This is a genomic window from Sphingomonas lacusdianchii, from assembly GCF_022664395.1.
Taxonomy (GTDB): domain Bacteria; phylum Pseudomonadota; class Alphaproteobacteria; order Sphingomonadales; family Sphingomonadaceae; genus Sphingomonas; species Sphingomonas lacusdianchii.
The window spans coordinates 1-57,024 of the sequence record NZ_JAKRET010000019.1; the positions used below are offsets into that span (position 1 = coordinate 1).

At 68.1% G+C, this 57,024-nt stretch carries 47 protein-coding genes and 1 pseudogene; 26 read left to right on the forward strand and 22 right to left on the reverse strand.

What is annotated here, in order from left to right; genetic code table 11:
- Positions 1-308 precede the first annotated feature (308 nt).
- From MF607_RS19015 to MF607_RS19030, 4 genes are read left to right on the forward strand one after another with little or no spacing between them, the layout of a single operon-like run.
- The gene (locus MF607_RS19015; RefSeq protein ID WP_242121738.1) at positions 309-2,651 is read left to right on the forward strand and encodes a glycoside hydrolase family 95 protein; all 2,343 of its coding nucleotides are present in this window, start codon (positions 309-311) and stop codon (positions 2,649-2,651) included.
- 16 nt (positions 2,652-2,667) lie between these two features.
- On the forward strand, positions 2,668-3,717 hold the full coding sequence (locus MF607_RS19020; protein WP_242121739.1) for an alpha/beta hydrolase: 1,050 nt from the start codon (positions 2,668-2,670) through the stop codon (positions 3,715-3,717).
- A 54-nt stretch (positions 3,718-3,771) separates the two neighbouring features.
- Complete coding sequence (locus MF607_RS19025; RefSeq protein ID WP_242121740.1) at positions 3,772-3,990, forward strand: hypothetical protein; 219 nt, start codon at positions 3,772-3,774, stop codon at positions 3,988-3,990.
- A complete protein-coding gene (locus tag MF607_RS19030) occupies positions 3,987-4,487 on the forward strand; it encodes a DUF427 domain-containing protein (protein ID WP_242121741.1) in 501 nt (166 codons plus the stop codon). Before MF607_RS19025 ends, MF607_RS19030 begins: the two co-directional genes overlap by 4 nt.
- A gap of 15 nt (positions 4,488-4,502) precedes the next feature.
- On the opposite strand, the gene MF607_RS19035 is transcribed toward MF607_RS19030, so the two are convergent.
- From MF607_RS19035 to MF607_RS19045, 3 genes are all read right to left on the reverse strand, one after another.
- Positions 4,503-6,029: a DHA2 family efflux MFS transporter permease subunit gene (locus MF607_RS19035; RefSeq protein ID WP_242121742.1), complete on the reverse strand. Its 1,527-nt coding sequence runs from the start codon at positions 6,027-6,029 to the stop codon at positions 4,503-4,505.
- A 147-nt stretch (positions 6,030-6,176) separates the two neighbouring features.
- Positions 6,177-7,331, reverse strand: coding sequence for an HlyD family secretion protein (locus MF607_RS19040; RefSeq protein WP_242121743.1), 1,155 nt, complete (start codon positions 7,329-7,331; stop codon positions 6,177-6,179).
- Positions 7,324-8,787, reverse strand: coding sequence for an efflux transporter outer membrane subunit (locus MF607_RS19045; protein ID WP_242121744.1), 1,464 nt, complete (start codon positions 8,785-8,787; stop codon positions 7,324-7,326). Before MF607_RS19045 ends, MF607_RS19040 begins: the two co-directional genes overlap by 8 nt.
- 88 nt (positions 8,788-8,875) lie before the next feature.
- On the opposite strand from MF607_RS19045, the gene MF607_RS19050 reads away from it, so the two are divergent.
- Positions 8,876-9,508 carry a TetR/AcrR family transcriptional regulator gene (locus tag MF607_RS19050; protein WP_242121745.1) on the forward strand — a complete coding sequence of 211 codons (633 nt, stop codon included), beginning with the start codon at positions 8,876-8,878 and terminating at the stop codon, positions 9,506-9,508.
- Positions 9,509-9,575: 67 nt separating this feature from the next.
- Here the strand turns inward: MF607_RS19050 and MF607_RS19055 are convergent, their stop codons facing one another.
- Positions 9,576-11,105, reverse strand: coding sequence for a sensor histidine kinase (locus tag MF607_RS19055; RefSeq protein ID WP_347340903.1), 1,530 nt, complete (start codon positions 11,103-11,105; stop codon positions 9,576-9,578).
- Entirely contained in the window at positions 11,095-11,760 is a 666-nt protein-coding gene (locus MF607_RS19060) for a response regulator (RefSeq protein ID WP_242121746.1), read from the reverse strand. The genes MF607_RS19055 and MF607_RS19060 overlap by 11 nt, the downstream gene beginning before the upstream one ends.
- Before the next feature lie 97 nt (positions 11,761-11,857).
- Here MF607_RS19060 and MF607_RS19065 point away from each other — a divergent pair, with 97 nt between their 5' ends.
- The 9 genes from MF607_RS19065 (at position 11,858) to MF607_RS19105 (ending at position 24,411) form a co-directional block, all read left to right on the forward strand.
- Positions 11,858-12,931: an ABC transporter substrate-binding protein gene (locus MF607_RS19065; protein ID WP_242121747.1), complete on the forward strand. Its 1,074-nt coding sequence runs from the start codon at positions 11,858-11,860 to the stop codon at positions 12,929-12,931.
- Entirely contained in the window at positions 12,928-14,406 is a 1,479-nt protein-coding gene (locus tag MF607_RS19070; protein WP_242121748.1) for an OprO/OprP family phosphate-selective porin, read from the forward strand. Before MF607_RS19065 ends, MF607_RS19070 begins: the two co-directional genes overlap by 4 nt.
- Before the next feature lie 21 nt (positions 14,407-14,427).
- Positions 14,428-15,729, forward strand: coding sequence for a CitMHS family transporter (locus MF607_RS19075; RefSeq protein WP_242121749.1), 1,302 nt, complete (start codon positions 14,428-14,430; stop codon positions 15,727-15,729).
- Positions 15,730-15,733: 4 nt separating this feature from the next.
- Positions 15,734-16,390, forward strand: a complete 657-nt coding sequence (locus MF607_RS19080) for a YjbE family putative metal transport protein (protein WP_242121750.1) — start codon at positions 15,734-15,736, stop codon at positions 16,388-16,390.
- A 49-nt stretch (positions 16,391-16,439) separates the two neighbouring features.
- The gene (locus tag MF607_RS19085) at positions 16,440-17,105 is read left to right on the forward strand and encodes an alpha/beta fold hydrolase (protein WP_242121751.1); all 666 of its coding nucleotides are present in this window, start codon (positions 16,440-16,442) and stop codon (positions 17,103-17,105) included.
- 190 nt (positions 17,106-17,295) lie between these two features.
- Positions 17,296-17,958: a response regulator gene (locus tag MF607_RS19090; protein WP_242121752.1), complete on the forward strand. Its 663-nt coding sequence runs from the start codon at positions 17,296-17,298 to the stop codon at positions 17,956-17,958.
- The gene (locus MF607_RS22965) at positions 17,955-19,670 is read left to right on the forward strand and encodes a sensor histidine kinase (protein WP_242121753.1); all 1,716 of its coding nucleotides are present in this window, start codon (positions 17,955-17,957) and stop codon (positions 19,668-19,670) included. Before MF607_RS19090 ends, MF607_RS22965 begins: the two co-directional genes overlap by 4 nt.
- Before the next feature lie 249 nt (positions 19,671-19,919).
- The gene (locus tag MF607_RS19100; protein WP_242121754.1) at positions 19,920-23,231 is read left to right on the forward strand and encodes a hypothetical protein; all 3,312 of its coding nucleotides are present in this window, start codon (positions 19,920-19,922) and stop codon (positions 23,229-23,231) included.
- A gap of 274 nt (positions 23,232-23,505) precedes the next feature.
- The gene (locus MF607_RS19105) at positions 23,506-24,411 is read left to right on the forward strand and encodes a LysR family transcriptional regulator (RefSeq protein ID WP_242121755.1); all 906 of its coding nucleotides are present in this window, start codon (positions 23,506-23,508) and stop codon (positions 24,409-24,411) included.
- Between the two features lie 52 nt (positions 24,412-24,463).
- Here MF607_RS19105 and MF607_RS19110 read toward each other — a convergent pair whose 3' ends face one another.
- The 12 genes from MF607_RS19110 to MF607_RS19165 all read right to left on the reverse strand — a co-directional run bounded on the left by MF607_RS19110 (position 24,464) and on the right by MF607_RS19165 (position 36,204).
- On the reverse strand, positions 24,464-25,447 hold the full coding sequence (locus MF607_RS19110; protein WP_242121756.1) for a bile acid:sodium symporter family protein: 984 nt from the start codon (positions 25,445-25,447) through the stop codon (positions 24,464-24,466).
- Positions 25,448-25,475: 28 nt separating this feature from the next.
- A complete protein-coding gene (gene uraH, locus MF607_RS19115) occupies positions 25,476-25,817 on the reverse strand; it encodes a hydroxyisourate hydrolase (RefSeq protein WP_242121757.1) in 342 nt (113 codons plus the stop codon).
- Entirely contained in the window at positions 25,814-27,235 is a 1,422-nt protein-coding gene (locus MF607_RS19120) for a flavin-containing monooxygenase (protein ID WP_242121758.1), read from the reverse strand. The genes uraH and MF607_RS19120 overlap by 4 nt, the downstream gene beginning before the upstream one ends.
- Entirely contained in the window at positions 27,232-27,717 is a 486-nt protein-coding gene (gene uraD, locus MF607_RS19125) for a 2-oxo-4-hydroxy-4-carboxy-5-ureidoimidazoline decarboxylase (protein ID WP_242121759.1), read from the reverse strand. Before uraD ends, MF607_RS19120 begins: the two co-directional genes overlap by 4 nt.
- Entirely contained in the window at positions 27,714-28,094 is a 381-nt protein-coding gene (gene hpxZ, locus MF607_RS19130) for an oxalurate catabolism protein HpxZ (RefSeq protein ID WP_242121760.1), read from the reverse strand. The genes uraD and hpxZ overlap by 4 nt, the downstream gene beginning before the upstream one ends.
- The gene (puuE, locus tag MF607_RS19135) at positions 28,091-28,993 is read right to left on the reverse strand and encodes an allantoinase PuuE (protein ID WP_242121761.1); all 903 of its coding nucleotides are present in this window, start codon (positions 28,991-28,993) and stop codon (positions 28,091-28,093) included. The genes hpxZ and puuE overlap by 4 nt, the downstream gene beginning before the upstream one ends.
- Positions 28,990-30,171 carry a pyridoxal-phosphate-dependent aminotransferase family protein gene (locus tag MF607_RS19140; protein ID WP_242121784.1) on the reverse strand — a complete coding sequence of 394 codons (1,182 nt, stop codon included), beginning with the start codon at positions 30,169-30,171 and terminating at the stop codon, positions 28,990-28,992. Before MF607_RS19140 ends, puuE begins: the two co-directional genes overlap by 4 nt.
- Positions 30,172-30,208: 37 nt before the next feature.
- A complete protein-coding gene (locus MF607_RS19145; protein WP_242121762.1) occupies positions 30,209-31,465 on the reverse strand; it encodes an allantoate amidohydrolase in 1,257 nt (418 codons plus the stop codon).
- A complete protein-coding gene (locus MF607_RS19150) occupies positions 31,459-33,042 on the reverse strand; it encodes a gamma-glutamyltransferase family protein (protein WP_242121763.1) in 1,584 nt (527 codons plus the stop codon). The genes MF607_RS19145 and MF607_RS19150 overlap by 7 nt, the downstream gene beginning before the upstream one ends.
- Entirely contained in the window at positions 33,039-34,388 is a 1,350-nt protein-coding gene (locus MF607_RS19155; protein ID WP_242121764.1) for an AtzE family amidohydrolase, read from the reverse strand. Before MF607_RS19155 ends, MF607_RS19150 begins: the two co-directional genes overlap by 4 nt.
- The gene (locus MF607_RS19160) at positions 34,385-34,549 is read right to left on the reverse strand and encodes a hypothetical protein (RefSeq protein WP_242121765.1); all 165 of its coding nucleotides are present in this window, start codon (positions 34,547-34,549) and stop codon (positions 34,385-34,387) included. Before MF607_RS19160 ends, MF607_RS19155 begins: the two co-directional genes overlap by 4 nt.
- Positions 34,550-34,656: 107 nt before the next feature.
- Entirely contained in the window at positions 34,657-36,204 is a 1,548-nt protein-coding gene (locus tag MF607_RS19165; protein ID WP_242121766.1) for an adenosine deaminase family protein, read from the reverse strand.
- 225 nt (positions 36,205-36,429) lie between these two features.
- On the opposite strand from MF607_RS19165, the gene MF607_RS19170 reads away from it, so the two are divergent.
- Genes MF607_RS19170 through MF607_RS19195 form a run of 6 tightly spaced genes read left to right on the forward strand, consistent with a single transcriptional unit; the run spans position 36,430 to position 44,787 of the window.
- Positions 36,430-37,782, forward strand: a complete 1,353-nt coding sequence (locus tag MF607_RS19170; RefSeq protein ID WP_242121767.1) for an NCS2 family permease — start codon at positions 36,430-36,432, stop codon at positions 37,780-37,782.
- A gap of 4 nt (positions 37,783-37,786) precedes the next feature.
- The gene (gene xdhA / locus MF607_RS19175; RefSeq protein WP_242121768.1) at positions 37,787-39,196 is read left to right on the forward strand and encodes a xanthine dehydrogenase small subunit; all 1,410 of its coding nucleotides are present in this window, start codon (positions 37,787-37,789) and stop codon (positions 39,194-39,196) included.
- Entirely contained in the window at positions 39,193-41,475 is a 2,283-nt protein-coding gene (gene xdhB, locus MF607_RS19180) for a xanthine dehydrogenase molybdopterin binding subunit (protein WP_242121769.1), read from the forward strand. The genes xdhA and xdhB overlap by 4 nt, the downstream gene beginning before the upstream one ends.
- Positions 41,472-42,395: a xanthine dehydrogenase accessory protein XdhC gene (gene xdhC / locus MF607_RS19185; RefSeq protein WP_242121770.1), complete on the forward strand. Its 924-nt coding sequence runs from the start codon at positions 41,472-41,474 to the stop codon at positions 42,393-42,395. Before xdhB ends, xdhC begins: the two co-directional genes overlap by 4 nt.
- A complete protein-coding gene (guaD, locus tag MF607_RS19190; RefSeq protein WP_242121771.1) occupies positions 42,392-43,681 on the forward strand; it encodes a guanine deaminase in 1,290 nt (429 codons plus the stop codon). The genes xdhC and guaD overlap by 4 nt, the downstream gene beginning before the upstream one ends.
- Entirely contained in the window at positions 43,678-44,787 is a 1,110-nt protein-coding gene (locus tag MF607_RS19195) for a nucleoside hydrolase (protein ID WP_242121772.1), read from the forward strand. The genes guaD and MF607_RS19195 overlap by 4 nt, the downstream gene beginning before the upstream one ends.
- On the opposite strand, the gene MF607_RS19200 is transcribed toward MF607_RS19195, so the two are convergent.
- Positions 44,738-45,673: a LysR family transcriptional regulator gene (locus tag MF607_RS19200; protein WP_242121773.1), complete on the reverse strand. Its 936-nt coding sequence runs from the start codon at positions 45,671-45,673 to the stop codon at positions 44,738-44,740. The two genes, MF607_RS19195 and MF607_RS19200, sit on opposite strands and share 50 nt — an antisense overlap.
- 233 nt (positions 45,674-45,906) lie before the next feature.
- Here MF607_RS19200 and MF607_RS19205 point away from each other — a divergent pair, with 233 nt between their 5' ends.
- The 3 genes from MF607_RS19205 to MF607_RS19215 are packed head-to-tail and all read left to right on the forward strand — an operon-like array spanning position 45,907 to position 50,900.
- On the forward strand, positions 45,907-48,390 hold the full coding sequence (locus MF607_RS19205) for a TonB-dependent siderophore receptor (protein WP_242121774.1): 2,484 nt from the start codon (positions 45,907-45,909) through the stop codon (positions 48,388-48,390).
- Positions 48,391-48,447: 57 nt separating this feature from the next.
- Complete coding sequence (locus tag MF607_RS19210; protein WP_242121775.1) at positions 48,448-49,542, forward strand: purine nucleoside permease; 1,095 nt, start codon at positions 48,448-48,450, stop codon at positions 49,540-49,542.
- The gene (locus MF607_RS19215) at positions 49,539-50,900 is read left to right on the forward strand and encodes an 8-oxoguanine deaminase (protein WP_242121776.1); all 1,362 of its coding nucleotides are present in this window, start codon (positions 49,539-49,541) and stop codon (positions 50,898-50,900) included. The genes MF607_RS19210 and MF607_RS19215 overlap by 4 nt, the downstream gene beginning before the upstream one ends.
- Before the next feature lie 3 nt (positions 50,901-50,903).
- Here the strand turns inward: MF607_RS19215 and MF607_RS19220 are convergent, their stop codons facing one another.
- Positions 50,904-52,292, reverse strand: coding sequence for a nucleobase:cation symporter-2 family protein (locus MF607_RS19220; protein ID WP_242121777.1), 1,389 nt, complete (start codon positions 52,290-52,292; stop codon positions 50,904-50,906).
- Positions 52,293-52,482: 190 nt separating this feature from the next.
- Here MF607_RS19220 and MF607_RS19225 point away from each other — a divergent pair, with 190 nt between their 5' ends.
- A complete protein-coding gene (locus MF607_RS19225) occupies positions 52,483-53,520 on the forward strand; it encodes an adenosine deaminase (RefSeq protein WP_242121778.1) in 1,038 nt (345 codons plus the stop codon).
- 46 nt (positions 53,521-53,566) lie between these two features.
- On the forward strand, positions 53,567-54,118 hold the full coding sequence (locus MF607_RS19230) for a phosphoribosyltransferase (protein WP_242121779.1): 552 nt from the start codon (positions 53,567-53,569) through the stop codon (positions 54,116-54,118).
- Between the two features lie 29 nt (positions 54,119-54,147).
- On the opposite strand, the gene MF607_RS19235 is transcribed toward MF607_RS19230, so the two are convergent.
- Positions 54,148-55,173, reverse strand: a complete 1,026-nt coding sequence (locus MF607_RS19235) for a class 1 fructose-bisphosphatase (protein ID WP_242121780.1) — start codon at positions 55,171-55,173, stop codon at positions 54,148-54,150.
- 145 nt (positions 55,174-55,318) lie between these two features.
- Here MF607_RS19235 and MF607_RS19240 point away from each other — a divergent pair, with 145 nt between their 5' ends.
- Positions 55,319-55,573 carry a hypothetical protein gene (locus tag MF607_RS19240; protein WP_242121781.1) on the forward strand — a complete coding sequence of 85 codons (255 nt, stop codon included), beginning with the start codon at positions 55,319-55,321 and terminating at the stop codon, positions 55,571-55,573.
- Positions 55,574-55,620: 47 nt separating this feature from the next.
- Here MF607_RS19240 and MF607_RS19245 read toward each other — a convergent pair whose 3' ends face one another.
- Both MF607_RS19245 and MF607_RS19250 read right to left on the reverse strand, forming a co-directional pair.
- Positions 55,621-56,736 carry a glycoside hydrolase family 43 protein gene (locus tag MF607_RS19245; protein ID WP_431311979.1) on the reverse strand — a complete coding sequence of 372 codons (1,116 nt, stop codon included), beginning with the start codon at positions 56,734-56,736 and terminating at the stop codon, positions 55,621-55,623.
- A 161-nt stretch (positions 56,737-56,897) separates the two neighbouring features.
- Positions 56,898-57,024: pseudogene (locus tag MF607_RS19250) on the reverse strand (IS5 family transposase); the annotation flags it as partial.

The window sequence follows — 57,024 nt, forward strand, 5'->3', positions numbered from 1 at the left end:
TTCATCTAAACTACAATGTCAAATAGCTCTCCCTGCTCCAAACCTCCCGGTCGAAGCGCCAGCAAGCCGGCGATAGAGAGACCGGAACACATGGCACCAACCATCTCGGTCAGTACCAGGTCCCGGTTGAAGCAGAAGCGACCGTGTCGGCCACCGCTGCGGTGACACCCATCTAGGTGGAGGAGATTGGGAGGTCAACGGCTTTTTTCGATTCGCGGGAACAAAATCTTCAAAATGCCGACGCAGCGACGTCTGGCGGGCCTTCTACGGCGCTTGTGCCGGCGGATTTACCGCCTAGTCTCCGCAGCATGACCGAGATTTCCCGCACGAGCCGCCGGACTGTCCTCAAGGGAGCCGCCGTAGGTATCGCGGCGGCATCGCTGCCGGCACGGGCTGTTGCCACGCCGACCTCAGCGGCCACGACCCTTTGGTATCGGCAACCGGCGACCCTGTGGACCGAAGCGCTCCCGATCGGCAACGGTCGCGTCGGCGCGATGGTGTTCGGCGGCATCGCCCGCGAGCGGTTGCAACTGAACGAGGCGAGCTTGTGGAGCGGCGGTCCCTATGATCCGGTCAACCCGGCGGCGCGCGCTGCGTTGCCGGAGGTTCGGGCGCTGATCGCGGCGGGTCGCTATGCCGAGGCCGAGAAGCTGGCGAATGCCAAGGTCATGGCGACGCCGTTGACGCAGATGGCGTATCAGCCGCTCGGCGACATGGTCCTCGAACTGGTCGGGGCAGGGGAGGCGAGCGACTATCGCCGGTCGCTCGATCTGGCGACGGCTACGGCGGAAACGCAGTTTGCGGTCGGGGGCACGCGGTTTCGGCGCGAAGTCTATGCCGCGCCAGATGACGATGTGATCGTTGTCCGGTTGCGGGCGAATAAACCCTTCGGCCTGTCGGTAGCAATGACGTCGCCCCAATCCGGCGTCGCCGTGTCGGCGAACGATGATGTCCTGACGATGACCGGCCGCAACGATACCCGAACCGGGATCGTGGGCGCGCTGCGGTTTGCGGCACGGGCTTATGTCTCGGCGGGGCAGGGGCGGGTATCGGCCGCCAGCGACCGGATCGAGGTCGCCGATGCGCGAAGCGTGACGATCCTACTGACCATGGCGACCAGCTTTCGCCGGTTCGACGATGTCGGCGCCGATCCCGAAGCGATCACACATGACATGCTGGAGCGCGCCCGGGTAAAGGGGGGGCCGGGCATTCGCCGGCAGGCGCTGGCATCGCATCGCGCGTTGTTCGATCGGGTGAAGCTCGATCTCGGCGAAACCCCCGCCGCGCTCCGGCCGACCGACGCGCGCGTTGCGGCCGACCGGATGGGCGACGACCCGGCGCTGGCGACGCTGTATTTCAACTATGGCCGCTATCTGCTGATCGCGTCGTCGCGGGCAGGGGGGCAGCCGGCGAACCTGCAAGGCATCTGGAACGACAAGGTCGATCCGCCATGGCAGTCCAAATATACCGTCAATATCAATACCGAGATGAACTATTGGCCGGCCGAAGTGACCGGCCTTTCCGAATGCATGGCGCCGTTCGTGACGATGATGCGCGAACTGGCAATCACCGGCGAGCGGACCGCGCGGACCATGTACGGCGCGCGTGGATGGGTCTGTCACCACAATACCGATTTGTGGCGCGCGACCGCACCGGTCGATGGCGCGCAATGGGGGCTGTGGCCGACCGGCGGCGCGTGGCTCTGCACGCATCTGTGGGATCATTACGACTATGGTCGGGACCTCGATTTCCTGCGGTCGGTCTATCCCATCCTGCGCGGGGCGGCGCTGTTCTTCCTCGATACGTTGCAGGTCGACCCGACGACCGGCGGGTTGCTGACCAGCCCGTCGCTGTCACCCGAGAACATTCATCCCAAGGGCGCGTCGATCTGTGCCGGTCCGGCGATGGACAATCAGATATTGCGCGACCTGTTCGATCAGGTCGGCCGCGCGGCCAGGCTGCTGGATACCGACGCCGCCTTCGCCGCCGAGATCGCCGCCGCCCGCGCGCGCCTCGCACCCGACCGGATCGGTACAGCCGGACAGTTGCAGGAATGGCGCGAGGATTGGGACATTGCCGCGCCCGAGCCGAAGCATCGCCACGTCTCGCACCTCTATGCCCTGTTCCCGAGCGACCAGATCAGTCCCGACCGCACCCCCGAACTTGCCGCCGCCGCGCGCCGGTCGCTGGAATTGCGCGGCGACGAATCGACCGGTTGGGCGACGGCGTGGCGCGCGAACCTGTGGGCGCGGTTGAAGGATGGCGACCATGCGCACCGCATCCTCGCCTATCTGCTGGGGCCGGCGCGGACCTACCCCAATTTGTTCGATTCGCACCCGCCGTTCCAGATCGACGGTAATTTCGGCGGTACGCGCGCAATCGCGGAGATGCTGCTGCAGAGCCGCGACGACGAGCTGCTGCTGTTGCCGGCATTGCCGCGCGCCTGGGCGCAAGGGTCGATCACCGGCCTGCGTGCGCGCGGCGCCCTAACGGTCGACCTGCGCTGGCGGGGTGGGCGGCTCGAAGAGGCGGTGCTGCGGCCGCGCATTGCCGGGCGACGACAGGTCCGGCTGAACGACACCCGCATCGATATCGACCTCACCCCCGGCCGCGTCATCCGCCTGCGCGGCCAGCGGCTGATCCCTGCCTGATCTTGGAGCTGGACGAATGAAGATCATCCTTGCCGCGCTCGCACTATTGTCGCCCGCCATCGCCGCGGCACAGGTCGCGACACCGGCCCCCGCCGCCGTCGCCGGCGCGCGGCCGATCACCGTCGAACGCATCACCGTCCATTCGCAAGCGGTCGAGGACAATCTGGAGGGCAACAGCGCCGACCGGCACGTCATCGTCCTGCTCCCGCCCAGTTACAAGACGTCGCCCAACCGCCGCTATCCGGTCGTCTATGCACTGCACGGCTATTCGATCGGTGCCGAGCAATGGGCGAGCGAGATCCATGTGCCGCAGACGATCGAGGCCGCCTTCGCCAAGGGTGCGCGCGAGATGATCGTGGTGCTGCCCGACACCAAGACGATGCATAATGGCAGCTTCTATTCGCGATCGGCGACGGTCGGCGATTTCGAGAATTTCATCGCCCGCGATCTGGTCGGCTATGTGGACAGCCATTACCGCACCGTCGCCGATCGCCAGAGCCGTGGCCTCGCCGGTCATTCGATGGGCGGATATGGCACGACGCGCATCGGCATGCTGCACCCCGACACGTTCGGCGCGATCTATATCATGAGTCCGTGCTGCCTGCTGACCCGCGCGCTGGGCGTCACCGATGCCGAGCAGGAAAAGGTGTTCCGCGCGATGAAGACGCCCGCCGACAGCGAAAAGCTGAACTGGGGACAGCGCGCGCAACTGGCGACCGCCGCCGCATGGTCGCCCAATCCGAAGGCGCCGCCGCTCTATCTCGACCTGCCGATCAAGGACGGGGTGCCGCAGCCCGACGTGCTGGCGCGCTGGAACGCCAACACGCCGATCGCGATGTTCGACCAGCATGCCGGCGACCTGCGCCGCTACCGTGCGATCGGGCTCGACGTCGGCGACCGCGACGGGTTGAAGGACGGCGCCGAACAGCTGCATGCGGCAATGGACCGCTATGGCATCCGGCATCGCTATCAGGTCTATTCGGGCGACCATACCAGCGGCGTCGCGACGCAGATGCAGACGGTGGTGATCCCGTTCTTCTCCGACGCGCTGGTCTTTCCGAAATAAGGGCAGGGGCCCCGAACGCCCTTCGACCGTTATGCGCGGCGAAGGAGAGCCGCCATGTCCCGTTCCGTCCCGATTACCGGCGCCAGCATCGCCGGCAATATCGTCGCGCGGTGGCTCGGCCGCGCCGGGTTCGACGGCACCGTTGTCGAGCGTGCGCGGGGATTCCGCGACGGCGGACGGAATATCGACGTACGCGGACCCGGCCGCGCGGTGTTGCGACGCAGAGGGCTGGAGCTAACCGCGACGCGCATCTGGCAGGGCAACAGGCGATGAGCCCGTGGCCGCACCCCGATCCCGCCGCGCCGGGGCAGGAAAGCGTCTGGGACTATCCGCGCCCCGCCATCGCCGTGCCCAGCGACCGCCATGTCCGGATCGAGCATTGCGGCGTCATCGTCGCCGATAGCCGCGCCGCGATCCGCACCCTCGAAACCAGCCATCCGCCCAGCTGGTACATCCCGCCAGGCGATGTCGCCCCCGGCGTGCTGCAACGGTCGCCCCGCCGGTCGCTGTGCGAATGGAAGGGGCAGGCGGTCTATTGGCATCTCGCCATCGGCGATGAAATCCTGCGCGACGTCGCATGGAGCTATCCCGATCCGACGCCCGCCTTCGCGATGCTGCGCGATCATGTCGCCTTCTATGCCGCGCCGCTCGACCGGTGCAGCATCGACGGACAGCGCGTCGTGCCGCAACCGGGCGGCTTCTATGGGGGCTGGATCACCCCCGACCTTGCCGGCCCGTTCAAGGGCGTGGCCGGAAGCATGGGGTGGTGAACGACGGGGCCGCCGTCAGTGCGCGGCGCCCGGCCCCGCCACACGCTGCGGCCGCGGCGCCAGCCAGATGATGAGCGCCGCGCCGGCAAAGATGATCGCCGACAACAGGAACATATGGTTGATCGCCAGCGTGCTGCTTTCCTGCGTCACCGTCATCTCGACCGCCCCGCGCACCTGATCGATCGAGAATCCTTGCGCGGTCAGCGCCTGCTGCGTCGCATCGGTGTTGAGGCGCGACACCATCTCGCTGCGCGCGACCGTCATGTTATTGGCATAGAGCGTCATCGACACCGACGTGCCGATCGCGCCGGCCATCGTCCGCAGGAAGCTCATGACGCCCGCCGCCGATGCCGTTTCCTTCGGATCGACCGCACCCAGCGCGATGGTGGTCAGCGGGATGAAGAAGAACGGCATGCCGAACCCCTGCAACATCTGCGGGAACGCCAGCGTCCAGAAATCGGAACCCGTCGTCCATCCGACGCGCAACAGGTTGCACCCCGCGATCCAGAAGATGCCGAAACACACCAGCGCGCGCGGATCGCGCTTCTTCAGCATCTTCGCGACGAACGGCGACATGATGACCGCGCCCATGCCGTTGAACGCCGTCGCATAGCCGGCATAGGTCGAGGTATAGCCGAGGCTCACCTGCAACCATTGCGGGATCAGCACGACCGACGCGAAGAACGTCCCGAACGCGAAGGACAAGGCCGCGACTGCCACCGTGAAGCCCCGATGCCGGAACACGCGCAGGTCGACGATCGGCTGCCGCTCGGTCAGCTCCCATGCGACGAACACCGCCGCGCCGACCGCCGCGACGATGGCGAGGAGGACGATCGTTGGATCCTCGAACCAGTCATGTTCGCGCCCGATATCGAGCATGATCTGCAGCGCCCCGATCCACAGGACCAGCAGCGCGAGGCCGATCTTGTCGACCTTCAGCTTCTCGCGCTTCGTCTCGGCGGGTTTCAGCAGGCGCAACGCCCCGAACACGCAGAAGATCGCGACGGGCACGTTGATAAAGAAGATCCAGTGCCACGACCAGCTGTCCGAAATCGTCCCGCCAAGGATCGGCCCGAGGATCGGCGCGGTAACGGTGGTCATCGCCCACATGCCCATCGCCTGTCCATGTTGTTCGCGCGGGAAGATGCGCAGCAACATGGTCTGGGTAAGCGGCATCAGCGGCCCGCCGCACAGCCCCTGTCCGATGCGCGCGACGACGATCATCGCAAGGCTGGTCGACAGCCCGCACAGCACCGAGAAGATGCCGAAGCCGATCATCCCCGCCACGAAGGTACGGACCGTCCCGAACCGTCCGGCCAGCCACCCGGTCAGCGGCACGCAGATCGCCTCCGCCACCGCATAGGAGGTGATGATCCACGTCCCTTGGCTGGTCGAGATGCCCAGCGACCCGGCGATATGCCCGACCGAGACGTTGGCGATCGTCGTGTCGAGCACGACCATGAAATTGGTCAGCGCCAGCACCATCCCGGCGAACAACAGCTTGCCGCCGGTATAGGGTTTGAAATCGTCCTGGCCGGTCATGCCGACTGCTCCCTTGTGGGGTGTATCCCACCCAATGCCTCTCGCCGTACCCCCGCGCAGGCGGGGGCCCAGGGCCGGGCACGAACCGTTATCCTGTGGGGCTCTGGACCCCCGCCTGCGCGGGGGTACGGTTTGCCCGGGGCAAGGTCACCGCCCCGAAACATCCACCTCGGCGGTCATCGACAGCCCGACCCTGAGCGGATGCGCCGCCAGTTCCTTCGGGTCCAGAGCGACGCGCACCGGCAGGCGCTGCACCACCTTGATCCAGTTGCCGGTCGCGTTCTGCGCCGGGATCAGCGCGAAGGCAGAACCGGTCCCGCCCGAGAAGCCGACCACCCGGCCGTGATATTCGACATCGTCGCCATAGAGATCGGAGGTCAGCTTCACCGGCTGCCCCGGCTTGACCTTGGTCAGCTGGCCTTCCTTGAAGTTCGCATCGACATAGGCGCTGTTGACCGGCACGATCCGCATCATCGTCGTGCCCGCGGCGACGCGCTGTCCGACCTGAATCGTCCGGTTGGCGACGACGCCGTCGATCGGCGCGCGGATGACGGTGCGATCGAGATCGAGCTGCGCCTGCCGCAACCGTGCCTCCGCCGCCAGCACGTCGGGGGCGCTGTTCGACGTCGCCCCCTGGATCAGTGCCTGATTGGCCGCCAGATTGCCCGCCGCCGCACTGCGCTGCGACGACGCCTGCGCCACTGCCGCTCGCGCCTGTTCGAGCGTCGCGCGCGCCGCTGCCAGCGCGTTGGTCGCGGCGGTCAGTTCGTCGCCCGATACCGCACCATTGGGGGCCAGTTTCTGCCGCCGGTTATAATCGACCTGCGCCTTGTCGTACGACGCCTGTGCCGACGCCAGTTGCGCGCGGGCACTGACGATCTCCGCACCCCTGGCCTGGACCTGCGCCGACAGCGCGCCGCTGGTCGCCGACGTCTGCCCGAACTCGCGCCGCGCCTTGGCCAGATCGGCCTCGGCACTCGCCAGCGCGATGCGCGCGTCGCTGTCGTCGAGCCGGACCAGTACGTCGCCCCGCTTCACACCCTGCGTTTCCGATGCGCCGATCGCGATCACCTGTCCGGCGACCATCGGCGTGATCTGCGCGGTTTCGGCACCGACATAGGCATTGTCGGTCTCGACATAGTTGCTGCCGACCAGCGCGTACCAGCCACCATAGCCTGCACCGGCCAGCAGCACGACGGCGGCGATGCCGCTCAACAGCTTCTTGCGCTTCGACGGGGCAGGGGTGTCGGCCGCGGCTTTGGCATCGGCGAAGCTGCGGTCGGCGGGATCGGCATCAGCCATGGGTCAGGTCCTTGGTTTGCTGTGCGGTCGCGGGGGCGGTGAAGCCGCCGCCCAGCGCCCGGACCAGCGCTATATCAAGAGTGAAGGCACGCGATTGCAGATCGGCGACGATTCGCCGCGCCTGCAACACCCGGTCCTGCGCGACCAGCACGTCGGTAAAGCGCGACAGGCCGCCTTCGAACCGTTGCCGCGCGACATCGTACCCCGCCTGCGCATCGGCCAGCGAGCGTTGCGATTCGGTCAGCCGCGTCGTCAGCGCGCGCTGGCTGGTCACCGCATCGGCGACCGCGCGATAGGCATCGGTGACGGTCCGGTCGTAATCGGCGACCGCCGCGTCGAACGTGCCGCGCGCGACGCGGTACCGCCCCTGCAACGCGCCGCCGCGAAAGATCGGCAGGTTGAACGCCGGACCGACGCTGCCCGCGGTCGATCCGCCGTTGATCAGATTGCTCAGCCCCAGTGATTGCAGGCCGAACACTGCCGACAGGTTGAACGACGGGTAGAAATCGGTGCGCGCGACCTTGATCCGGCTCGCCTCCGCCTCGACCCGGGTCCGCGCCGCGACGATATCGGGGCGGCGCGCGATCAGGTCGGTGGTGACGCCGACCGGCAGTCCGCGCGGAACGATGGTCGCGGCGGGCGGGGCGATCGCCAGCCCCCGGTCCGGCCCCTTGCCGAGCAAGGCGGCGATACGGTTGCGGGTCAGCGCGATCGCTTCGTCGGTCGCCGCCAGATCGGCGCGTGCCGCCGGTACCGCCGAGTCCGCCTGTTTCTGTTCGGCCCGCGTATCCAGCCCGCCGGTCACCCGGTCGGCGGTCAGCGTCGCGGTCTGTTGCCGCACATCGAGGGCCGCCAGCGCCACCGCGCGTTCGGCGAACAGCCGCGCGAGATCGGCATAGGCATCGGCGACATTGGTCGACAGCGTCAGTTGCGCCTGCGTCAGATCGAGCCGTGCGGCCTCCGCATCCGACCGCGCCGCCGCATAGGCCGCGCGGTTGCGGCCCCACAAGTCGAGGTCGAAGCCGAGTTCGCCCTGCACCCGGCCGGTATCGTTCCAGCCCTTGGGCACGAAATCGGCGGGAATGCCGTTATTATAGCTCTGCTTGGTCAGGCCGACATTGCCGGTCACGCCCAGCGTCGGCAGCCGCGCCGCCCCCGCCTGTTTCGCATAACCCTCGGCCTGCGCGATGCGCGCGGTCGCGGCGGCAAGATCGGGCGACCCGGCCAGCGCTTCTGTGACCAGCGCATCGAGTTGCGCGTCGCCATAGCCCTGCCACCAATTCTGCGTAGGCCACGCGGCATCCGGGGTGGCGGCAAAGCTGCGATCGGCGGCGAAGCTGGCGGATGTGCGCGGCGTCGGCGCGTCCGCCAGATGCGGCACGCTCGCGCAGGCGGACAGGAACAGGACCGCAAGCGGCGCCAGGGGGCGGGCTTGCCGGAAGATCTGGCGGGTCATGGCGAAAACCGTACTAGTGGGTACGCTTCGTTCCATGATCCGGCCGCTTGCGTCTGTCAACGATTATCTGTACCCGACGGTACAGTTTATGAGTAGCATCGAAGAACCCATTCTCGGCAAGCGCGAAGCCCGCAAACAGGATCGCCGCGACGCGATCGTCGCCGCCGCGCGCCGATCCTTCCTCGAGGATGGCTATGCTGCGACGTCGATGTCGGGCCTGCTCAAGACGCTGGGCGGGTCGAAGGCGACGCTGTGGAGCTATTTCCGGTCGAAGGAGGAATTGTTCGCGGCGGTGATCGCCGACGTCACTGCCGGCTTTCGCCAACAGGTGACCGGCGAGTTGCTGACGCCCGGCGAGATGGAGGCGACCTTCGTCAATTTCTGCCGCGTATTCATGAACAAGACCGCGCATCCCGATGCGGTCGCGGCATGGCGTCTGGTCGTCGGCGAAAGCGGGCGTTTTCCCGAAGTCGGGCAGATTTTCTACGACCAGGCGGCAGGCCATATCGAACGTGCGCTCGCCACCTATATCGCCGAACAGATCGCGGCAGGCCGGCTGCGCGACGAAGGCGCGACCGACATGGCGCGGGTGCTGATCGGCATGAGCGGCGCACAGCAGAACCGCCGGCTATGGGGCGTCGAAGCCGCGCCGGCCGATGGCATGGAGGCGGAGGCGCGGCGCTTCGCCGGCTATTTCCTGCGGCTGTTCGCCACGCCCTGACGCCAAGCTGCGATCGTTCGCGTCGCCCACGCAGCGGCGAACCACAGTCCAATGTCGATAAGAAAGATTATGTAAAATCATTCGACGCGCGTGCAGTGTCGAAGCGAAGCGTTACCCGGAGGCCCGGCCGCGTATTGCGGAAATCGATCTGCGCGCCGATCCGCCGGGCCGCGGAGCGGACGATCGCAAGGCCCAGCCCGCTGCCTTCCTGCCCGGCGCTGTTCGCCAACCGCACGAAGCGCTGGCCCACCCGGTCGAGGTCGGCGTCGGGCAGGCCGGGGCCATCATCGGCGACGGCGATCGATACGACGCCCGCGTCCGCGCGTATCGTGATCGTGACCATGCCGCCCTTGCGATTGTAGCGGATGGCGTTGTCGACGAGGTTCGAGAGGATTTCGAACAGCAGCGTGCGATGGCTGGCGATGGCGATGTCGCCATCCGGGGCATCGAGGTGGATGTCCACCCCCGCCCCTATCACCTGGCCGATACGGCGATTGATGACCGTTACGGCGACTTCGCGCACGTCCACCCGCTCGAGGGGGGGCGATACGCCCGCTTCCTCGGCGCGGGCAAGCGCGAGAAGTTGCGTCACCAGTCGTTCGAGCCGGTCGGCCGCATCGGCGATTTCGCCCAGTGCGGCCGGATCGCCGCGCCGGGCCAGTGCCACCTGCACCTTCAGGACGGCGAGTGGCGTCCGCATCTGATGCGACGCGTCGGCGGTGAAGCGCCGCATGCCCGCCGTAGCGCTGTCGAGCCGGGCGAGCAGATGGTCGAACGCTTCCGCCAGCGGGCGCAATTCGGCCGGAAGCGGGCCGGTCTCCAGCGGCGAGAGATCGGGGGTCGCCTGCGTATCCCGCGCCGCCACGACCGTGCGCAGCCGGGCGAGCGGACGCAGGCTCCAACCCAGCGCCGGGCGGATCAGCAGCATCGCCATGCCGACCAGCAGGACCTCGCCCAGCAGCAGCGCGACCAGCAACCGTCGTTGCAGCGCGTGACGGCCATCCAGCGTCTCGGCGACCTGCACGATCACCGGCCGATCGATCCGCGGCAGCGACCGGCGTACCTCGGCGATGCGGATCGGCTGATCGCGATAGCTGGCATAGCGGAAGCGCGGGGCGTCGACCGTGAGATCGGCGATGCGCGGCGCGGACAGGTCGGCATAGCCGGTCAGCAGCCGATCGCCGACGGCGATGCGGTAATAGACATTGTCGCGTTCGCTATTCTCCAGCATGCCGAAGGCGGCGGCGGGCAGATCCATCGTCACCTCGCCGCGTTCGACCTGCACCGTTTCGGCAATCGCCCCCAGCGCGCCGCCCAGCACGCGGTCGTTGGTTCGGCGCACGACATCGGCGATCAGCGTCGCGCCGGCCAGCCCCAGCAGGATGGCGATACCCAGCATCGGCGCGAGCATCGCCGCCAGCAACCGGGTGCGCAGCGCGACCGCCCGGCCACGGGATGGCTGGGTTACGGTGCCGGCCCGCTCCCCCGCCCGGCCACCTACAGCGTATCCTGATTGGGTGGTCGGGTGGTGGGGGAGCGGGCCGGCACCGCCGAATTCGCCCTTCGGCGAATTCTCAGAAGAACCCTCAACCGGCATCGAGCAGATAGCCGACGCCGCGCACGGTGCGGATGGCGGGGCCGTCGGGGGCGAGCTTGCCGCGCAGACGGGTGATGTTCACCTCGATCGCATTGGGGCCGACCGGTTCGTCATAGCCGAAGACTTCGGATTGCAGCGTCTCGCGCGGGACGATCTGGCCGGCGCGGGTCGCCAGCGCGTCGAGCACCGCCCATTCGCGCCGCCGCAGGTCGAGCAGCCGGTCGCCGATCCGCGCCTGTGCCCGCGATCGGTCGAGGATCAACGACCCGATCACCAGTTCGGGCGTCGGATCGCCGCCGCGCCGACGCCCCAGCGCCCGGATGCGCGCCTCCAGCTCCTCGGGCGCGAACGGCTTGCGCAGATAGTCGTCGGCGCCGAGGTCGAGGCCGCGCACCCGGTCGTCGAGCGCGTCGCGCGCGGTCAGCATCAGCACCGGCACCCGGTCGCCGCGCCGCCGCAGCGCCTGCAACACCGCAAAGCCGTCGAGATCGGGCAGCCCGACATCGAGCACGACCAGCGCATAGGGTTCGTCGGCGAGCACCATCAACGCGTCCTCGCCCCCCGCCACATGGTCGACCGCATGGCCGACCCCGCGCAGCAACGCGACGATGCTGCGCGCCAGCGGCGCGTCGTCCTCGACGATCAATATCCGCATCGATGCCCGGCGCGGTGAAAGGCGGATGACAGGTTCGGTCGGTACGACATGCTGGAGAGCTTACCCGAACCCAGAGGCGGGAAGCGAGAGGATGTGCATGAAACGACTTCTGATCCTGTTCGCATTGCTGATCGGCCCCATGGGTCCGGCGATGGCGCAGCGTCCGGCGGGCTATCCCCGGTCCTATGACGACCTGATCGCGGCGGCGCAGGCCGAGGGCGGCGTGCGCGTCTATGGCAATGCCGATGCCGCCGCGATGGCGGAACTGATCGCCGCGTTCCGCCGCACCTATCCCCGCGTCCCGGTCCGCTACGACGATCTGGAATCGCGCGAAATCTATCGCCGGGTGGTGTCGGAGGCGCGGACCCGCGGCGCCGGTGCCGATCTGGTGTGGTCGTCGGGCATGGATTTGCAGGCGAAGCTGATCAACGACGGCTATGCGCAGGCCTATCAAAGTCCGGAAAAGCCCGCCCTTCCCGCCGATGCGGTGTGGAAGAATATGGGCTATGGCGTCACCGCCGAACCGGTCGCCTTCGTCTACAACCGCCGGCTGATCCCGCCCGGCCGCGTCCCGCGCACGCACGAGGCGTTCGAGGCGCTGCTCCGCGCCGGCCGGGTGCCGCTGACCGGCAAGGTCGCGACCTATGATCCGGCCCGCTCCAATGTCGGCTATCTCTATCTGACGCAGGATCACGCAATCACCCGCGATACCCGTTCGCTGGTAGAGGCGATGGCGGCGACCCGGCCATGGCTGTCGCCGACCACCGAGCCGATGCTGGAGGCGGTCGCCGACGGACGCATCGCCATCGCCTACAACGTCGTCGGCCCCTATGCGCTGACCGCCGCGCAGCGCGACCGCCGGATCGGCGTGGTGTTCCCGCGCGACTATACGCTGATCGCCTCGCGCGTCGCCTTCATCGCGCGCGACGCGCCGCATCCGGCGGCGGCGAAGCTGTTCCTCGACTTCCTGTTGTCGCGCACCGGTCAGACGCTGCTCGCGAAGCAATGGCTGTTGCCGGTGCGGGGCGACGTGCGCGCGCCGCGTCTGTCGGCACAGCAGCAGCGCCCGATCCGCGTCGGACCCGAACTTCTCGTCAATCTCGATACGATCAAGCGCCGGCGCTTCCTCGCCGAATGGCGCGCGATCCTGACCCAGGGAACCAAGCCATGATGTTGTTTCGTAGCGGCTGCGCGATCGCCGCGCTAATCTGCGCCACGCCGGCGCTCGCCCAGACGCCGACCCAGGAGGAACTGGCCGCGCTGGTGAAAGCGCAGGCGGCGGAGATCGCGGCGCTCCGGACCCGGCTCGACCGACTCGAGGGCGTGCAGGCCGCTGCCGTTCAGCCGGCACCGGCGCCCGCGACGCCGCCCGTCGTGATGGCGCAAACGCCCTCGCAGTCCGGCGGCAACGTCACCAGCCCGTTCGCGCCGCAACTCGTGCCGCCCGGCCCGGCGGAGCGCGACGTGGCGCAGGCGCGACAAGCGAATGCAGCGGGGGTCACCACTGAATGGGGCGCGGGCCTGCCGGTGTTCCACTCGGCCGACGGCATCTATACCTTCAAGCCGCGCGGGCGCATCCTGACCGATGTCAGCTCGACCTTCGGGTCCGATTACGCCGCGCGCAACATCACCACCACCGGCATGCGCGCGCTGCGCCTCGGCCTCGAAGGCGGGGTCGGCACGCATTTCTTCTATCAGTTCGAAACCGATTTTTCGGAGAACGAGGTCGACATCGTCACCGCGTTCATCGGGTGGCGCAACCGGATCGCGCCGGGCATCGATTACGACGTCCGCGCCGGCCATTTGTTCAACGACCGCGGGTTCGAAGGGTCGACGGGGTCGGATTCGACGCCGTTCATGGAACGCACCGTGGTATCGACCGCGATCATCCCGCAGCGTGGCTTCTACGGCGTCGGGCTGATGCCGCGCCTGTTCTGGAAGACGGGCCACGCGTCGCTGACCGTCACCGGCGACCGGATCGATGGCAACCAGTCGGGCAATGACAGCCGCACCGTGCTGGCGCGGGCGCACTGGAACCCGATCAAGACCGGGAACAGCGTCCTGCATCTGGGGCTGTGGGGGTTCGACGAGGGGCTGGCGGCGGGCGCCACGACGCTGACCCGCAACACGGTGATCGGCGGGCGTTTCAACGGCGCGCTACGCGTGTCGTCGGGCGCACTCACCGGCGGCACCGGCACCACCGGCTATGGACTGGAAGCGGGCGGCTATGTCGGCCCGGTCTGGCTGATGGGCGAAGCGGGGCAGCGGCATGCGCGACTGGACGCCGGTCGGCCCGATTTCGTCAGCAAGGCGTGGAGCCTGTCGGGTGGATGGTTCGTCACCGGCGATCTGCCGCCCTATAATCCGCGTCTCGGCAGCTTCGGACAGCCGCGCGTGCTGCGCCCGATCTTCGAAGGCGGTCCCGGCGCGATCGAGCTGACCGCGCGCTACGAAAATCTCGACTATTCGGACCTGCTGACCGGCGGGCAGGGCTGGGCCGCGACGGTCGGGGCCAACTGGTATCTCAACAGCTTCACCCGGTTCCAGTTCAATGTCGTCCACTGGAACACCGACAACCGCGCCGGTGCCTTTGTCGGTCCCGATGACGGGCAGACCGTCATGACCCGCGTCGCCGTCACCTTCTGATTCCCCTTTCGGGAGCTTGCCATGAACCTCGCTTTGCTCGGCTTCCTGATGGTGGCCACCTTCATGACGCTCATCATGACCAAGCGGATGACGCCGCTGGTCGCGCTGATTACCGTCCCCACCGCCTTCGCGCTGTTCGCCGGTTTCGCCAGCGGCCTTGGCGACATGATGATCGACGGGATCAAGAACCTCGCGCCGACCGGCGTGATGCTGTTGTTCGCGATCCTGTTCTTTTCGATCATGACCGATACCGGACTGTTCGACCCGCTGGTCAACCGGTTGCTGAAGGTCGTGCACGGCGACCCGCTGCTGATCCTGATCGGCACGGTCGTGCTGTGCGCGATCGTCAGCCTCGATGGCGACGGCTCCACGACCTATATCATCACCATCGCCGCGCTGCTGCCGCTGTCCAAGCGCTACGACATGAACCGGCTGTATCTGTGCTGCCTGTTGATGAGCACCAGCGGCGTCATGAACCTGACGCCATGGGGCGGGCCGACCGCACGTGCCGCCAGCGCGCTGAAGCTCGATCCCGCCACGCTGTTCCTGCCGCTGATCCCCGGCATGATCGCCGGCCTCGCCTTCCTGATCGGCCTCGCCATCTGGTTCGGGCGCAAGGAACGCCGCCGTATCGGCCATGTGAAGGCGAACGAGCCGACCGCCTTCACCGGCATGGCGGTGTCGCAGTTTCCCGAGGCGCGCCGCTATCACCTGCGCTGGTTCAACGGCCTGCTGACCGTGGCGCTGATCGCCGGGCTGGTGCTGGGCATCCTGCCGCTGTCGGTGCTGATGATGCTGGCCTTCGCGATCGCGATGATCGTCAACTATCCGCAGGTCGCCGAACAGAAGGAGCGCATCGCCGCCCATGCCGGCAACGTGCTGTCGGTCGTGTCGCTGATCTTCGCCGCCGGCATCTTCACCGGCATCCTGTCGGGCACCGGCATGGTCGAGGCGATGAGCAAGGAAGTCGTCGGCTTCATCCCGCCCGTCATGGGGCCGTATATGGCGCCGATCACCGCGCTGCTCAGCCTGCCCTTCACCTTCTTCATCTCGAACGACGCCTTCTACTTCGGGATGCTCCCGATCCTCGCCGAAGCGGGCGCGCATTACGGCGTGTCGCCGATCGCCATCGCGCGGGCGTCGCTGATGGGGCAGCCGGTGCATCTGCTCAGCCCGCTGGTGCCCTCGACCTATCTGCTGGTCAGCCTGGCGGGGATCGATCTGGCGGATCACCAGCGCTTCACGCTGATCCCGGCGACGCTGGTCTGCGTGGTGATGACGCTGGTCGGGATGATCGTGCTCGCCTTCCCGTTCGTGAGCTGAGCGCGTGACCGACCTTTGGAACCATATCGTCGCGGACTTCGCCAATATCGGCAGTCCGTCCGCGCTCGCCGCCTTTACGCAGGTCGTGCTGATCGACGTGATGCTCGCCGCCGACAATGCGATCGTCGTCGGCGCGCTCGCCGCCGGCCTGCCCGCCGACATGCGGCGCAAGGTGATCCTGATCGGCGTGGGTGCAGCGCTGCTGCTGCGCGTCGCCTTCGCGCTGGTCGTCACCCAGTTGTTGCAGGTCACCGGCCTCGTCTTCGCCGGCGGGCTGCTGCTGGTATGGGTGGCATGGAAGATGTGGCGCGAACTGCGCGACCATGACGATACGCCCGGCGAGGACGGGACGCTGAAGGCGGTTGCGCCGCGCAGCTTCGCCAGTGCCGCATGGGCGGTGGCCGTCGCCGATGTGTCGATGAGCCTCGACAATGTGCTGGCGGTCGCCGGTGCCGCGCGCGATCATCCCGGCATCCTTGCCATCGGCCTGATCCTGTCGGTCGCGCTGATGGGCGTTGCCGCCAATGTGCTGGCGCGGGTGATCGAGCGCTATCGTTGGGTCGCCTATATCGGCCTCGCCGTCATCGTCTATGTCGCGTGCAAGATGATCTACGAAGGGCTGACCGACCCGTCGCGCGGGCTGATCGCCTTTTTCGCCTGAACCGGGGCGCGGTGGAACGCGCCCCCCAATTTCGTTCGGAGAAGCCGTCATGAACACCAAAGCGATGCCGCTCGTCCTGCTGCCGGCCATGGGTTGCGACGGACAGCTATGGGCGCGACAGGTCGTCGATCTGGGCGACATCGCCCATCCCGAACTCGGCGACCTGAGCGTCGATGACAGCCTGTCGGCGATGGCCGCGCGGGTGCTGGCCCATGCCCCGCCGCGCATCGCGGTCGCAGGGGTCAGTCTCGGCGGCTATGTCGCGCTGGAGATGGTCCGACAGGCGCCGGAACGGATCGAACGCGTCGCGCTGTTCGCGACGCGGGCGACGATGGCGATGCGGGCGCGCACCGTCGACGAACAGGGACTGCTCGCCACCGCGCCCCACGCCGATCCGATGCTGACGCCGATCGTCAGCGGCCCCGTCCAGGCGATGGCCGAACGCGTCGGGCGGCAGGTATTCGAACGGCAGCAACGCGCGCTGCTGGCCCGCCCCGACCTCGACGCCGCCATCGCGGCGGTGCGCGTGCCGACGCTGGTCGCGGTCGGCGATCGCGACCGCATCTGCCATGTCGAGGACGCCCGGGCGCTGGCCGATCGCATTCCGGGTGCCCGCTTTCATGTCATCCGTAATTGCGGCCACCTGTCGCCGATGGAACGATCGGGCGAGGTGACGATGCTGCTGCGGCGCTGGCTCGACGATCGGCCGGACTGAGCGCATCGCAACGGCCGCATAATAGCAATCCTGCCAGACAAAGTTGAACAGGGGGATCGCGCCCCCTTTCATTGCCATTCCGCCGATCAATCACGGCCTTTTTCGGCACCCACCGGCCACTAAACCCTTTCGAATCAATTCAATACTTGGTTTTTGACAGGATCGGACCGCGGCCTGCTATGCTGGCGCGATGCGGGAGTCGAGCAAGGTCGTGATCGTCGAGGACGACAGCGTCGTCGCCGCGCATGTCGCGCAGGGGATCGACGCGCATCCCGCGCTGCTGCTGGCGCACCGGGTGGCGAGCATCGCCGCCGCGCGTGCCGTCATCGCCCCCGATATCGCGCTGTTCATCATCGACCTCGGCCTGCCCGACGGCAGCGGCATCGACCTGATCGGCGAGATCCGTGGGCGGTTGGGTCCGACCCCCAGCATCCTCGTGCTGACAATGCTGGGCGATCAGGAATCGGTGATCGCGGCGATCATGGCCGGGGCCGACGGCTATCTGCTTAAAGACCCCGATGCGACCGATATCGCCCAGCGCGCCGCCGACGCGGTCGCGGGCGGCGCGCCGTTGTCGCCCAGCATCGCCTCCTATGTGCTGCGCCATCTGCGTGCCCAGCAGGGCGCGCCGCCCGGTGCGCCGGCCGAGGCGTTGCTGTCGCCGCGCGAGCTGGAACTGCTGCGGCTGTTCGCGCGCGGCTATGGCAACAAGCAGGCGGCGGCGGCGCTGTCGCTGTCGCTGTCGCCGCACACGATCGGCGACTATGTGAAGTCGATCTATCGCAAGTTGCGCGTCGGCAATCGCGGCGAGGCGGTGACGCAGGCGTTCCGGCAAGGGCTGTTGCGATCGTGAACCGTGAGGCAGGGCGGGCGGTGGCGCTGATCCTCATCCTGCAACTGCTGTTCTGGGGCTGTTACGCGCTCGCCGCGACGCTGATCCACCCGCCCGGCGTTCCGAACCTGCGCGTCGTCGACGGGCGGCTGTTGCGAATTGGCGACGGACGGCCGATGGCGGTGCTGGTCGCCGGGCTGGTCCGGCCCGCCGAATTGCGGTTGCCGGGGTGGCAGACGGTGCTGGTCGAGCCGCGTCATGCCATGTTGCTGTCACCCGTATCGGGTGCCCGCGACGCCGGCGTGACGCTGACCTGCGTCGCGCCGGGATGTTCGGCCGATGGCGACATCGTCCTCGGCGCCGCCGCGCGGGTCGAACGCGTTGCGCGCTGGGAATCGCTGGTGCGGTTCGACCTGCCACGCGTCACCATCCTGTGCGCGCTGGTCCTGGGACTGGCGCTGCTCGGGCTGCTGCCGGTCAGCCGCTTTTCGCGGTTGCAGATGGTCACCGGCCTGTTCCTGCTGCTGGTCGCGGCGGATGCGTATCTGTCGGGCATGGGGCAGGTCGACCTCCCGACCGATCAGTACGAACTGCTCCGCTACACGGTCCAATATGGCCCGCTCGCCTTTGCCGCGCTGATGCTCAATGCGTTGGCGGGGTGGCAGGCGCGTAGCGCACGCTGGATCCTGCTGCTGTGGCTGGCGGCGGGCATCGGCGTCGTCGCGTTGTGGTGGATACGGGCGCTGACGGCGGTGCTGCCGTGGCTGGATACGGCGGTGCTGCTCGCGCTTGCCGGCTATGGCGTCCACACCCTGCGCCGCCTGTGGAACGTCGCGCCGCAGCCGGCGGCCCGTGCCATGGCGCTGTTGCTGGTCGGGGTGGCGTCGGTGCTGTTCGACGTGGCCTATAACGCGACGCCCGGATATGTGATGCTGAACGCCAGCAACCTGTCGCCGCTGCTGATCATGATCGGGATCGTCGCCGAACTGGCGATCCAGGGCCACCGGCTGAACCAGGCGTCGGACGAGGCACGCAGCGAACTGGCCCGGCAATTGTCCGAACAGGACGCGCATCTGCTGCGCTCGTCGACGCTGTTGCGCTATCAGGAGCGGCGGATCGCGATCGACGCCGAACGCCAGCGACTGGTGCGCGACATGCACGACGGCATCGGCGCGACGCTGACCCATTTGCTGCTCGACCTGCGCGGCGGGCGGATCGGGCACGCGGAGCTGGAGACGGGATTGCGCGCCGCGCTCGACGATCTGCGCAACATCGCCGGCGCGATCGACGGCAGCGACGGCCCGGTCGACCTTGCGCTCGCCGCCTTTTGCGAGCGGATGGCACCGCGACTGGAGCGGGCCGGGATCGCGTTCGACTATCGCTGTACCCTGCCCGACCAGGCGCCGGTGCTCGATGCACGGCGACTGCTGAGCCTCCACCGGTTGTTGCAGGAAGCGGTCGGCAACGCGCTGCGCCATGCCGCCGCCGGGCGGGTGACGCTGACGCTCGCGGCGGCGGACGATGCGCTGCTGGTGACGGTCGAGGATGATGGCCGCGGCTTCGATCCCGAACGGGCGGAAGGCGCGCCGGGCGAGGGACGCGGCCTCGGCAATATCCGCCGCCGTGCCGAGCAACTGGGCGGCCGCCTGTCGATCGACAGCATGCCGGGACATGGAACCCGAATCGCCTTTCATGTTCCAGTACGGGACGACCGGCGCGGCACGCGGCGCTGAAACGCTTATTTTCCGCCGGCTTGTACGGATCGTCGCTTGCCGTTCCACGGGGAGAGCTTTGGTGACGGTTCCTGTCCAACACCGGGACGGCCCCGGGCCGCTGATCCAGTCAACCCCCCTGATCGCGGGAATTGCCGCGATGCGACCATGTGTCGAAATGCGGCATCAGCCTTGGGCATGACGGCAGCGGATCACGAGCCCTGCGGGCGCGCCGCACCGTCATGCCCCTGAACCGGGGATGCAACAGGCATGACGCAATATATGGGCACCGACGGCGACGATAATGTGCAGCTGGACGTGGTCGACCCGAACGGGCCGGGCATCCCTTATCAAAATAATTACGCGCTGGGTCGCGGCGGCGAAGATACCGGCTTGTTCAATGACAAGTACATCAGCAAATGGGATGGGTCAGGGACGCAATTGATCGCGGTCTATAGCGGTTCCGCCTATTTCTACGGACGCGGCGCACCCTATTTCAACTATGACAGCTTTGAACATGCCACGATATTGATGGGGCCGTCGGTCGATCAGGTGCAGGTGCGCACCTATGACTGGTACGGCAGTCCGAACTCAGTACATTTCGACGTCAACTATGCCATCGTCGATCCAGGTACGGATCACGCCACCAGCGACGGCCGACTATTGTCGGTCGAGGGCGGCGCGCAGGCATTGGAAATGTCGCTCACCGCGGCGGACGTCCCGCCCGGCGGCTTCGTAGCGGGTCCGTTCCGTATCGACGGCACTAACGTCACCTGGAACGGCGTATTCAGCCGGCTGCAGGTACTGCATGACGGTTGGTATTACGACCCCGTCACCGGCGCACGAACCGACGCCAGCACGGCGGATGACCGCATCTTCGGCGGCAACAACGATGACGACCTGCGGCTTGGCGGCGGCGACAACTACGCCCACGGCTATGGCGGCGACGATATCATCACCAGCAGGGCCGACCGCACGCTGTCGGGATCGATCGACTGGAAAAATGAATTCTGGGGCGACGGCGGCAACGACACGCTGGTCGCGGGCGGCATCAACGACCGGATCGACGGCGGCGCGGGCGTCGATAGCTGGACCGGAAATTTCTCTCAATATGGCCAGGACGGCAATACCGCGCCTTTCACCCTGACCCAAGGCGCTGGCACGGAACTGGACACCAACGCCAACGGCCGCATCACCAATGTCGAGAAGATGACAATAGTCACGCCGCTCTACATGACGAACTCCGTCTCCAGTTTCCGCGACGGTTTTGCAAGCGTCGACTTCACGGGTTCCTTGATGGACCAGAACGAACGGCTCAACATCGACTGGGGGGCCAAGAGCGCACCGATCACCGCAACGCTCGGCACGTCCTCGCTGGACCAGACGCCGCTGCAACTGAACGGCGCGCTGAGCGACGGCAGCGAGACGTTTAACTTCCGCTATATCGAGAACTTTGATCTGAAGCTGGGCAGCGGCGACGACACGCTCGATGCGACCGGCGCCGTCAATCCCGGTAATGCGTGGCTCCGCCTGACGGTGGACGGCGGCGCCGGGGCAGACACGATCAGCGCGGGGACGCTCAACGCCACGCTACACGGTGGCGCAGGGGACGACGTCTTGCAGGGCTATGGCGAACTCCATGGCGATGACGGGGACGACCGGCTGACCGGGGCAGGCATTCTCGATGGCGGAGCCGGTAACGACGTGCTGACGCGGCAAGACAACGTGGCCGACACGCTGCTGTTCGGTGGCAGCGGCACGGACACGGTGATCGTCGACGGCAATTTTGCCGATTATGTGATCGATGCCGTACAGGCGACATCGGAGAACGGCTTCGACCAGGCCATGATCGACCCCAACGATCCCTACGCGATCAGCCTGACCCGCGTCGATGATCCCTATGACGTCATCCGCCTGAACGGCGTCGAACGCCTGGTGTTCGCCGACAAGGCGTTCGCCATCGTGTCGTTCGACTATGCCTATTCCGACGAATATCGCGATCACTACCAAGTCAACCTGACCGAGATCGAAGCGCGGCCCCATGGTTCCGACGCGACGCTGAGCGTCGAGGCGGGCACGCCGCATGTCCTGACCATCGCCGACTTCGGCTTTGTCGATCCGCAGGGCGATGCGCTGTCCGCGATCATCATCGACACGCTGCCCATCGCCGGCAGCCTGACGCTGGATGGCGCGGCCGTCACCGCCGGCGAGCGCATCGACGCCGCCGACATAGCGGCGGGGTTGCTGCGCTATGGACCCCCGATCGATGCGGACGGCAACGTCATCGTCGGGATCGCGATCGATTCGATGACGTTCCGCGTCGCCGACGAAGCGGGCGATACGAGCGAGACGGCGAACACCCTGTCGATCGACGTCGGCGTGACCCATGTCACCGGCACCGACGGCGATGACGTCATCTCGTGGGTCAACGCGCCGCCGGGGCAGCCGTTCACGGCACAATACGGCCCGAACTATGTCGATGCGCTCGGCGGCAACGATTCAGTCCTGACGGGCGACGGCAACGACATCGTGTTCGGCGGGGACGGGAACGACGTGATCCAGACCCTGGGGGGCGACGATATCGTCTATGGCGGGACCGGTGACGACACCATCATTGCCGGTTTCGGCAACGACCTGTACGATGGCGGCGACGGCTACGACACCGTGGAATTCTTCGGTTATTTTTCGGACCTGTCGTTCGACTATGATCCGTCCGGCACGGTGACGATGGCGGGCCCGGAAACCGGCAGCCAGACGCTGATCGGCATCGAAAGGCTGTACTCCGGCTATACGGGCGCCTCCTACATCCGCGACGCCGCGACCGGCGAATTCGTTCTCGAATACGCCCCTCCCCCGATCAGCCCGGTCATCGGCCGCGCCGGTACCCAGACCGCGTCGAGCAGCGGCAGCGACACGCTGACCGGCACCGCCGCCGCCGAGACCTTCGTGATCGATGGCGGGGCGAGCGGCACGACCGGCGCCGACAGCATCACCGGTTTCGGCACGAACGACGTCGTCATCGTTACCGAGATGTTCGTCGACCGCAACGAAGACGGGATCATCACCTTCGGCCGCAACCGCAAGTTCGATTTCGACGGGCCGGACACCGGCACCGACAGCGTGGCGATCAACGGCGGGGCGGCAAAGGCGCTGCGTTATCTGGGCGAGGCGACCGACGGCTATTACACCTATGCCCTGGCGTCGGTCCGGCCGAAGCATGCGAAGGAAGGCTATATCTACAGCGACGACACGCTGTCGGGCGGCGCGGTCGACAACAAGCGTGACATCTTCTTCGCCGATACCGCGCTCGGCATTGATTTGGGCCACGACGTGTTCGCCAATTTCGGCGCGCGCGACCTGCTGGTGACGACCACGGCGCTGTCCGATCCGGACGGCGACGGCACCGTGGCGCTGTCGGGCGGGCTGGACCTTGCCGATGGCGGGTCGATCGCGGTCACCGGCATGAGCGGCGCAAGCGTCGACGCGCTGACGCTGTTCACCACCGTCACCCGCGCCGGGGTGACCTATTATCTCTACGGCCTGCCCGGCAGCAGCCACAGCGCCGGGGAACTGACCTTCTAGGGGATCGGGGTGCCACCGCTCCCCGCCCCAACAAAGACATCTCTGCAAAAGCCTTCTCGTACCCCGGCGAAGGCCGGGGTACGGCAGTTTTCGAATGATCGAGCTGCTTTCGCAGCGGTCTCCCGACACGGGAGGGGAGCGGCAGGACCGTCCTCGCCCGTCGATCGCGCCACGGGGCTTGCCAAGGTCCGGCCGTTCGCGGATGAACCGGGGAACGCGTCACAGGGGTTCCGGCCGGCCCCCGATCGCCGCCGGTCCGCAGCGCAGGGCGACGATGGTCCTTATCAAGACGGGATTGATCTATTTCGACCGCGCGATCCGCGAGGGGTCGATCCGCAAGGCCGCGGAATCGCTCAACATCGCGTCGTCGGCGGTCAACCGCCAGTTGTTGCAGCTCGAGGAAGAGCTCGACGTGCAGCTGTTCGTCCGCATGCCGCGCGGCATCCGCCCCACCGCGGCGGGCGAGGCGCTGCTCGGCTATATCCGCCGCTGGAAACGCGAAAGCGTCGCGCTGCGCCACGAGATGCTGCGGCTGCGCGGCGGCGAGCGCGGGCTGATCCGCATCGCCGCCGCCGAAAGCCTTGCCGACGACCTCGTGCCGCGCGCCATCGCCCGCTATCAGCAACGCTATCCCCTGATCGAATTCTCGCTGCTGGCCGCCGACAATCACCGGGTGAAGGCGGAATTGCTGTCGAAGGATGCCGACGTCATCTGCGCCTTCGACCTGACCGGCACCGCGCGCACCGCCACCGTCGCGCATGTCCAGACGCCGATCGGCGTGATCGTGCCGCCGGGCCATCCGCTGGCCGCGCTCGACCGGGTGACGCTGCCCGACTGCATCCCGCATGCGGTGGTGACGCCGACCGACGACTGGCTGAAACAGAGCGTGCTGTTCGACCTGTTCGACCTGAGCGACGTGCCGTTCCGCCGCGTCGCCACCGTCGAGCGGATCGATACGCTCAAGCGGCTCGTACGCGCCGGGGTCGGCATCGCCTTCCTCTCGCGGATCGGGCTGGAGCGCGAACTGGCGGCGGGCGAGTTGTGCTGGATCCCGCTCGCCGACGGGATCGTCCGCCCGGCCGGGGTGTCGATCCTGCTGCAACGCGGGCGGGTGCTGCCCATCTATCTCAGCAGCTTCGTCGACCTACTGAAGGAAGAATTCAGCGAACTGGCGGGATAGACCCTGATCCACTTGCGTGGAAGCGGCACCGCCCTGATCCGGCTTTGCCGGATCAGACTCTGCCCGCCTCCGCCGCTTCGGCCGCATTCGCGAGGCGGCGGGCAAGGAAGGCGCAGGCGATCAGCTGCAACTGGTGGAACACCATCACCGGCAACAGCACGACCCCGACCTGTGCCGGCGGGAACAGCACCCCCGCCATCGGCACGCCGGTCGCGAGGCTCTTCTTCGATCCACAGAAGCGCATCACCGCCGCATCGGCGGGGTCGAGCTTCATTGCCCGCGCGATCAGCCCGGTCAGCACCAGCACCACCGCCAGCAGCGCCGCGCACCATCCGACCAGTTCGGCCAGTTCGATCGCCCCGACCTGCGACCACAGCCCCTCGACCACCGCCGCGCCGAACGCGGTATAGACGACCAGCAGGATCGATCCGCGATCGAGCGTGGTGACCAGTCGCTTGCGCACGACGATCCATTCGCCGATCCACGGGCGCAGCAAATGCCCCGCCGCAAAGGGGACCAGCAATTGCAGCACGATCGTGCGCACGCTGTCGAACGACAGGTCGACCCCGCCGGTACCGGGCAGCAGCAACGCCGCCAGCGCCGGCGTGATGGCGATGCCGAGCAGGTTGGACAGCGACGCGCTGCACACCGCCGCCGCGACATTGCCGCGCGCTATCGCGGTAAACGCGATCGACGACTGCACCGTCGAGGGCAGCAGCGTCAGGAACAACAGGCCCGTCGCGAGGTCGGGCGCGGGCAGGCCGCTGCCGGTAATGGCGAGGCCGAGGATCGGGAACAGCACGAAGCTGACCGCAAGGATGGCAAGGTGCAGCCGCCAGTGCCGCGCACCCGCCAGCAACGCGCTGCGCGACAATTTCGCACCATGGACGAAGAACAGCGCGACGATCGCGGTATCGGCGGCGACGTCGAAGATCGGCACCCCGATCCCGCGCGGCGGCAACACCGTCGCGATCAGCACCGTCGCCAGCAACATCAGGATATAGGGCTCGATCGTAGCGAGCAGTCGGCGGATCATCGGGGCACTCCGGTAACGCGAAACAGGATTAGCTGCCCCGGTAGGTCGAATAGCTGTAGGGGGAAACCAGCAACGGCACGTGATAATGGCCGCCGTCCCCGGCAATGCCGAAATCGATCGTCACCCGGTCGAGGAACGGCGGATCGGCCAGCGTCACTCCGACGCTGCGGAAATAGTCGGCGACCGCGAAGCACAGCGCATGGCGCCCCGGCGACAGGCGCAGCGCGGCAAGCTCGGGACAGCGGCCATCGCCATTGGTCACGCCGGTGAACAACGGCACGCCCCGGTCATCGAGCAGCGTGACCGCGATCCCCGCCGCCGGACGGCCATGCGCGGTGTCGAGCACATGCGTCGACAGCGTCGCGCTCATGCCGCCGCCTCGCCGCGCGGCCAGGTGCCGACGAATTCGGGTTCGTCATAATCGAGATAGGCGGCGATCATCGCATCGCGATCGTCGAGGAACAGTTGATCCGCCACCCCCGCCACCAGGCGCGGCAGCGCATGGCGCAGCCCTGACAGCGCCGATGCCGACAGGCCGAGGCTGATCAGCCCCGAATAGTTGAACGCGAACAGCCCGTGCAGCTTCGCCGACGCGTCGGGATCGCGCGGCAGGAACTGGAAATTCGGCCCCAGATAGGGATGCGCATCGATCAGCGGATTGGCCCCTGCCGCCGGACGATACCGATCCGACCAGCGGGCGATATCGTCGGCGACCAGCGTCAGTTCGGGCCGCAGTGCCGGATCGGTGACGAGGCCGGTCGACAGGACCAGAAAATCGAACGTCTCGGTCCCGTGCGGCGTGGTGATCGCGACACCGCCATCGGTCTCGGCGACGTCGAGCCATGGCGTACCGAGATGCAGGTGAAAGCCGGGCAGTGCCGATGCCCGGTCGAACGTGTCGTTGGTCGGTGGCTGGCTGCGATCGAAGAACGCGGCCATCATCCGGTATTTGGCGGCATCGTCGAGCGCGGGAAAGCGGCCGATGATGCCGCTGCGCTCCATATGCCGGATCGGGTTGACGCGCGGCAGCGCCGGGCGGCGGACGAAGACATGCGCCTCCCCCACCCCGGCCGACAGCGCGGCATGGGCATTGTCGAACGCCGACGCCCCCGCCCCCAGCAGCGCGATCCGTTTGCCGCCCAGCGCGGCATAGTCGATCGCCGCCGAAGTATGCGCATAACGGTGCGCCGGCAGCCGGTCGCGCACCAGCGGCGGGACATGCCAATGCCCCCCGCCCTGAATCCCGGTCGCCAGCACCACCTTGCGCGCGAGGAGCGGCGCGCCCTCCGCCAGATGGATGCGGAACCGCCCACCCAGCGGTTCGACCAGCGTGACCCGCGCCTCGTTGCGCACCGGCAGCTTCAGCACCGCGCGATACCAGCGCAGATACGCCATCCAGTCGCGGCGCGGGATCTTGTCGAGCGCGTCCCAGCCCGCGGCACCATGCTGCGCTTCCCAATAGGCGCGGAAGGTCAGCGACGGGATGCCCATGTCGATCGCGGTCAGATGCTTGGGCGTGCGCAGCGTCATCATCCGCGCATAGGTGTCCCATGGCCCTTCATAGCCCACCGGATTCTCGTCGAGCACGAGGATGTCGGACACCCGCTCGCGCAGCAGCCCGAATGCCGCGCCCAGCCCGCTCTGCCCGCCGCCGACGATGACGACGTCATGGACATGACCGTCCGTGCTCGTTTGCGCCATGGTCCATGCCGGGCCGCCAAAGGCAAGCCGTTCGAGGTCGGTCGCGACCTGTTCCGCCAGCGCGGCAAGGCCGATGGGTCGGGTCATGGCAGCGTCTCCAGTCGCAGGCGGACGATATGGCCGATTTCGTCGATCGCGGTCGCCACCTCGGTCTCGGCATCGTTGGTCAGCCGGTCCGCCATCGCCCGCAATATCCCCGCGCGGTCGGTCCGCCGGACGCAGATGACGAAGGGAAAGCCGAACCGCTCGCGATAGGCGGCGTTGAGGCTGTGGAAGCGTTCGAACGCCTCGGGCGTCATCCGGTCCAGTCCGGCCGATGCCTGTTCGCTCTGCGATGCGGCGGTCAGCGTGCCCGCGATCGCCGCGCGCCCGGCCAGTTCGGGATGCGCGCGGATCACCGACAGCCGTTCCTCGGGCGTCGCATCGGCCAGGACCGCAAGGATGCCCTCGGCCAGATCGTCGAACGGCCGGCGCGCCGCCGCCCGCTCGACCACCCATGGCGAATGCTCGACCACGCTGGCGTAGCGCGTGACGAAATCCCGGTCCGACAACGCGTTGAAATCGGTCACGATCCGGTCCCCTCGATCGAGACATGCGCGGCGACGACCTTCCAGCCATCGGCAAAACGCACCCAGCTCTGGCTCTGCCGCCCGCGCCGCGCGTCCCCCTCGCGGAAGAACTCCGCATTGGCGGTGGCGAAGTCGCGGCCGAAAGCGTGGATCGCGACCGTGCCGAGCCGGCGTTGCGGCGATCCGCCGCGCCCCTTGCGGAAGGCTCGAATGGCCTCCGCGCCGTACAGCACCTCGCCCACGCCATAGCGGATGGTGCTCGGATGATCGTGGAACAGCCGGTCCATCGCCGGCACGTCATCGGCCATCAGGGCGGCTTCGTAGGCATGGAAGGCCGCCGTCACCTCGGCCACCACCTGCGGATCGTCGATCGTCATGCCGGATGCACCTGTTGCCAATGTCGGGCGATATCGATGCGGCGCGCGATCCACGCATCGCCGCTGGCGATCACATGGTCGACGAAGCGGGCCAGCGCCGCAGCCCGACCGGGACGCCCGGCGATACGCCCGTGAAGCCCGACCGACATCATCCGCCCGCCCTCGGCGCGCAACTGTTCGAAGCTATCGCGCAGATAGCGGAAGAACGGCTCGCCATCGGCAAAGCCGTTATAGGCGACGAACTTCATGTCGTTGGCGTCGAGCGTATAGGGCACGATCAGCTGCGCCCGCCCGCCATTCGCTTCGGCATGGCGACGATCCCAATAGGGCAGGTCGTCGGCATAGCTGTCGGCGTCGTAGACGAACCCGCCCTCCGCCGCGACCAGCGCGGCGGTCGCGGGCGAGGTCCGCCCCTGATACCAGCCCAGCGGGCGCGCGCCGGTCAGGCGCGTATGGAGCGCGATCGCCTCGGCGATATGCGTGCGCTCTACCTCGGGGGGGACGTATTGGTAATCGATCCAGCGATAGCCATGGCTGGCGATCTCCCAATTGGCGGACAGCATCGCGTCGACGCTGGCCGAATTGGCGGCCATGGCGGTCGCCACCGCAAAGGCCGTCACCGGCACCTGTCGCTCGGCGAACAGCCGGTGCAGCCGCCAGAAACCGGCGCGCGCGCCATATTCGTACAGGCTTTCCATCGCCATCGCGCGCGCGGGATGGCTGGCCGCGCCGACCATTTCCGACAGGAACGCCTCCGATCCGGCATCGCCGTTGAGGACACTGTTCTCGGCGCCCTCCTCGACATTGACGACGAATTGGACAGCGACGCGCGCCCCGCCCGGCCAGCGCGGATCGGGCGGCGTCGCGCCATATCCGATCAGGTCGCGCGCCGCGCTCATGCGGCATAGCTTTCGAGCGCGGCATCGACCCCGGCCCCGGGCGGCAGCGCCAGCCCCTCGGCGCGCAACACCGCCTCCAGCGCCGCCAGCGTCAGCAGCACCTTATGCTTCATGGCGTTGTAGCCCATCGCGCCGATCCGCCAGACCTTGCCCTGCAGCGGGCCGAAGGCGGTGCCGATCTCGATCTCAAAATCCTCGCGCATCCGCGCCCGGACCCGCTCGCCATCGACGCCGGGCGGGATGACGATGCCGGTGACGTTGGTCATGCGGAAGCGATCGTCGCCGAACACCTCCAGCCCCAGCGCCCGCGCCCCCGCGACCACCGCCCGCCCCGCCGCCGCATGGCGCGCGAACCGCGCCGGCAACCCCTCGCTCAGCGCGACGCGGGCGCATTCGCGCGCGCCGTACAGCATCGTCGTCGCCTCGGTATGGTGGTTCAGCCGCTTCTCCGACCAGTAATCCATGATCATCGCCAGATCGAAATAGTTGGTGCCGATCCGCACGCCCCCGGCATCGGACAGGTCGTCGCGGCGAATGCCCCTTTCGACATGACGCCGACCGAGGATATGCTCGGCAGCGCGCGGCGAGACGGTGATCGGCGCCGACCCCGACGGCCCGCCCAGACATTTCTGCAGGCCCCCGGTGACGATATCCGCGCCCCAGCGATCGGTGGCGATCTCCATCCCGCCGATCGTCGCGGTCGCATCGACATAGAGATACGCCCCCGCCGCCCGGACCAGCGCCCCCACCCCGTCGAGCGGCTGCGCCATGGTGGTCGAGGTATCGCCATGGACGCAGGCGACTACCATCGGCTCGGTGCGCGCGATCGCATCGGCGATGGCGTCGATCGGTACCGTCTCCCCCCACGGCACCGACAGCCGCTCGACCTTTGCGCCGATCCGCTCGCCAATCTCCTGCAACAGCAACCCGAAGCGGCCGAAATCGATCACAAGCAACCGGTCGCCGGGCGCCAGAATCGACACGAGCGACGCCTCGATCGCCGCGCGCGCGGTGCCGTCGATCAGGAAGGTCCAGTGATTGTCCGTCCCGAACACCGGCCGGTACAGTGCCATCACCTGGTTCATATAGCCGGTCATTTCCGGGTCGAACTGGCCGAGCAGGTCGGCGCTCATCGCGCGCAGCACGCGCGGATGGGCGTTGACCGGCCCCGGCCCCATCAACAGCCGCTGCGGCGGATCGATCTCCCCGAACAGGTCAGGCGTCACGCACTTGCTCTCCCAATCGATCGATGAATCCGCACATCGCGGCAAAGGCGGCATCGGCGTCGGCCGGATCGACATGCTCGGCCGGATGGTGGCTGATCCCGCCGGCACAGCGCACGAACAGCATCGCCACCGGGCCGAGCGCGACCATCGCCATCGCGTCATGCCCCGCCCCCGACATCAGCCGCCGCGACGGCTGCCCGGTGGCGACGATCGCCGCGTCGAGCAGGTCCATCAGCCGGGGGTCGCACGGACAGGGCGGCAGGTCGTGGATCGTCGCGACGTCGAGCACGACGCCGCGCTCGGCGGCAATGCCATCCATCGCCGCGCGGATCGCAGCGGCGGCGCGGTCGCGGCGGTCGGTGGCGCCGGCGCGGATATCGACGGTGAAGCGTACGTCGCCGGCAATCACATTGGCGGCACCCGGCGCGACCTCGATCCGGCCGACCGTCGCGACCAGATCGGACGCGGCAGCCACGGCGATATCCTCGACCGCCGCCACCATCCGCGCGGCGGCGGCCAGCGCATCGCGGCGCAGCGGCATGGTCACCGTGCCGGCATGGCCGGCGACGCCGGTCACCGTCGCTTCGAGCCGCAGCTGCGCGGCGATGCCGGTGACGGTGCCGAGCGCCAGCCCCTCCGCCTCCAGCACCGGCCCCTGTTCGATATGCGCTTCCAGATAGGCGAGCATGGTGCCAGGCATACGGGCGGCGCTGGCGAGCGACGCGGCGTCGCTACCGAAATCGCGGAGCGCGGCATCGACGCTTACACCCTCCGCGTCGGCCATGTCCGCTGCCTGCGGAGCCAGCGTGCCCGCGACCGCGCGACTGCCGAGCATCGCGGCGGGAAAGCGCGATCCCTCCTCGTCGCCAAAGCCGATCACCTCGATCGCGAAGGGCAGGCGACGTCCCTCGGCATGGAGCGCCGCGACGCATTCGATGCCGAGCATCACCCCCAGCGGCCCGTCATAGGCGCCGCCGTCGCGCACGCTGTCGAGATGGCTGCCGATGACCAAAGCGGGCGCAGCGGGCGTCGCGCCCTCGTACCGGCCGATCAGGTTGATCGCGGCGTCGCGGCGCACGGTCATCCCCGCGTCTTCCATCCACGCGCCGACGCGTTCGATCGTGGCGCGATAGGCCGGGGTCAGCCACCCGCGGAACAGCCGGTCCGGCCGGTCGCTATAGGGCGCGCGCGACAATTCGATGCAGCGCGCCGCCGCGCGTGCGCCCGATGCGGTCGCGCTCACCATGTCGCCACCATCCCGTCGCTGCGCGGATCGGCAGCGCCTTCGATCACGCCGTCGGGATGCCGGACGATCGCCCCGGCATGGCCCATCGTCGACGACCATGCCGCCACCCGTTCGACCGCATGGCCGGCCGCTTCCAGTTGCGCGTACAGTGCCGGATCGAACCCGTCCTCGATCTTCAGCGTCGTACTCTGATCGCCCCAGGTCCGCCCGAGCAGCCAGCGCGGGCCATCCACCGCCGCCTGCAAGGGCTGCCCGAACCGCGCATGGCGCGTGAAGATCGCCGCCTGCGTCTGTGGCTGCCCCTCGCCGCCCATGGTACCATAGGCCATGACCCGACCATCGTCGAAGCGGGCGAGCGCGGGGTTGAGCGTATGGAACGGCCGCGCCCCGGGCCGCAGCCGGTTGGGGCCCTCGCCGCCAAGCGCGAACGAACAGCCGCGATTCTGCCAGGTGATCCCGGTCTGCGGCAGGACGATGCCCGATCCGAATTCGAAATAGGTGCTCTGGATACAGCTGACGACCTGCCCGCGCGCATCGGCCGCGCCGAACCACGTCGTGTCGCCCAGCGCCGGCGGATGTGGCCATGGCGCGGCGCGCGCCGGATCGACGGCAGCTGCCATATCGTCGAGCGCGGCGGCATCGTCGAGCAGCGCCTGCGCATCCTGCGTCATCGTCGCCGGATCGCCGACATGCACGTCGCGCCAGCGGAACGCCTGCTTGGTGGCCTCGACCAGATGGTGGACATGGTCGAACCCGTTACAGGTCGCGGCGCCGAGCCGGTCGAACAGCGCGAGGATCAGCAGCGAAGCGACCCCCTGTGTCGGCGGCGGCAGGTTGAACAGGCGCGCCCCGGCGATCGTGACGGCCAGCGGGTCGACCGGTCGCGCGGCAAAGGCGGCGAGGTCGCCCGCCGCGACCGGACTGCCGAGCCGCGCAAGATCGTCGGCGATCGCCTGCGCCAGCGCGCCGCGATAGAAACCGTCCAGCCCGTCCGCTGCCAGTCGCTCCAGCGTCGTCGCCGGCGCCGGCTGTCGCAGGACATCGCCTTCGACCAGCGGGCGCCCTTCGGGTTCGAAGATGCGGGCATAGTCGCCGGGCAGGTCGCGCAACGCGGCCGAGACGGTGGCGGCGACCTGCGCCCCGCCGGCGGTGACGACCACGCCGCTCCGGCCATGATGGATCGCGTCGCGTAGCAACCGGTCGAGCGGCAGCGTCGATCCACTCCGCGTCAATGCCGCCTGCCATCCGCCAACGGTGCCCGCGACCGTATTCGCCGCCAGCGCCCCGCGCCACGGGATCGTCGCATGGTCGCGGTACAGGCCGGGATCGGCCGCCATCGCCGCCGCGCCGCAGCCATCGATCGCCCAGTGGCCGCCATCGGGTTCGGCGACCAGCCAGAAACCGTCGCCGCCGATCCCGGTCATGTGCGGATAGACCACGGCGAGGCAGGCGGCGGTCGCCACCGCCGCCTCCACCGCCGAACCGCCATCGGCCAGCACGTCGCGCCCCGCCTGTGCCGCAAGGTGATGCGGCGCGGTGACCATGCCGCGCAACGCACGGGGCGTCGCGCGCGTCATGCCGCCACCGCCGCTATCGGCGCGACCGGACAGGCGACCAGCCCCGCCGCCGCCAGTGCCGCCGCCGTCTCGAACAACAGCGCCTCACGCCCCGGCGCGGCGATCAGCTGTACGCCGATCGGCATCGCGCCCGCCGCCTGCGCCAGCGGTACCGACAGGATCGGCACCCCGGCAAGGCTGAGGGGCTGGGTATGCAGGCCCAGGTCGGCGCGCGCCGACAGCGACTGGCCGTCGATCACGATCGTCGTCGCATCGATCCGCGGCGCGGCCATCGGCGTCGCCGGGGCCAGCAACAGATCGTGCGTCGCCAACGCGCCCAGCAATTCGTCGGTGAAGCGTTCGGCGACCGCCTCCGCCTCGCGCACTGCCGCGACCGGCTGCAACGCCCCGGCGATCAACCGGTCGCGCGTTCCGGCATCGAACGCCATCGCGTCGCGGCGCAGCGCGGGCAGATGGCGATGCCCGCCCTCGGCCCCCGTCAGCATGAATCCGGCCGATCGCGCCGCCGCCGCCCAGCGCAGCACGACCGGTGGCCCGGCATCCAGATGCGCGGCAATGCGATCGATCCCGGTCAGCACCGCGTCCTCGGCGCGCTCGGCGAACCATCCGCCAAGCGGTGCCACCCGCACGATGGCGCTACCACCCGGCGACAGCGGGGCGCCGGTCATCACCGCATGGGCGATCGCCATGTCCTCGCCCGACCGGGCGAAGCAGCCCACCGTGTCGAGCCGCTCGACAAAGGGATAGGTCCCGGCGACCGGCACCACGCCGAAGCTCGGCCGCAATCCATAAATGCCGCACAGGCTGGCCGGCACGCGGATCGATCCGTTGGTATCCGATCCCAGCGCCAGCGGCACCAGCCCTGCCCCGACCAGCGCCGCCGACCCGCCCGACGATCCGCCCGCCAATCGGTCGGGATCATGCGGGTTGCGGGTGGTGCCGTAATGCGCGTTCTCGGTCGAAAAGCCATAGGCGAATTCGTCCATGTTGGTCGTCGCGACCAGCACTGCGCCCGCCGCACACAGCCGCGCCACGACTTCGGCATCGCGCGGCGCGGGTGGCGCATCCGCCAGTTGCCGCGCCCCGGCGGTGGTCGCTTCGCCCGCCACGTCGAACAGGTCCTTGACCGCAAAGGGCACCCCGGCCAGCGGGCCGGGATCGCGCCCGGCGGCAACCGCCGCATCGACCCGTGCGGCATCGGCCAGCGCCCGGTCGCGCAACAACCGGGTAGCGGCGTTGAGCGAAGCTTGCGCCGCGATGCGATCGATCGTCTCGACCGCGATCGCGCGTGCCGAACGGCATCCGGCGCGAACATCGGCGGCGATGGCGGTCGCCGACAGGGTCATCGCGCATCCTCGGTCAGCGCGGCGCGCACCGCCTCGTGATGGCGCGCCAGCAACCGCTGGTTGGCGACCACGCCCGCGACCGCTGCCGCCGGCACGGTCAGCGCGAGGCGATCGGCCAGCAGCATCACGAGCCGCCGTTCGTCTTCCGTCGCCTGCGTCATGCCGTCGTCTCCCCGCTCGCACTGCGCGAATTGGGTAGCGCCTCCGAACCATGCGGCAGAAGCGCAATATTGCGCTTCGAGCGAACGCATTTTTCGCGCACTCCCGATCAGTCGAACCGTTGCCGCTCGAACGTGGCGAAGTCGTGCTCGAGCCGGGCTTCGAGCCGGGCCTTGTCGTTGCCGGTCAGGAAGGCACGGCACGCGGCGGCGTCGAGCACGCGACACGCGGCGATGCGCGGACCGCCGGCGCGGTCCTGCCAGATGCTGGCGCCGGGCAGGAACGCATAGTGCAGCGAATCGCGCGCGATCTGCTTCAGATCGCGGTAGCGCAGGCGCTGTTCGGTCACCGCGCGCAGATATTCGTTGGTCATGTCGCTGCGCGCGACGCCTTCGTCATCGGTCGACAGCACGACCGGCACCCCCGCTTGCCGATACAGCGACAACGGATGGTCGCGGCCCTTCACCCCTAGGATGACGGCGTTGCTGGTCAAGTTGATCTCGACCGCCACCCGCTCGCGCGCCATCTTCGCCAGCAGCGCGCGGGCATCGGTCTCGTAGGAGATGTCGATGCCATGCCCGATGCGGCGCGCCCCGGCGACCGCCACCGCATCGCGGATATGGAACGCCAGCTCGCGCGGCGGCACCAGCCCGAGCGTCAGTTCGCCCGCATGCAGCGACAGCGGCACGGCGGGAAAGCGTTCCTTCAGAAAGTTGAACATCCGCATGTGCAACCCATAATCCCGCAACGCCACCGGATCATGTTCGGGCGCGACGATGTTGACGCCGACGAAGCGCGGATCGGCCCCGACCAGCGCGAAGCCCAGTGCCAGTTCGGCGAAGACCTGCGCCGGTGGCCGGGTGCGGATCGCGGCGATCTGGTATCGGATCTCGGTCGCGCAGGCCGGCTTGGGCGCGGGGGTGGCGCAGCCGTCGATCGTCGCCATCTCGGCATCGTAGCGGTCATATTTCGCGCGCATCGCCTGTACCGCGGCCGGCAGTTCGGGGGCGATCCGCGCATAGAGCGCCGCCAGATCGCCGACATCGCCCTCGGCGACCTTCGCCAGTTCCGGCGTCATGCCGGCCCCGGTGCTGAGTTCGGCATAGGATACGCCATCGGCCGCCGCCTGCTGCCGGGTCAGCGCCAACACCTTGCCCGCATGGCGTGCCGCGATCGGCCAGAAGGCGTCGAACGTCGCGAAGAACCGATCATAGCCCGACACGCGCGGATCGCCGGTCCCGGCCTCGAACCCGCGCGTCGAAAAGGCATCGATGAAGCCCGCATAGCGTCGATAGTCGCGCGTCAGTTCGGCCGCCGCGACCCGTCCCGGCGCGTCGCACGGCGGCGGCGCCAGCCCCGGCGGATCGATCGACAGGCACAGCCCGTCCGCCGCCGCCCAGGCAAGGATATCCTCAGCATAGACCGCGCCGCCGGCATGGTTGTGCAGGTCGGCGCCCTTGGGCATGGCTTGCAGGAACATGCGCAGCCGCGGCGGACTGTCGGCGATCGCGTCGAGATACGACGCCGTTCGCGCTTCGGGGGTCGGCGGCGCAGGCGGCGGTGCGGCACCGCCCAGCAACGCCGCCGCCAGCGTCAAGATCAATCCCGCCACGCTCGCACGCATGGCGGCGCGGCCGTTGCTGCAACGGTCGTGCATCGCTGTCCCCCTTCAAGCCGGTCGCGCCCTACGGCGCCGACGCCCTCGGCCGATGGTCTAGGGACGGTGCCTGCCCACGCCCATCGCAATATCCGGCACGTCGCGTTGCCGGAAACCGTGCAGGCAACCCGCGCTCTTTTTTGCAACACGGAATGCCGTTCATTGCTGTAGATCGCGCGCATGGCTGCTGGCATGACGGTGGCAGGGCGGGTTCCGGGGGACGGCATGACAGATACGATATCGGCACGACCGGCGACGACGATGCTGGAGCGCCGGTTCCAGCTGACCGAGCGCGGCACGTCGGCACGGACCGAGATCCTCGGCGGTGTCACCACCTTCCTGACCATGGCCTATATCGTGCTGGTCAACCCCGCGATCCTGGGGCAGGCCGGCATGCCGGTCGCGGCGGTCGCCGCCGCCACCTGCTTCGCCGCCGCCTTCGCCTCGATCCTGATGGGGCTGGTCGCCAATGTGCCGCTGGCGCTGGCGCCCGGCATGGGGCTCAACGCCTATTTCAGCTTCACCGTCGTGCAGCAGATGGGCATTCCGTGGCCGGTGGCGCTCGGCTGCGTGTTCATCTCCGGCGTGTGTTTCCTGATCCTGACGCTGACCGGGGTGCGGCAGTTGATCGTGTCGGTGATCCCGCCGCATCTGTTCGCGGCGGTGGCGGGCGGGATCGGGCTGTTCATCGGCTTTATCGGCCTGCGCAATGCCGGGATCGTCGTCGCCAGCCCCGCCACGCTGGTCGCGCTGGGTCCGCTGACCGCGCCGGGCGCCGCGCTGGCGCTGCTCGGGCTGTTGCTGATCGCGGGACTGAGCATCTGGAACGTGCGCGGCGCGATGCTGATCGGGATCGTCGCCACGACCATCGTCGCATGGCTGACCGGACAGGTCACGATGACCCCCGAACCCTATAGCCTGACGATGTTGACGCAGACCGCGTTCCGTATCGACCTGCCCGGCGTGTTCGGCGCGGGCGGGCGGCATGGCCTCGGCCTGTTCGAAATCCTGTTCGTGTTCCTGTTCGTCGACCTGTTCGACAATATCGGCACGCTGGTCGCGGTGACCAAGCGCGCCGGGCTGATCGACGCCGCCGGCCGCATTCCCCGGCTGAACCGCATCCTGCTGACCGATGCCGTCGCGACCATGGTCGGCGCGGTGGCGGGGACCAGCACCGTCACCAGCTATGTCGAGAGCGCGGCGGGCGTGCAGGCGGGCGGGCGCACCGGGCTGACCGCGATCGTCACCGGCCTTCTGTTCCTGTTGACCATGTTCGTCGCCCCCTATGCGCAGCTGGTGCCGCTGGCCGCGACCGCCCCGGCGCTGATCGTCGTCGGCGGGCTGATGCTGCTGCCGCTGGTCGAGGTGCAGTGGGACGATCCGCTGGCGGCGATCCCGGCATTCCTCACCGTCGCGCTGATCCCGCTGACCTTCTCGATCGCCAATGGCCTCGCCTTCGGCATCACCGCCCATGCCGTGCTGAAGGCGATGCGCGGACAGGCGACGCGCGCCGACTGGTTCCTGTTCCTGCTCGCCGCGCTGTTCATCGCCCGCTTCGCCTGGATGGGGGCGGCGTGAGGCCATGACGATCCGTTTCCTGCTCGACGATGCGGTCGTAGAGGTCGCCGACGCCGCCCCGACCGCGACGCTGCTCGATCACCTGCGCTATCGCCTGCGCCGCACCGGCACCAAGGAAGGCTGTGCCGAGGGGGATTGCGGCGCCTGTACCGTGCTGGTCGGCGACGCCGAAGGCGACGGCATCGCCTGGCGCGCGGTCAATGCCTGCATCCTGTTCCTGCCGATGATCGACGGCAAGGCGGTGCTGACCGTCGAAAGCCTGTCGCAGGGCGGCGCGCCGACCCCGCTGCAGACGTGCATGGCGCGCAACGGCAGCTCGCAATGCGGCTTCTGTACACCGGGCTTCGTCATGTCGCTCTATGGCCGGGCTGTGGGGGCGGCGGGCCATGACCTGCCCGTCGCCGACGTGATCGCGGGCAATCTGTGCCGCTGCACCGGCTATGGCCCGATCCTCGACGCGGCGGAGCAGGTGTCGCGGATCGAGCGCGACGACCGGCGGACGGCGACCGCGCTGCGCGAGCTGCGGGCAAGCGACGCATCCGACAAGGCGCAGGGCTGGTTCGCGCCGCGCTCGGCCGACGAACTGGCGGCATTGCTGATCAAGCACCCGCATGCCCGGCTGATCGCCGGAGCGACCGATGTCGGGCTATGGGTGACGAAGGGGCTGCGCGACCTCGATTTGCCGATATTCATCGGCGACGTCCCCGAATTGCGCACGATCACCGAGGATGCGAGCGGCGTCACGCTCGGCGCGGCGGTACGCTATGCCGAGGCACATGACGCGCTCGCCCGGCTGCATCCCGATCTTGGCGAGCTGGTGCGGCGGATCGGCGGGTTGCAGGTCCGCAATGCCGGCACGATCGGCGGCAACATCGCCAATGGATCGCCGATCGGCGACGGCCCGCCGGCACTGATCGCGCTCGGTGCGTCGCTGGTGCTGCGCCGTGGCGACCAGCGGCGGACGCTGGCGCTGGAGGATTATTTCCTCGCTTATGGCAAGCAGGATCGCGCGCCCGGCGAGTTCGTTGAGCGTGTCCACATCCCCCGCCCCGCCCCCGACGCGATCGTGCATATCGCGAAACTGTCGCGCCGCTTCGACAGCGACATTTCGGCGGTATGCGGCGCGTTCCACCTGACCATGCGCGACGGCACCATCGTCGACGCGCGCGTCGCGTTCGGCGGGATGGCGGCGACCCCCCGCCGCGCCGCGGCATGCGAGGCGGCGCTGACCGCTGCTCCCTTCACCGAAGCAACGATCGCCCGCGCCGTCGAAGCGCTGCGCGACGATTTCGATCCGCTTACCGACGTGCGCGGCAGCGCCCCCTATCGCCAGCAGGCGGCGGGCAATCTGTTGTGGCGCCTGTGGCACCGCGAACAGGGCGAACCGGTGTCGGTCCAAGAGCTTTGCCGATGACGGCCCCCAAACCCTCGCTGCCGCACGACAGCGCGCTGCTGCACGTCACCGGCACGGCGCGCTACATCGACGATGCGCCCGAGCCTGCCGACCTGCTCCACCTCGCCTTCGGCCAGTCGACCGAAACCCATGCCGCGATCACCGGCATCGACCTGTCGGCGGTGCGCGCCGCGCCCGGCGTCGTCGCGGTCTTCACCGCCGCCGACATTCCCGGCCATAACGATGTCAGCCCGGTCGCGCATGACGACCGGCTGCTTGCCGATGGCGAGGTGCTGTATCGCGGGCAGCCGATATTCCTCGTCGCCGCGACCAGTCGGGGTGCGGCGCGGCGGGCGGCGCGACTGGGCCGGATCGACTATGCCCCCCGCCCCGCATTGCTGACCATCGCCGATGCGCGCGACGCCGATTCGCGGATCGAACCGACCCAGCGCATGGCGCGCGGCGACGCCGCCGCTGCGCTCGGGACCGCGCCGCATCGCCGGACGGGCGGCTTCGCGATGGGCGGACAGGATCATTTCTATCTGGAGGGACAGGTCGCGCTCGCCCGGCCGGGCGAGGACGGACAGCTCCATCTCGCCAGTTCGACCCAGCACCCCAGCGAAGTGCAGCATCTGGTCGCCGACCTGCTCGGCATCTCCTCCGCCGACGTGACGGTCGAGGTCCGGCGCATGGGTGGCGCGTTCGGCGGCAAGGAGACGCAGGCCGCCCCCTTCGCCGCCGCCGCCGCCTTGGTCGCCGCCAAGACCGGCCGCCCCGCCAAATTCTGCTGCGACCGCGACGACGACATGGTGCTGACCGGCAAGCGCCACGACTTCACCATCGACTATGATGTCGGCTTCGACGACGACGGGCATATCCTCGGCCTGATCCTGCGGCTCGCCTCGCGCTGCGGGGCGACGGTCGACCTGTCCCCGGCGATCAACGACCGGGCGATGTTCCATGCCGACAACAGCTATTGGCTGCCCGCGGTCGAGATCCTGTCCGAACGGCTGAAGACCCATACCGTCTCCGCCACCGCCTTTCGCGGGTTCGGTGGGCCGCAGGGAATGCTGGCGATCGAGCGGGTCATCGACGTCGTCGCCGCATCGCTGGGGCGCGATCCGCTCGATATCCGCACCGCCAATCTCTACGGGCCGGGCCGCGACGTCACCCCCTATGGCATGACGATCGCCGACAATATCGCGCCCGCACTGATCGCCCGGTTGCGCCGCGACAGCGACTATGATGCGCGCCGCGCCGCCATCGGCGACTTCAATACGCGGCATCGCGTGCTGAAAAAGGGGATCGCGCTCGCGCCCGTGAAATTCGGGATCAGCTTCACCACCACCCATCTCAACCAGGCCGGGGCGCTGGTGCATGTCTATGCCGATGGCAGCATCCAGCTGAACCATGGCGGCACCGAAATGGGACAGGGCCTGTATATCAAGGTCGCACAGGTCGTCGCCGACGTGTTCGCCGTGCCTGCCAGCACGGTGCGCATCACCGCGACCCGTACCGACAAGGTCCCCAACACCTCCGCCACCGCCGCATCGTCCGGCGCCGACCTGAACGGCATGGCCGCGTTCGAGGCGGCGAGCACCATCCGCGACCGACTGGCGGGGGTCGCCGCCTCGATCGGCGGCTGCGAACCGGATGCCGTTTGCTTCACTCCAGCGGGCGTCGTCGCCGGTGCGGAGACGATCCCCTTCGCGACCCTGTGCCGCAAGGCGCATCTGGCGCGGGTGTCCTTGTCCTCGACCGGCTTCTACGCCACGCCCGACATCGCCTATGACCGCGCGGCGCATCGCGGTCGCCCCTTCTATTATTTCGCATACGGCGCGGCCTGTGCCGAGGTGGTGGTCGACACGCTGACCGGCGAGCACCGCGTGCTGGCGGTCGATATCCTCCATGATGTCGGCCGCTCGCTCAACCCCGCGATCGACCTCGGCCAGATCGAGGGCGGCTTCGTCCAGGGACAAGGCTGGCTGACGACCGAGGAACTGGTCTTCGCCGACGACGGCCGGCTGCTGACCCATTCGCCCGCGACCTACAAGATCCCGACCGCTGCCGACCGACCCGACCGGCTGTCGATTGCACTGTGGGACGGCGAGAATGTCGAGCCGACCATCCACCGGTCGAAGGCGGTCGGCGAACCGCCGTTCATGCTCGCCCAATGCGTGCTGTCGGCGCTGGGCGAGGCGATCGCCGCCACCACCCCCGACCGCCGCGCCTTCCCCCCGCTCGATGCGCCCGCGACCCCCGAAGCGATCCTGCGCGCGATCGCCGCGCATCGCGCATGAGCTTTGCGTGGCGCGAACGGCTGCGCAGGGTGGCGACCGATGACCGCATCGCGCTGGTCACCATCCTCGCGACCGAAGGCTCGGCCCCGCGTGGGCCGGGAACGCGCATGGTCATCGACGATGCCGCCTCGTTCGACACGATCGGCGGCGGCGCGCTGGAGCATCAGGCGATCGAACAGGCGCGGGCGATCCTCGCCCATCCGCCGGGCACATGGCGGGTGCAGGATTATCCGCTCGGCCCCCTGCTCGGCCAATGCTGCGGCGGGCGGGTGCGGCTGTTGATCGAGCGGGTCGACCCGGCGGCGCTCGACTGGATCGCTGCCACGACCCTCACGACCACGCTGCATCCGACGCAGGTCGCGCGCCACGCTGATCCGCTGGCCGCTATCGTGCCGCTGTCCGCGCGGGGCGAGCGCCCGGAGGCCGGTACGACATGGTCCGAGCGGCTCGGCCAGTGGCAGCGGCCGGTCTATCTGTTCGGCGCGGGCCATGTCGGACAGGCGATCGCCCGCCGGATCGCCGGCCTGCCGCTACGCCTCGCCTGGTTCGACAGCCGTCCCGAACTGGCGGCGACGCCGGGCGTGACGATCGTCGACGCGGATCGCCTGCCCGCCTGCCTTGGCGATGCGCCCGCCGACGCGGCGGTGCTGATCCTGACGCATGACCATGGTCTCGACTATCGGCTGACCCATGCCGCACTGACGCGCGCGCCGCTCGCCTATGTCGGGTTGATCGGCTCGGCGACCAAGCGCGCCCGATTCCTTTCCCGCCTGACCCGCGAGGACGTGTCGGCCGACGCGCGTGCCCGGCTGACCTGCCCGATCGGGCTGGCGACGATTCCCGGCAAGGAGCCGGACGTCATCGCTTTGTCGGTGCTCTCCCAGCTTCTGACCCTTGATTCAACGCCCGAGCATCCATGACCCTACGCCTGTTCCGCGCCGAACTCCTGTCGGTTGCGACCGACCCTCGCGACGATCCCGAGGCGATCCGGCATGAACCCGACGGCCTGCTGGTGGTCGAGGACGGGCTGGTCGTCGCGCGGGGCGACCATGCGACCTTGGCGCCACGCTACGCCGGCCTGCCGGTCGAGCGGCTCGCCGGCATCGTCGTCCCCGGCTTCGTCGACGCGCATGTCCATTATCCACAGATGGACCGCATCGCCTCGCATGGCGAACAGCTGCTCGACTGGCTGGAGCGGCATATCTTCCCGGCCGAGATGGCGTTCGCCGATCCGGTCCATGCCGCCAGTGTCGCCGATGCCTTCCTGACCGAGCTGCTGCGCAACGGCACCACCAGCGCGCTGGTGTTCCCAACCGTCCATCCCGGATCGGTCGACGCGCTGTTCGCCGCCGCGCTCGACCGGCGAATGCGGATCGTGTCGGGCAAGGTGCTGATGGACCTCGGCCCGAAGGACTTGCGCGACACGCCCGAGGGGGCGCGGGCCGACAGCGAGGAACTGATCCACCGTTGGCGCGGGCGCGGGCGGCTCGGCTATGCGGTGACGCCGCGCTTCGCGCTGACCTCCTCCGACGAACAGCTTCGCCAGGCCGGCGCGTTGCTCGACGCGCATCCCGACGTGCTGCTCCACACCCATCTGGCGGAGAACAAGTACGAATGCGCCGCCGTGGCCGAGCGCTTCCCGCACGCGCACGACTATCTCGACGTCTATGACCGGTTCGGACTGGTCGGCCCGCGTTCGGTCTTCGCGCACGGCATCCACCTGCCCGACCGCAGCTGCGCCCGGCTTGCCGCGGCGGGCGCGGGGATCGCGGTCTGCCCGACCTCCAACCTGTTTCTCGGTTCTGGCTTTTTCGATTTCGGACAGGCCGATGCCCACCGGCTGCGCCTCGGGCTGGGCAGCGATATCGGGGCGGGCACGTCCTTTTCGTTGCTGCACACCGCCGGCGTCGCCTATCAGGCGGCACTCGCCCGCGAAGTCCGGCTCGACCCGTTCCGCGCGCTGTATCTGGCGACCGGCGGCAGCGCGGCGCTGCTCGGCATTGCCGACCGGGTGGGCGGTCTGCTGCCGGGGCAGGAGGCCGATTTCGTCCTGCTCGACGACGCGGCGACGCCGCTGCTGGCGCGGCGGACGGCGGGAGCCGATCTGGCGACGCGGTTGTTCGCGATGCAGGTGCTGGGCGACGACCGCACCGTGCGCCGCACCTATGTGATGGGCGAATGCGCCTGGGATCGGGGGATCGGATGAAGCGGATAGGATTGTGGCTGCTGGCATTGCTCGCGGCGACGATGCCGGCACAGGCGCAGCAGGCCAGACGCCTCGTCATCATCGATGACGAAGGCTTCGGCCTCGCCCATGTCATGCTGCTCGACGCGCCCGATGTCGAGGTGCTGGGCATCACCACCGTCAGCGGCAATGTCTGGGCCAATCGCGCCACCGCCATGGCGCTGAAGGGCGTCGAACGCATGGCGCGGAACGTGCCCGTCGTGCAGGGCGCGACCTATCCACTGGTCAATTCCGAGGTGCTGACCGAACGTTGGGAAGCACTGTACGGCAAGCTGACGTGGAAGGGCGCGTGGATGAAGCAATGGGTCGAACCGACCCAGCAGAGCACCCCGCCCTATCACGGTCCCGACGATCCCGTCGACCTGCCCGGCGGCAACCCGACCACCCGCCCCTCGCCCGAGATCGCCGCCAATTTCATGCTGCGCATGGTCCGCGAGCATCCGGCACAGGTGACGATCATCGCCATGGGGCCGCTCACCAACCTCGCATTGGCGCAGCGGCTCGATCCCGCCTTTGCCCGCCTTGCGAAGGAACTGGTCTATATGGGCGGCAGCCTCAATCCGCGGCAGGTGCTAAGCAGCGTATCGGCCACGCAGTTCGCCCGCGAATTCGTCCATTCGCCGCGCCGCGAATTCAATGCGCGCTTCGATCCCGAAGCGGCCAGCATCGTCTCGCGCAGCCCGTGGCGGCGGATCACCGTGGTCCCGACCGACCCGTCGACCGCGACCGAACTGACGCCCGCCCTGATCGCGCGGTTGCGCGCCGTGTCGCCGCCCGCCGTCGCCGCATGGATCGGCGCGATGGAACCGGGCTTTCCGCTCTGGGACGAAATCGCCGCCGGCATCTGGCTCGACCCGTCGCTCGTCACGTCGCGCGATACCGCCTTCGTCGATTACGACACCCAGTTCGGCCCGAATTACGGCGACATGCTGTCGTGGAGCGCGGGCTATCAGCCCGGCATCGGCGAACAGCGCGCCGAGATCGTCCGCACGATCGATCCCGCCGGCCTTGAGGCGCTCATGCTCCGGCTGCTGGCGCACCGGGCGGGCGATAGGCGAAGCCGGTAAAGCACGCCTCGATCTCGCGCAGCACCATCGCCGCGGCATAGGACGGGGTGCGCGCGGTCGCGGTACACAGCGCCAGCGTCATCGGCCGCAGCACCTTGTCGACGATCCGGGTAAAGGCAAGCGTGCCTGCACGCACCTCGGTCGATACGTCGAGCGAGGTCAGGATGCCGATACTGTCGCCCGCCTCGATCAGCGACGCGATCATCTGGATATTGTCCGACGTCACCCGCCGGTGGAGCGAGACCCCCGACGTCGCCTCCAGCACCGCGACCTGCTGATGCACCGCCAGCGGTGCCGCGGGCAGGATCACCGATTGGCCGTCGCAATCTGAAAACCGAACCTCCGCCTTGCGCGCCAGCGGATGCGAGGGCGGCGACACGATGCCCAGCACCACGTCGACGAACGCGCGCACCGTCAGGTCCTGATAGGATTGCGGGTCGAACAGGATGCCGAAATCGACGTCGTTCGCGGCGATCGCGCGGCGGACCTGTTCGTTGCCCAGCACATGCACCCCCATGGTGATGCCGGGATGGCTTTGCTGGATCGCATGGATCGCGGCGGGCATCACGCCCTTTGCCAGCGCGTCGATGACCGCGATATCGACATGGCCGCGCTTCAATCCGCGCAGATCCTCGATCTGCGACAGCGTATCGCCCAGCTGCTTCTGCCAGCGGCCGCCCGCCGCCATCATCACCTCGCCCGCCGCCGTCAGCCTGAGCCCGGTCGGCAGCCGTTCGAACAGCTGCACGCCCAGTCGCGCCTCGGCATTCAGTATCTGTCGGTCGATCGCCGATGCCGATACCGACAGTTCATCGGCGGCCCGGCGGATCGAGCCGAGGCGCCCGACCGCCATGAAATAGCGGATGAACCGTGACAGCGCGGGCATGCGCTAATTTTTGCAACGGATCGTCGTCATCATTGCGTTTGAATGCAACGATCGCGCCCCGTACGTCAACGTCCAAGTCGAAGAAGGCAGGCGGCCGCATAGCGATGGCCGCACCGGACGGACTGGCGTGACGACGACGGACATGCACCGGCGCGGCTGCGAACAGGAGAGGCGGGGACATTAGCGACGACCCGGACGTGGGGAACCGGTCGGGCGTCACAGGGGGGCTGACCATGACGATGCTTGCGCGCTCGAACTCCATCGACCTGCACCGATCGAAACCGGGTCGCCGCACCGGCCCCGCCCTGTTCGCGGCGCTGCTGTGCGGAACGGCACTGGCCATGCCCGCGCAGGCGCAGGAAGCGGCCGCCACGGCCGAGGCCGATGCGCAGGACGGCAACGACATCGTCGTCACCGGCTCGCTCAACGCGCTGCCGGTCAAGGACGTCGGCTCGGTCTTCGGCTTCGACAAGACGCTGGTGGAAACGCCGCGCTCGGCCTCGACGATCAGCGACGAACAGATCGAACGCTTCGGCATCACCGAAATCTACGATCTCGTCGCGCAGTCGCCGGGTACCTTCACCAACTCCTTCTTCGGGGTCGGCGGCGCGCTCGATATCCGCGGCACGCCGGGCGAGACCTATTTCCGTGGCGTCCGCCGTCTCGACAATGCCGGCAACTATCCGACGCCGATCGCCGCCGCCGACCGGATCGACATCGTGCGCGGCCCCGCCTCACCGATCTACGGCCCGTCCAAGACCGGCGGCTACGTGAACTTCGTGCCGAAATCGGCGCGCGTCGCGGGCGGCGCGCTGCTGAGCGCCCCGCGCGGGGAGGTCAGCTATACCGGCGGCAGCTGGGACCGGAACAATCTGCGCGCCGAGGTGCGCGGCCCGGTGCGCGTGCTCGGCGCCGATCTCGGCTACAGCCTTTATGCCGAGATCGAGGATTCGGGCAGCTATTACCGCAACATGTCGACCAAGCAGACGATCCTGCAAGGCTCGTTCGACCATCAGCTGACCGACCGCATCCGCATTGAATTCGGCGGCCAGTACCAGAATTTCAAAGGGCAGCAAAATGGTGGCTGGAACCGCCTGACCCAGCAGCTGGTCGACGACGGCACCTATATCACCGGCACCGCCAAGCCGCTCGACACCGATGGCGACGGGCAGATCTCGCAGGGGGAGATCAACGCCTCGATCCCCGGCGGCCTATCGATCTTCGGCAATTTCACCTGCCCGAACAGCAGCTTCAGCCCGTTTGCCAGCGGCTTCACCGACGCCTGCTTTACCCAGACCTATCCGCAGCTCAACCTCGTCAACACCGGCACCGCCAAGCTCAGCCGCCGCGACGTGCTGACCGGCACCGAGGACAAGCTGACCAACAAGCAGACGACGCTCTATTACGACGTCACCTATGACGGGCCGGGCGAGCTAACGCTGAAGAACCAGCTGTTCTTCGACAATACACAGAATATCAACAACAACGATTACGGCTTTTCGCAGCGCGTCAATTCCTATGTCATCGAGGACAAGATCGTCGTCGCCAAGTCGATCGACACCGGCATCGGCAAGTTCTCGGGCCAGTTCTCGCCGTCGATCCGCTATGTCAATTTCAACTATGGCGACGATTTCGATTTCGAATATTTCCATCGCGTCGACCTGACGCAGGGCTATACGCCGGCGTCGAACCGGCTACTCGCCAACGAATGCAATTGCGGCTATACCGACCGGGTGTTCGGCCACACGACCGACTATGGTCTCGCCGCGCTGGTCGACCTCGACTTCACCTTCGGCCTCGATCTGCTGCTGGGCGGCCGGTATGACAAGGTCGACGCCTCGTCGCGCTACGACGCGACGGTGATGGACCGGGTGCCGACGCTGAATTCGGCCAAGGGCAGCGACGATGGCTGGTCGTGGACCGCCAGCGCGTCGTATAAGCTGCCCTTCGGCATCATCCCCTATGCGACCGCGTCGCAGCAGTCGACGATCGTCGTCGGACAGGGGGCGGAGGTGCTGCCCGAAGCGGTCGCGTCGGGCTTCATGTCGACCTCGCGCCTGTACGAAGGCGGGGTGAAGGGCAGCTGGCTCAACGACACCCTCTATGCCGCGCTGTCGGTGTACAAACAGAACCGGACCGACTTCAACATCCAGTCGATCACCGTCAACCAGGCGGTCGAGACCAAGGGCGTCGAAGCCGAAGCACGCTGGGCGGTCGATCGCCACCTGCTCGTGACCGGTGCCTATACCCATACCGAGGTCGTGAACCTGACCGGGCTTCAGGCGGGAACGCTGTTCAGCTTCTTCGGGATCGAGGATCTGGTCAACGTCACCGACCCGACGCTGCATCTGGGCGGACAGCCGATCGGCCTCGTCCCGATCAACAGCCGCAGCGATGCGCGCCGCGCCGGCATCCCCGCCAACCTCTATTCGGCCACCGCCACCTATGGCTTCGACAACGGCCTGTCGTTCAGCGGCAGCGTGGTGAAGGTCGACTCGGTCTTTTCGGGCCAGTCGCAGGCGGTGCGCCTGCCGGGCTATACGCTGGTCGACCTGTCCAGCTCGTACCAGACCGGCCCGTGGCTGTTCCGCGGTGTCGTCAAGAACGCGACCAATGCGCGCTATTTCCGCGCCAACTTCACCGAATTGTTCGGCAGCACCATCGTGCTCCCCGAACGGCCGCGCAGCTTCCTCGCCTCTGCCGTCTATAAATTCTGATGGTGCGCGCGGGGAGTGCCGGCGACTGGCACCCCCCGCCCCGCCGGAGTATCGATCATGCGTCCTTTCGTCACCGGCCTGCTGCTCGCCGCCGCCGCGCCCGCCCTGTCGGCCCATGCCGCACCGGCCCCGCCGCCCGCGCCGCTATGCGCCATCGCCGCGCCCTGCGCCAAACCGCTCCCGGTACGGATGGTGGTCGTCACCATGTTCGAGATCGGCAAAGACGAAGGCGACACCGCCGGCGAGTTCCAGCTGTGGAAGACGCGGCGCAACCTGTATCAGCGCATCCCCTTCCCGCACGGCTATCACGATCTCTATTACAATCCCGAAACGCAAATACTGGGCGTGGTCACCGGCGTCGGATCGGTCCGCGCGGCATCGGCGATCACCGCGATCGGCCTCGACACCCGGCTCGACCTGTCGCACGCCTATTGGCTGGTGGCGGGGATCGCCGGCATCGATCCCGAGGACGCCTCGATCGGTTCGGCGGCATGGGCGCGCTATGTCGTCGACGGCGATCTGGCGCATGAGATCGACGCGCGCGAAATCCCGGCCGACTGGAAAAGCGGCTATTTCCCGCTCGATCGCCAGGGGCCGAACGATCCCGCCCCGCCCCGCCAGGACGGCGGCGAGATATTCGCGCTCAATCCCCGGCTGACGGAATGGGCCTATCGCCTGACCCGCGACACCGCGCTGCCCGACGATCCGGGGATTGCCCGCGAACGCGCGCGCTATACCGACCATCCCAATGCGCGAAAGCCGCCCTTCGTGCTGATCGGCGACCAGTTCTCGGCCATGACCTTCTGGCACGGGAGCCTGCTCAACCGCTGGGCCAACGACCACATGCGCTATTTCACGCAGGGCAAGGGCAGCTTCGTCACCAGCGCGATGGAGGAGACCGGCACGCTGCAGGCGATCGACTATCTCTCGAAGATCGGCCGCGTCGATAAGGACCGCGTCCTCGTCCTGCGCACCGGCAGCAACTATACGCTGCCGCCGCCCGGCGTCACCGCCGCCGACTATCTGCTGCGCGAGAATGAAGGCTATGCCGGGCTGAACGCCTCGGTCGAAAGCCTGTACCGCGTCGGCAACCGGGTGGTCGACGAACTGCTCACCCATTGGGACCGCTACCGCACCACACCGCCCCAATGATGCTGACCGTCCTCCATTCGGCCGCTGTGCTCGTCACCATGGACGATGACGGGCGCGAGATCGCCGATGGCGCGATCGCGTGGCGCGACGGGGTGATCACCGCGATCGGCACGACCGAGGCGCTGGCCCCGTTGCGACAGGTCGCCGACCGGACGATCGATGCGCGCGGCTGCGTGGTGACGCCGGGGCTGGTCAACACCCATCACCACCTGTTCCAGTCGCTGACCCGCGCGGTGCCGGGCGCGACCGATGCCTCGCTATTCGGTTGGCTCAAGCGGCTCTATCCGATCTGGGCGCGCTATCGCCCCGACGACGTCCATGCCGCCACGCGCCTCGGGCTGGCCGAACTGGCGCTGTCGGGCTGCTCGCTCAGCACCGATCATCTCTATCTTTACCCGAACGGCGTCACCCTCGACGACACCATCGCCGCCGCCGCCGATATCGGCCTGCGCTTCCACGCCACGCGCGGCAGCATGAGCGTCGGCGAAAGCGCGGGCGGCCTGCCCCCCGATGCGCTGGTCGAGCGCGAGCCGGCGATCCTCGCCGACACGATCCGCGTGATCGACCGGTTCCACGATCCCGCTCCCGGTGCGATGGTCCGCATCGCCGTCGCCCCCTGTTCGCCCTTTTCGGTCAGCGAGGGGCTGATGCGCGACGCCGCGCTGCTCGCCCGCGACAAGGGCGTGATGCTGCACACCCATCTGGCCGAGGATGACGATGACGTCGCCTTCTCGCTCGAACGGTTCGGTTGCCGGCCGGGCGTCTATGCCGAACGCCTGGGCTGGACCGGGCCGGACGTGTGGCTGGCGCATTGCGTCAAGCTCGACGCCGACGAGATCGCGCTGTTCGCCGCGACCGGGACCGGCGTGGCGCACTGCCCCTGCTCGAACTGCCGCCTCGGTGCGGGCATCGCGCCCGTCACCGCGATGCTCGCCGCCGGGGTGCCGCTGGGACTCGGCGTCGACGGATCGGCATCGAACGACAGCGGCAATTTATTGCTGGAGGCGCGGCACTCGATGCTCCTCCAACGCGTCACCACCGACGCACAGGCGCTGTCGCCCCGCGCCGCGCTGCGCCTCGCGACGCGCGGCGGGGCGGAAATGCTCGGCCGCGACGATTGCGGTGCGCTGACCGTCGGGCGCCGTGCCGATCTGGCGGTATGGGACGTGGCGACCGCCGCCAACACCGGGGCATGGGATTCGGTCGCGGGGCTGGTGCTGTGCCCGCCGGCGGGCGTGCGCGACCTGTTCGTCGAAGGGCGCGCGGTGGTCGCGGGCGGCGTGCTGGTCGGCGTGCCGCTGGCGACGGTCCTCAGCGATGCAGGCCGCTCGGTAGCGCGACTGCGCGACGCCGCCTGATCGTTACGCCATCGGGTCCTCCGCCGTCGACCGCGCGCTGAAAAAGGCGTTGAGGCCGACCGCGCTGATCGATGCCAGCACGATCCCCGAATGGAGCAGCGGGGCGAGTGCTGCCGGCATCGCCTGGAAGAACCGGTCGGACAGCACCGGGATCAGCCCGATGGCGATCGACACGGCGATGGTGACCAGGCGTTCGAAGGTCAGTTCGACCGACCCGAGGATGCGGATCCCGGTCGCCGCGATCATCCCGAACATCACCAGCGCCGCCCCGCCGAGCACCGGCAGCGGCACCGCCGCGACCAGCGCCGCCAGCTTCGGACAGAAGCCGAGCGCCAGTAACACGCCCCCCGCCCCCGCGCAGACGAAGCGCGACCGGACGCCGGTGATGCTCAACAACCCGATATTCTGCGCGAAGGAGGTGTAGGGAAAGGTGTTGAACACCCCGCCCAGCACCGTGCCCGCCGCATCGCCGCGCAGCCCGCGCACCATCTGCCGCCGGTCGACCGGGCGGCCGACCATCTGCCCGGCGGCCATGAACATGCCGAACGATTCGATCATCACCGTCATCATGACAAGGCACATCGCGATCGATGCCGGCAGTTCGAAGGTCGGCATGCCGAACTGGAACGGCCGCACCAGCGCGAACCATGGCGCGTCGCGCACCGGACTCAAGTCGACCTGCCCCATCGCGCCGGCGATCATCGTGCCGGCGACGGTCCCGACCAGCACCGCGCCGCCGCGCAGCAACCCATGGCCGAACCGCATCAGGCACAGCACCACGCCGAGCGTCAGCAACGCCAGCGACAGATGCGCCGGCGCGCCATAGCCGGGATCGGTCGGCTGCCCGCCCGCGGTCCAATTGATGCCGACCCGCATCAGGCTGAGCCCGATCGATAGGATTACCGTGCCGGTCACCGCCGGCGGGAAGAGCCGTGACACCCGCCCGACGAACGGCGCGATCAGGAACCCTAACAGCCCGGCGACGATCACCGCGCCATAGATGCCGCGCAGCACCGTTTCGGGCGGCGTGCCCGCTGCATTGCCGGTCGCGATCATCGCCAGCATCGGGCTGATCGATGCGAAGGTCACCCCCATCACGATCGGCAGGCGGATGCCGACCTTGGGCAGGCCCAGCGTCTGGATCAGCGTCGCGAAGCCGCACGCGACCAGATCGGCACTGATCAGCAGCCCCAGCTGCGCGGGCGGCAGGTTCAGCGCGCGCCCGACCACCAGCGGCACCGCCACCGCCCCGGCATACATCACCAGCACATGCTGACACGCCAGCGGCAACAGCCGCCGCGCGGGCAGCATCGCATCGACGTCGTCCGCGATCGCGGCGACCGGTGCGGGTCCCTGCCCGGCGAGGGGCAACTGCGTCGTCGCCGATTGCATGGCGCCGGTCTCCGTCTGTCGATTGCGTGCTGCGGCGCAACCTATCGACAGCCGACCGGTCGCCACCAGCGCCGTTTCTGGAACGAAGCGATCGAGAAAAGGCATCGCTCAACCGCCACGCCAAGGCTATCGCGCGCGCCGCCGATTGCGCATGATGCGCGCCAAGTCCGACCCGAGGGAAGCTGCCCGCATGACCGACGATGCCTTCATCACCGCGCTGCCCAAGGCCGAACTGCATTTGCATATCGAAGGCAGCCTCGAACCCGAACTGATGTTCGACCTTGCCCGCCGCAACCGCGTCGCCATCCCCTTCGCATCGGTCGAGGCGGTGCGCGCCGCCTATGCCTTTTCCAACCTGCAGGACTTTCTCGACATCTATTATGCCGGCGCCGACGTGCTGCGGACGGCGGAGGATTTCCACGATCTGGCGGTCGCCTATTTCGACCGGGCGGCGGCCGACGGCGTCGTCCATGCCGAAATCTTCTTCGATCCGCAGACCCATACCGATCGCGGCATTCCGTTCGACACGGTGATGGAGGGGCTGCTGTCGGGCATGCACGCCGCCGGGGAACGGCACGGCCTGACGTCGAAGCTGATCCTGTGCTTCCTGCGCCATCTCGACGAGGACGCCGCCTTCGCGACCTTCGCACAGGCCGAAAAATGGCTCGACCGCATCGACGGTGTCGGCCTCGATTCATCCGAAGTCGGCCACCCGCCCTCCAAATTCGCCCGCGTCTTCGCGGCGGCGGGCGATGCGGGGTTGAAGCGCGTCGCCCATGCCGGCGAGGAGGGGCCACCCGCCTATGTCCATGAGGCGCTCGACCTGTTGCGCATCGACCGGCTCGACCATGGCAATCGCGCGCTCGAGGATCCGCTGCTCACCGCGCGTCTCGCGCGCGAGGCGATGACGCTGACCGTCTGTCCGCTGTCCAACCACAAGCTGTGCGTGGTCCCGGACATGGCCGATCACCCGATCGACCGGATGCTGGCGCTGGGGCTGCGCGCGACGATCAATTCGGACGATCCGGCCTATTTCGGTGGCTATGTCGGCGACAATTACCGCGCGGTCGCGCAGGCGCGCGGCCTGTCACGCGGCGATCTCGTGACGCTCGCGCGCAACAGCTTCCTCGGATCGTTCCTCGACGATGCCGCCATCGCCGCGCATCTCGCCCGATTGGATGGCTTTGCGCGCTCGGCAGGCGGTGGACAAGCGGACCCGGTCTTGTAGGAATGCGGCGGTCCTGCCGCCCGTCCGGCCCTTCGATGGAAACGCCGTGGTACCCAAAATCTATCTGTCCGCCGACCGCCTGCTCGAAGATTCGTTCCGCCTCGGCAACCTCGTCTTCGATTCAGGATTCCGCCCGACGCATATCGTCGGCATCTGGCGCGGCGGCGCGCCGGTCGGCATCGCGGTGCAGGAACTGCTCGAATATCGCGGGGTACAGAGCGACCATATCGCGATCCGCACCGCCTCCTATACCGGCATCGACCAGCAGGAACCGCAGGTCCGCATCTACGGCCTCGGCCATCTGGTGGACGTCCTCAATCCCGAGGACCGGCTGCTGCTGATCGACGACGTGTTCGATTCGGGCCGCTCGATCCGGGCGCTGCTGAAGGAGTTGAGCGATCGCTGCCGCAACAACCTGCCCGACGAGGTGAAGGTCGCGACCGTCTATTACAAACCGTCGCGCAACGTGACCGACCTGAAGCCCGACTTCTTCGTGCACCAGACCAATGACTGGCTGATCTTCCCGCACGAGATCAACGGCCTGACCACCGACGAAATCCGCGCGCACAAGCACGGCGCCGACATCATCCTGCGCTGACGGCGGCGGGGCAACCGCCCCGCCCGCCTCTATTCCCCCGCGCTCGCGATCGCCACTTCCTGCGGGTCGCCGATCACCACGCCGACGCGCTGGTGCAGGCCATGCGGCGCGATGTCGAGGATGCGGTCATGGCCGTCGGTCGCGCTGCCGCCCGCCTGTTCGATCAGCATCGCCATCGGGTTCGCCTCGTACAGCAGCCGCAGCCGCGCCTTGCCCGCCTGCCGGTGGTCGGCGGGATAGAGGAACACGCCGCCCCGCTTCAGGATGCGGTGAATGTCCGCCACCATCGATGCGGTCCAGCGCATATTGTAATCGATGCCGAGCGGCCCTTCGCTGCCGAGGATGCGTTCCTCGATATAGCGGGCGATGGTCGGCGACCATTGGCGGCGGCGCGCCATGTTGATCGCGAATTCTCGAGTGCCGGCGGGAATGCGCATCGGCCCGTCGGTCAGCCGCCACGACCCGACCTCGCGGTCGAGGGTGAATTCATACACCCCGTCGCCGACCGTCAGCACCAGCAGCGTCTGCGGCCCATAGATCGCATAGCCCGCCGCCACCTGATCGCGGCCGGGTTGCAGGAAGTCGGCTTCGGTCACGTCGCGCCCGGCGCAGTCCTCCGGCGCGCGCAGCACCGAAAAGATCGTGCCGACCGACAGGTCCACATCGACATTGCTCGACCCGTCGATCGGATCGAACAGCAGCAGATATTCGCCCTTGGGATAGCGATTGGGGATGCGATGGATCGTCTCCATCTCCTCGGACGCCATGCCCGCCAGATGGCCGCCCCATTCATTGGCATCGAGCAGCAGTTCGTTGGCGATCACGTCCAGCTTCTTCTGGACCTCGCCCTGCACATTCTCGCTGCCCAGCGCGCCGAGCACGTCGCCCAGCGCCCCCTTCGAGATCGCATGACCGATCGTCTTGCACGCCCGCGCGACGGTTTCGATCAGCAGGCGCAGCTCGGCGGGGCAGCTTTCGGCGTCGCGGCGCTGCTGCTCGATCAGGAACCGCGACAGGGTGATCGCGCCTTGCGCCGCCGGTTGGGGATTCGTCATTCGCTGTCCTTTCGTCGGCCTGCCGGCGCTCGGGCCTGTATGCGATGCATTCGTTTCGCACGGAAGACAGGAACGACGATGCCAGCAACCCGTTCGCTCGGCAGCGAAAACCGCAAGCGTAGCCACAGGAAAGCGGAGGAACATCATGGATATAGCGGTAACGACGCTGGTCGAGCGCATCGCGCGCACCCTGGCCGGGCTCGATCACAGCGCCAACGGCGCGGGAAGCGAGACGTCGGCGGCGACCAGCGTCGACGAAACTTGGCGCGCCTATCTGGCGCAGGCCGATGCGGTGCTGCGGACGATCCGCGAACCGTCCGGGGCCATGTCGGCGGCCGGCGACCCGGCGATCTGGTCGGCGATGCTCGACGCTGCGATCGCCGAGTCCGAGACGGTCTGACAGGATCGGGGCGGATCGCGTGGGAAAGCGCGATCCGCCCGCCGACCTCAATCCCTGAACGGGTTGAGCGTCTCGATCGTGCCGTCGGGACGGAAGGTCAGTTCGGTGATCTTGGCCGAGCGCAGATGGTTTTTGTTCGACAGCTGCGTGTCGTGATACGCCAGATACCATTTGCCGCCGAATTCGAACACCGACCCATGGCTGGTCCAGCCCTGTACCGGTTCGAGGATGCGGCCGGTATATTTGAACGGGCCATAGGGCGTATTCCCGACCGCATAGGCGAGGTAATGCGTGTCCCCGGTCGAATACATGTAATAATATTTGCCGCCGCGCTTGAAGACCCACGACCCTTCGAAGAACCGCCGGTCATGGTCGCCGCCCAGCACCGGCTTGCCGTTCTCATCGACGATCGTCGCGTCGCGCAGCGGTTCGGCAAGCTGCTTCATGTCGGGGCCGAGGCGCGCGACCTTGCCCGACAGCGCCGGCTTGTCGTCCTGCTTCAGGTCGGTGTCGCCGGCATTGGGATCATATTTTCCGGTGGCCCAGCGCTGCAACTGCCCGCCCCAGATGCCGCCGAGATAGAGATAGCTCTGTCCGTCATCGTCGGTGAACACCGCCGGGTCCATCGAATAGGCGCCCTTGATCGGCTGCGGTTCCGCCTTGAACGGGCCGACCGGCGAGGAAGAGGTGGCGACGCCGATGCAGAACACGCCCTGTTTGTCCTTGGCCGGGAAATACAGATAATAGGTACCGTTCTTGTACGCGGCGTCGGGCGCCCACGCCTTTTCGGACGCCCATGGTATCTGCTTCAGGTCGAGCGCGACCGGATGCACCGTCACCGGTCCGCCCGGCCGGTCCATGCTCAGCACCTGATAGTCGTGCATCGCATATTGGCTGCCCAGATCGTCGTCGGGAATGCCGGCATCGACATCATGGCTGGGATAGACATAGATTTTGCCGTCGAAGACATGCGCCGACGGATCGGCGAAATACAGATCCTTGACCAGCGGCTGCGCCAGATAGCGCTTGCCCTCGGGACTGCGCGCCTCCTCGCCCGCATTGCCCGCCGCAGCGGCGTTGGCGGCGGCGTCGTTCTGTACGGCGTTGTCGGCGGAGCACCCTGCGAGCAGCGCCAGCGCGGCCGCAGCCGCCGGAAATTTCATCGAAAGACGCAACAGCCCATCCTCTCATCTTGGTCCGGCGCGGCTTATGCCGCTGCTACGATAGCGCTACCATTCGCGGCACGCCGGCTGCAAGAGGCTGGACGTCGGGTGCTGTCGCTGCCGCCGCCCACGGAACGCGCCGAACGACGGCACCCGTGATATTAGGCATCGTGGACAAAGGGTAGCCAGAGCAGAACTGATGCGAGGCTGACAAAGCCGATGTAGGATTCTGCGGTTTTGTCGTACCGGGTGGCGACCCGTCGCCAATTCTTGAGCTTGTTGAACAAG

What these genes read in the sequence shown, in the direction of transcription:
- MF607_RS19245 (WP_431311979.1), bottom strand. Translation starts at nt 56,736, where the DNA reads ATGAAATTTCCGGCGGCTGCGGCCGCGCTGGCGCTGCTCGCAGGGTGC.
- MF607_RS19150 (WP_242121763.1), bottom strand. Translation starts at nt 33,042, where the DNA reads ATGACGCGCGCGACGCCCCGTGCGTTGCGCGGCATGGTCACCGCGCCG.
- MF607_RS19020 (WP_242121739.1), top strand. Translation starts at nt 2,668, where the DNA reads ATGAAGATCATCCTTGCCGCGCTCGCACTATTGTCGCCCGCCATCGCC.
- MF607_RS19100 (WP_242121754.1), top strand. Translation starts at nt 19,920, where the DNA reads ATGACGCAATATATGGGCACCGACGGCGACGATAATGTGCAGCTGGAC.
- MF607_RS19090 (WP_242121752.1), top strand. Translation starts at nt 17,296, where the DNA reads ATGCGGGAGTCGAGCAAGGTCGTGATCGTCGAGGACGACAGCGTCGTC.
- MF607_RS19045 (WP_242121744.1), bottom strand. Translation starts at nt 8,787, where the DNA reads ATGACCCGCCAGATCTTCCGGCAAGCCCGCCCCCTGGCGCCGCTTGCG.
- MF607_RS19060 (WP_242121746.1), bottom strand. Translation starts at nt 11,760, where the DNA reads ATGCGGATATTGATCGTCGAGGACGACGCGCCGCTGGCGCGCAGCATC.
- MF607_RS19030 (WP_242121741.1), top strand. Translation starts at nt 3,987, where the DNA reads ATGAGCCCGTGGCCGCACCCCGATCCCGCCGCGCCGGGGCAGGAAAGC.
- hpxZ (WP_242121760.1), bottom strand. Translation starts at nt 28,094, where the DNA reads ATGACGATCGACGATCCGCAGGTGGTGGCCGAGGTGACGGCGGCCTTC.
- MF607_RS19140 (WP_242121784.1), bottom strand. Translation starts at nt 30,171, where the DNA reads ATGGGGCCGGGGCCGGTCAACGCCCATCCGCGCGTGCTGCGCGCGATG.
- MF607_RS19050 (WP_242121745.1), top strand. Translation starts at nt 8,876, where the DNA reads ATGAGTAGCATCGAAGAACCCATTCTCGGCAAGCGCGAAGCCCGCAAA.
- xdhC (WP_242121770.1), top strand. Translation starts at nt 41,472, where the DNA reads ATGAGCTTTGCGTGGCGCGAACGGCTGCGCAGGGTGGCGACCGATGAC.
- MF607_RS19155 (WP_242121764.1), bottom strand. Translation starts at nt 34,388, where the DNA reads ATGACCCTGTCGGCGACCGCCATCGCCGCCGATGTTCGCGCCGGATGC.
- MF607_RS19120 (WP_242121758.1), bottom strand. Translation starts at nt 27,235, where the DNA reads ATGACCCGACCCATCGGCCTTGCCGCGCTGGCGGAACAGGTCGCGACC.
- MF607_RS19195 (WP_242121772.1), top strand. Translation starts at nt 43,678, where the DNA reads ATGAAGCGGATAGGATTGTGGCTGCTGGCATTGCTCGCGGCGACGATG.
- MF607_RS19205 (WP_242121774.1), top strand. Translation starts at nt 45,907, where the DNA reads ATGACGATGCTTGCGCGCTCGAACTCCATCGACCTGCACCGATCGAAA.
- MF607_RS19145 (WP_242121762.1), bottom strand. Translation starts at nt 31,465, where the DNA reads ATGGTGAGCGCGACCGCATCGGGCGCACGCGCGGCGGCGCGCTGCATC.
- MF607_RS19110 (WP_242121756.1), bottom strand. Translation starts at nt 25,447, where the DNA reads ATGATCCGCCGACTGCTCGCTACGATCGAGCCCTATATCCTGATGTTG.
- MF607_RS19015 (WP_242121738.1), top strand. Translation starts at nt 309, where the DNA reads ATGACCGAGATTTCCCGCACGAGCCGCCGGACTGTCCTCAAGGGAGCC.
- MF607_RS19070 (WP_242121748.1), top strand. Translation starts at nt 12,928, where the DNA reads ATGATGTTGTTTCGTAGCGGCTGCGCGATCGCCGCGCTAATCTGCGCC.
- MF607_RS19035 (WP_242121742.1), bottom strand. Translation starts at nt 6,029, where the DNA reads ATGACCGGCCAGGACGATTTCAAACCCTATACCGGCGGCAAGCTGTTG.
- MF607_RS19105 (WP_242121755.1), top strand. Translation starts at nt 23,506, where the DNA reads ATGGTCCTTATCAAGACGGGATTGATCTATTTCGACCGCGCGATCCGC.
- MF607_RS19165 (WP_242121766.1), bottom strand. Translation starts at nt 36,204, where the DNA reads ATGCACGACCGTTGCAGCAACGGCCGCGCCGCCATGCGTGCGAGCGTG.
- MF607_RS19240 (WP_242121781.1), top strand. Translation starts at nt 55,319, where the DNA reads ATGGATATAGCGGTAACGACGCTGGTCGAGCGCATCGCGCGCACCCTG.
- MF607_RS19210 (WP_242121775.1), top strand. Translation starts at nt 48,448, where the DNA reads ATGCGTCCTTTCGTCACCGGCCTGCTGCTCGCCGCCGCCGCGCCCGCC.
- MF607_RS19055 (WP_347340903.1), bottom strand. Translation starts at nt 11,105, where the DNA reads ATGCCGGTTGAGGGTTCTTCTGAGAATTCGCCGAAGGGCGAATTCGGC.
- MF607_RS19200 (WP_242121773.1), bottom strand. Translation starts at nt 45,673, where the DNA reads ATGCCCGCGCTGTCACGGTTCATCCGCTATTTCATGGCGGTCGGGCGC.
- xdhA (WP_242121768.1), top strand. Translation starts at nt 37,787, where the DNA reads ATGACGATCCGTTTCCTGCTCGACGATGCGGTCGTAGAGGTCGCCGAC.
- MF607_RS19225 (WP_242121778.1), top strand. Translation starts at nt 52,483, where the DNA reads ATGACCGACGATGCCTTCATCACCGCGCTGCCCAAGGCCGAACTGCAT.
- puuE (WP_242121761.1), bottom strand. Translation starts at nt 28,993, where the DNA reads ATGAGCGCGGCGCGCGACCTGATCGGATATGGCGCGACGCCGCCCGAT.
- MF607_RS19215 (WP_242121776.1), top strand. Translation starts at nt 49,539, where the DNA reads ATGATGCTGACCGTCCTCCATTCGGCCGCTGTGCTCGTCACCATGGAC.
- MF607_RS19040 (WP_242121743.1), bottom strand. Translation starts at nt 7,331, where the DNA reads ATGGCTGATGCCGATCCCGCCGACCGCAGCTTCGCCGATGCCAAAGCC.
- MF607_RS19085 (WP_242121751.1), top strand. Translation starts at nt 16,440, where the DNA reads ATGAACACCAAAGCGATGCCGCTCGTCCTGCTGCCGGCCATGGGTTGC.
- MF607_RS19065 (WP_242121747.1), top strand. Translation starts at nt 11,858, where the DNA reads ATGAAACGACTTCTGATCCTGTTCGCATTGCTGATCGGCCCCATGGGT.
- MF607_RS19075 (WP_242121749.1), top strand. Translation starts at nt 14,428, where the DNA reads ATGAACCTCGCTTTGCTCGGCTTCCTGATGGTGGCCACCTTCATGACG.
- MF607_RS19025 (WP_242121740.1), top strand. Translation starts at nt 3,772, where the DNA reads ATGTCCCGTTCCGTCCCGATTACCGGCGCCAGCATCGCCGGCAATATC.
- uraH (WP_242121757.1), bottom strand. Translation starts at nt 25,817, where the DNA reads ATGAGCGCGACGCTGTCGACGCATGTGCTCGACACCGCGCATGGCCGT.
- MF607_RS19235 (WP_242121780.1), bottom strand. Translation starts at nt 55,173, where the DNA reads ATGACGAATCCCCAACCGGCGGCGCAAGGCGCGATCACCCTGTCGCGG.
- guaD (WP_242121771.1), top strand. Translation starts at nt 42,392, where the DNA reads ATGACCCTACGCCTGTTCCGCGCCGAACTCCTGTCGGTTGCGACCGAC.
- MF607_RS19170 (WP_242121767.1), top strand. Translation starts at nt 36,430, where the DNA reads ATGACAGATACGATATCGGCACGACCGGCGACGACGATGCTGGAGCGC.
- MF607_RS19220 (WP_242121777.1), bottom strand. Translation starts at nt 52,292, where the DNA reads ATGCAATCGGCGACGACGCAGTTGCCCCTCGCCGGGCAGGGACCCGCA.
- MF607_RS19160 (WP_242121765.1), bottom strand. Translation starts at nt 34,549, where the DNA reads ATGACGCAGGCGACGGAAGACGAACGGCGGCTCGTGATGCTGCTGGCC.
- xdhB (WP_242121769.1), top strand. Translation starts at nt 39,193, where the DNA reads ATGACGGCCCCCAAACCCTCGCTGCCGCACGACAGCGCGCTGCTGCAC.